This is a genomic window from Streptomyces sp. NPDC050759 (assembly GCF_044456945.1).
GTDB lineage: Bacteria > Actinomycetota > Actinomycetes > Streptomycetales > Streptomycetaceae > Streptomyces.
Genome location: NZ_JBITGI010000010.1, coordinates 327,303 through 376,762 on the forward strand (window position 1 = coordinate 327,303; position 49,460 = coordinate 376,762).

Annotated in this window: 44 protein-coding genes and 2 pseudogenes; 20 read left to right on the forward strand and 26 right to left on the reverse strand. The window is 70.7% G+C overall.

The window, feature by feature from the left end; all coding sequences use genetic code 11:
• From ACIBJB_RS28755 to ACIBJB_RS28775, 5 genes and pseudogenes are all read right to left on the reverse strand, one after another.
• Positions 1–425, reverse strand: a pseudogene (locus ACIBJB_RS28755) (PAS sensor protein); the annotation flags it as partial.
• A gap of 202 nt (positions 426–627) precedes the next feature.
• Positions 628–3,810 carry an amidohydrolase family protein gene (locus tag ACIBJB_RS28760; RefSeq protein ID WP_398934558.1) on the reverse strand — a complete coding sequence of 1,061 codons (3,183 nt, stop codon included), beginning with the start codon at positions 3,808–3,810 and terminating at the stop codon, positions 628–630.
• Positions 3,811–3,932: 122 nt separating this feature from the next.
• Positions 3,933–4,214: pseudogene (locus ACIBJB_RS28765) on the reverse strand (hypothetical protein); the annotation flags it as partial.
• Positions 4,215–4,264: 50 nt separating this feature from the next.
• A complete protein-coding gene (locus ACIBJB_RS28770) occupies positions 4,265–5,593 on the reverse strand; it encodes an enolase C-terminal domain-like protein (protein ID WP_398934560.1) in 1,329 nt (442 codons plus the stop codon).
• A 39-nt stretch (positions 5,594–5,632) separates the two neighbouring features.
• Positions 5,633–6,970, reverse strand: coding sequence for a gluconate:H+ symporter (locus ACIBJB_RS28775; protein ID WP_398934562.1), 1,338 nt, complete (start codon positions 6,968–6,970; stop codon positions 5,633–5,635).
• Between the two features lie 178 nt (positions 6,971–7,148).
• Between ACIBJB_RS28775 and ACIBJB_RS28780 the strand changes: the two genes are divergently transcribed.
• Positions 7,149–7,919 carry an IclR family transcriptional regulator gene (locus tag ACIBJB_RS28780; protein ID WP_398934564.1) on the forward strand — a complete coding sequence of 257 codons (771 nt, stop codon included), beginning with the start codon at positions 7,149–7,151 and terminating at the stop codon, positions 7,917–7,919.
• A 218-nt stretch (positions 7,920–8,137) separates the two neighbouring features.
• Here ACIBJB_RS28780 and ACIBJB_RS28785 read toward each other — a convergent pair whose 3' ends face one another.
• On the reverse strand, positions 8,138–8,905 hold the full coding sequence (locus ACIBJB_RS28785; protein ID WP_398934566.1) for a sulfite exporter TauE/SafE family protein: 768 nt from the start codon (positions 8,903–8,905) through the stop codon (positions 8,138–8,140).
• Positions 8,906–9,188: 283 nt separating this feature from the next.
• Between ACIBJB_RS28785 and ACIBJB_RS28790 the strand changes: the two genes are divergently transcribed.
• Complete coding sequence (locus ACIBJB_RS28790) at positions 9,189–9,638, forward strand: hypothetical protein (RefSeq protein WP_398934568.1); 450 nt, start codon at positions 9,189–9,191, stop codon at positions 9,636–9,638.
• Positions 9,639–9,744: 106 nt separating this feature from the next.
• Here ACIBJB_RS28790 and ACIBJB_RS28795 read toward each other — a convergent pair whose 3' ends face one another.
• The gene (locus ACIBJB_RS28795; RefSeq protein WP_398934570.1) at positions 9,745–10,629 is read right to left on the reverse strand and encodes an IS5 family transposase; all 885 of its coding nucleotides are present in this window, start codon (positions 10,627–10,629) and stop codon (positions 9,745–9,747) included.
• Positions 10,630–10,695: 66 nt separating this feature from the next.
• Between ACIBJB_RS28795 and ACIBJB_RS28800 the strand changes: the two genes are divergently transcribed.
• The 4 genes from ACIBJB_RS28800 to ACIBJB_RS28815 all read left to right on the forward strand — a co-directional run bounded on the left by ACIBJB_RS28800 (position 10,696) and on the right by ACIBJB_RS28815 (position 14,844).
• Positions 10,696–11,475: an alpha/beta fold hydrolase gene (locus tag ACIBJB_RS28800; RefSeq protein WP_398934572.1), complete on the forward strand. Its 780-nt coding sequence runs from the start codon at positions 10,696–10,698 to the stop codon at positions 11,473–11,475.
• A gap of 372 nt (positions 11,476–11,847) precedes the next feature.
• Entirely contained in the window at positions 11,848–12,855 is a 1,008-nt protein-coding gene (locus tag ACIBJB_RS28805) for a substrate-binding domain-containing protein (protein WP_398934574.1), read from the forward strand.
• Complete coding sequence (locus ACIBJB_RS28810; protein ID WP_398930323.1) at positions 12,855–13,934, forward strand: ABC transporter permease; 1,080 nt, start codon at positions 12,855–12,857, stop codon at positions 13,932–13,934. Before ACIBJB_RS28805 ends, ACIBJB_RS28810 begins: the two co-directional genes overlap by 1 nt.
• A gap of 7 nt (positions 13,935–13,941) precedes the next feature.
• On the forward strand, positions 13,942–14,844 hold the full coding sequence (locus ACIBJB_RS28815; protein ID WP_398934576.1) for an ATP-binding cassette domain-containing protein: 903 nt from the start codon (positions 13,942–13,944) through the stop codon (positions 14,842–14,844).
• Positions 14,845–14,881: 37 nt separating this feature from the next.
• Here the strand turns inward: ACIBJB_RS28815 and ACIBJB_RS28820 are convergent, their stop codons facing one another.
• Both ACIBJB_RS28820 and ACIBJB_RS28825 read right to left on the reverse strand, forming a co-directional pair.
• On the reverse strand, positions 14,882–15,154 hold the full coding sequence (locus ACIBJB_RS28820) for a hypothetical protein (protein ID WP_398934578.1): 273 nt from the start codon (positions 15,152–15,154) through the stop codon (positions 14,882–14,884).
• 128 nt (positions 15,155–15,282) lie between these two features.
• Complete coding sequence (locus tag ACIBJB_RS28825; RefSeq protein ID WP_398934580.1) at positions 15,283–16,203, reverse strand: helix-turn-helix domain-containing protein; 921 nt, start codon at positions 16,201–16,203, stop codon at positions 15,283–15,285.
• Positions 16,204–16,512: 309 nt separating this feature from the next.
• On the opposite strand from ACIBJB_RS28825, the gene ACIBJB_RS28830 reads away from it, so the two are divergent.
• Together ACIBJB_RS28830 and ACIBJB_RS28835 are read left to right on the forward strand one after the other, a co-directional pair.
• On the forward strand, positions 16,513–17,691 hold the full coding sequence (locus tag ACIBJB_RS28830; RefSeq protein ID WP_398934582.1) for an MFS transporter: 1,179 nt from the start codon (positions 16,513–16,515) through the stop codon (positions 17,689–17,691).
• Between the two features lie 184 nt (positions 17,692–17,875).
• Positions 17,876–18,505 carry a TetR/AcrR family transcriptional regulator gene (locus ACIBJB_RS28835; protein ID WP_398934584.1) on the forward strand — a complete coding sequence of 210 codons (630 nt, stop codon included), beginning with the start codon at positions 17,876–17,878 and terminating at the stop codon, positions 18,503–18,505.
• Positions 18,506–18,515: 10 nt separating this feature from the next.
• Here the strand turns inward: ACIBJB_RS28835 and ACIBJB_RS28840 are convergent, their stop codons facing one another.
• Positions 18,516–19,211, reverse strand: coding sequence for a type 1 glutamine amidotransferase domain-containing protein (locus tag ACIBJB_RS28840; RefSeq protein WP_398934586.1), 696 nt, complete (start codon positions 19,209–19,211; stop codon positions 18,516–18,518).
• Between the two features lie 50 nt (positions 19,212–19,261).
• Here ACIBJB_RS28840 and ACIBJB_RS28845 point away from each other — a divergent pair, with 50 nt between their 5' ends.
• Both ACIBJB_RS28845 and ACIBJB_RS28850 read left to right on the forward strand, forming a co-directional pair.
• On the forward strand, positions 19,262–20,212 hold the full coding sequence (locus tag ACIBJB_RS28845; protein WP_398934588.1) for a LysR family transcriptional regulator: 951 nt from the start codon (positions 19,262–19,264) through the stop codon (positions 20,210–20,212).
• Between the two features lie 78 nt (positions 20,213–20,290).
• The gene (locus tag ACIBJB_RS28850) at positions 20,291–21,025 is read left to right on the forward strand and encodes a maleylpyruvate isomerase family mycothiol-dependent enzyme (protein ID WP_398934590.1); all 735 of its coding nucleotides are present in this window, start codon (positions 20,291–20,293) and stop codon (positions 21,023–21,025) included.
• On the opposite strand, the gene ACIBJB_RS28855 is transcribed toward ACIBJB_RS28850, so the two are convergent.
• Positions 21,022–21,402 (reverse strand): MarR family winged helix-turn-helix transcriptional regulator, encoded by a 381-nt coding sequence (locus tag ACIBJB_RS28855; RefSeq protein ID WP_398934592.1) that lies wholly within the window; start codon positions 21,400–21,402, stop codon positions 21,022–21,024. The genes ACIBJB_RS28850 and ACIBJB_RS28855 overlap by 4 nt on opposite strands.
• Positions 21,403–21,488: 86 nt before the next feature.
• Between ACIBJB_RS28855 and ACIBJB_RS28860 the strand changes: the two genes are divergently transcribed.
• A complete protein-coding gene (locus tag ACIBJB_RS28860) occupies positions 21,489–22,976 on the forward strand; it encodes an MFS transporter (RefSeq protein ID WP_398934594.1) in 1,488 nt (495 codons plus the stop codon).
• 260 nt (positions 22,977–23,236) lie between these two features.
• Entirely contained in the window at positions 23,237–23,524 is a 288-nt protein-coding gene (locus tag ACIBJB_RS28865; RefSeq protein ID WP_398934596.1) for a DUF6332 family protein, read from the forward strand.
• On the opposite strand, the gene ACIBJB_RS28870 is transcribed toward ACIBJB_RS28865, so the two are convergent.
• From ACIBJB_RS28870 to ACIBJB_RS28880, 3 genes are all read right to left on the reverse strand, one after another.
• The gene (locus ACIBJB_RS28870; RefSeq protein ID WP_398934598.1) at positions 23,485–24,150 is read right to left on the reverse strand and encodes a response regulator; all 666 of its coding nucleotides are present in this window, start codon (positions 24,148–24,150) and stop codon (positions 23,485–23,487) included. The genes ACIBJB_RS28865 and ACIBJB_RS28870 overlap by 40 nt on opposite strands.
• Positions 24,147–25,385 carry a sensor histidine kinase gene (locus ACIBJB_RS28875; RefSeq protein ID WP_398934600.1) on the reverse strand — a complete coding sequence of 413 codons (1,239 nt, stop codon included), beginning with the start codon at positions 25,383–25,385 and terminating at the stop codon, positions 24,147–24,149. The genes ACIBJB_RS28870 and ACIBJB_RS28875 overlap by 4 nt, the downstream gene beginning before the upstream one ends.
• 126 nt (positions 25,386–25,511) lie before the next feature.
• A complete protein-coding gene (locus tag ACIBJB_RS28880; RefSeq protein WP_398934602.1) occupies positions 25,512–26,198 on the reverse strand; it encodes a TetR/AcrR family transcriptional regulator in 687 nt (228 codons plus the stop codon).
• Positions 26,199–26,345: 147 nt separating this feature from the next.
• Between ACIBJB_RS28880 and ACIBJB_RS28885 the strand changes: the two genes are divergently transcribed.
• A complete protein-coding gene (locus ACIBJB_RS28885; RefSeq protein ID WP_398934604.1) occupies positions 26,346–26,795 on the forward strand; it encodes a nitroreductase family deazaflavin-dependent oxidoreductase in 450 nt (149 codons plus the stop codon).
• On the opposite strand, the gene ACIBJB_RS28890 is transcribed toward ACIBJB_RS28885, so the two are convergent.
• Positions 26,785–28,008: a geranylgeranyl reductase family protein gene (locus ACIBJB_RS28890; protein ID WP_398934666.1), complete on the reverse strand. Its 1,224-nt coding sequence runs from the start codon at positions 28,006–28,008 to the stop codon at positions 26,785–26,787. The genes ACIBJB_RS28885 and ACIBJB_RS28890 overlap by 11 nt on opposite strands.
• Before the next feature lie 223 nt (positions 28,009–28,231).
• On the opposite strand from ACIBJB_RS28890, the gene ACIBJB_RS28895 reads away from it, so the two are divergent.
• The 3 genes from ACIBJB_RS28895 (at position 28,232) to ACIBJB_RS28905 (ending at position 31,415) form a co-directional block, all read left to right on the forward strand.
• A complete protein-coding gene (locus tag ACIBJB_RS28895; RefSeq protein WP_398934606.1) occupies positions 28,232–29,587 on the forward strand; it encodes a dipeptidase in 1,356 nt (451 codons plus the stop codon).
• 65 nt (positions 29,588–29,652) lie between these two features.
• Positions 29,653–30,321 (forward strand): MBL fold metallo-hydrolase, encoded by a 669-nt coding sequence (locus tag ACIBJB_RS28900; protein ID WP_398934608.1) that lies wholly within the window; start codon positions 29,653–29,655, stop codon positions 30,319–30,321.
• The gene (locus ACIBJB_RS28905) at positions 30,300–31,415 is read left to right on the forward strand and encodes a protein kinase family protein (RefSeq protein ID WP_398934610.1); all 1,116 of its coding nucleotides are present in this window, start codon (positions 30,300–30,302) and stop codon (positions 31,413–31,415) included. The genes ACIBJB_RS28900 and ACIBJB_RS28905 overlap by 22 nt, the downstream gene beginning before the upstream one ends.
• Here ACIBJB_RS28905 and ACIBJB_RS28910 read toward each other — a convergent pair.
• From ACIBJB_RS28910 to ACIBJB_RS28940, 7 genes are all read right to left on the reverse strand, one after another.
• Positions 31,316–32,437 (reverse strand): ABC transporter ATP-binding protein, encoded by a 1,122-nt coding sequence (locus tag ACIBJB_RS28910; RefSeq protein ID WP_398934612.1) that lies wholly within the window; start codon positions 32,435–32,437, stop codon positions 31,316–31,318. The genes ACIBJB_RS28905 and ACIBJB_RS28910 overlap by 100 nt on opposite strands.
• Positions 32,434–33,510: an ABC transporter ATP-binding protein gene (locus ACIBJB_RS28915; protein ID WP_398934614.1), complete on the reverse strand. Its 1,077-nt coding sequence runs from the start codon at positions 33,508–33,510 to the stop codon at positions 32,434–32,436. Before ACIBJB_RS28915 ends, ACIBJB_RS28910 begins: the two co-directional genes overlap by 4 nt.
• A 28-nt stretch (positions 33,511–33,538) precedes the next feature.
• Positions 33,539–34,531: an ABC transporter permease gene (locus ACIBJB_RS28920; RefSeq protein ID WP_398934616.1), complete on the reverse strand. Its 993-nt coding sequence runs from the start codon at positions 34,529–34,531 to the stop codon at positions 33,539–33,541.
• Positions 34,532–34,603: 72 nt separating this feature from the next.
• Positions 34,604–36,271, reverse strand: coding sequence for an ABC transporter substrate-binding protein (locus ACIBJB_RS28925; protein WP_398934618.1), 1,668 nt, complete (start codon positions 36,269–36,271; stop codon positions 34,604–34,606).
• A gap of 79 nt (positions 36,272–36,350) precedes the next feature.
• On the reverse strand, positions 36,351–37,379 hold the full coding sequence (locus ACIBJB_RS28930) for an ABC transporter permease (RefSeq protein ID WP_398934620.1): 1,029 nt from the start codon (positions 37,377–37,379) through the stop codon (positions 36,351–36,353).
• A 335-nt stretch (positions 37,380–37,714) separates the two neighbouring features.
• Complete coding sequence (locus tag ACIBJB_RS28935) at positions 37,715–38,755, reverse strand: NUDIX domain-containing protein (protein ID WP_398934622.1); 1,041 nt, start codon at positions 38,753–38,755, stop codon at positions 37,715–37,717.
• Positions 38,756–38,898: 143 nt separating this feature from the next.
• A complete protein-coding gene (locus ACIBJB_RS28940) occupies positions 38,899–39,093 on the reverse strand; it encodes a hypothetical protein (RefSeq protein WP_398934624.1) in 195 nt (64 codons plus the stop codon).
• A 189-nt stretch (positions 39,094–39,282) separates the two neighbouring features.
• Between ACIBJB_RS28940 and ACIBJB_RS28945 the strand changes: the two genes are divergently transcribed.
• Positions 39,283–41,259: an NPCBM/NEW2 domain-containing protein gene (locus ACIBJB_RS28945; RefSeq protein WP_398934626.1), complete on the forward strand. Its 1,977-nt coding sequence runs from the start codon at positions 39,283–39,285 to the stop codon at positions 41,257–41,259.
• A gap of 81 nt (positions 41,260–41,340) precedes the next feature.
• Here ACIBJB_RS28945 and ACIBJB_RS28950 read toward each other — a convergent pair whose 3' ends face one another.
• Positions 41,341–42,291, reverse strand: a complete 951-nt coding sequence (locus ACIBJB_RS28950; RefSeq protein ID WP_398934628.1) for an ROK family protein — start codon at positions 42,289–42,291, stop codon at positions 41,341–41,343.
• Positions 42,292–42,486: 195 nt separating this feature from the next.
• Between ACIBJB_RS28950 and ACIBJB_RS28955 the strand changes: the two genes are divergently transcribed.
• Together ACIBJB_RS28955 and ACIBJB_RS28960 are read left to right on the forward strand one after the other, a co-directional pair.
• The gene (locus ACIBJB_RS28955) at positions 42,487–43,536 is read left to right on the forward strand and encodes a LacI family DNA-binding transcriptional regulator (RefSeq protein WP_398934630.1); all 1,050 of its coding nucleotides are present in this window, start codon (positions 42,487–42,489) and stop codon (positions 43,534–43,536) included.
• A 6-nt stretch (positions 43,537–43,542) separates the two neighbouring features.
• The gene (locus ACIBJB_RS28960) at positions 43,543–44,343 is read left to right on the forward strand and encodes a hypothetical protein (protein WP_398934632.1); all 801 of its coding nucleotides are present in this window, start codon (positions 43,543–43,545) and stop codon (positions 44,341–44,343) included.
• Here the strand turns inward: ACIBJB_RS28960 and ACIBJB_RS28965 are convergent.
• Both ACIBJB_RS28965 and ACIBJB_RS28970 read right to left on the reverse strand, forming a co-directional pair.
• Positions 44,289–46,706: a protein kinase gene (locus ACIBJB_RS28965; RefSeq protein WP_398934634.1), complete on the reverse strand. Its 2,418-nt coding sequence runs from the start codon at positions 46,704–46,706 to the stop codon at positions 44,289–44,291. The two genes, ACIBJB_RS28960 and ACIBJB_RS28965, sit on opposite strands and share 55 nt — an antisense overlap.
• A 118-nt stretch (positions 46,707–46,824) precedes the next feature.
• Positions 46,825–48,129, reverse strand: a complete 1,305-nt coding sequence (locus ACIBJB_RS28970; protein WP_398934636.1) for a DUF6986 family protein — start codon at positions 48,127–48,129, stop codon at positions 46,825–46,827.
• Positions 48,130–48,349: 220 nt separating this feature from the next.
• Here ACIBJB_RS28970 and ACIBJB_RS28975 point away from each other — a divergent pair, with 220 nt between their 5' ends.
• Entirely contained in the window at positions 48,350–49,213 is an 864-nt protein-coding gene (locus ACIBJB_RS28975) for an endonuclease/exonuclease/phosphatase family protein (RefSeq protein ID WP_398934638.1), read from the forward strand.
• Between the two features lie 58 nt (positions 49,214–49,271).
• Here ACIBJB_RS28975 and ACIBJB_RS28980 read toward each other — a convergent pair.
• Positions 49,272–49,460: electron transfer flavoprotein subunit alpha/FixB family protein (locus tag ACIBJB_RS28980; RefSeq protein WP_398934640.1), on the reverse strand; the 189-nt coding region annotated here is incomplete at its 5' end.

The following is a 49,460-nucleotide window of genomic DNA, read 5'->3' on the forward strand; positions in this document are numbered from 1 at the left end:
CCAACCGGTCGTACCTCGCCCTCCGTCCCTGCCCCTCGCTCCCCGCTCTCCGCCGTCGCGTTCCGGCGCCACGAGCCGGACGTCACGCTGTGGATGGAGAGCGCGATGGAGGCCTGGTCGAAGGCCCACTCCAGCATGCTGCGGTCGGGGCCCGGGGAGAGGGAGAGGGAGAGGGCCACGACGAAGGAGTGGGCCGTGCCGTCGCGGGCCAGCGAAGGCTGGGCGTGCAGGGCCGTTTCGACGCGGTGGCCGTCCCGATGCCGCAGTGCCGCCGTGCCCCTCCATTCCCGGGAGCCGGTGAGGAAGAGCCCGGTCGCCCCGGCAGCTCCCTCACCGAGGAGCAGATCTGTCGCGGCGCGCCCTACGGCCTCCGGGGCACGGTGGCCCAGCAGGCGTCGAGCGCCCTCGCTCCACCCTGTGACCACGCCGTCCAGGCTGAGGGTGACCGTCGCAACATCGGATGACCACCCGCTGTGACCGTTCCCTTGATCAAAAGTGGCCATTCTTGCTCTATTCGCGCGGTGAGGTGCCTCACAGACCCAGAGTGCGCGCCGCACAGGAATCGGACAAGTCAGATCCAGGGACCCGTACGCGTCCAGGCGTCAGACCTGCATCGCCCGGTATCTCTCACAGCGCGGTCCCCGGATCGCAGCATCCCTCACGCCGCAGCTGTTCGCTCACCGCGAGCCATTCCGCCTCGGAGGACACACCCGAGCGCCGCCCGGAGTCGAACGCGTCCACGAGGTCCGCCTGCTCGAAGCGCACACCTCCGCGCACCACCGTCACCGTACGGATCAGGCTGTCGAAGTCGGTGAAGGGGTCACCGTCCACGACCGTGAGATCGGCGAGCTTGCCCTCCTCCAGCGTGCCCAGGTCGGCGTCCGCGCCGAACACACGGGCGGGCAGCAGGGTGGCGGTGCGCAGGGTCTCGGCGGGAGACAGCCCCCCGCGGTGCAGCGCCCGCAGGGCGAGGTGCAGATGCAGCCCGACCGGCACGAGCGGCTGATCCGTGCCGAGCGCGATCTGGCCGCCGTCGCCCAGGATGCGCCGATACACGTCCACCTCCCGGTCGAGGGTGGCCAGTTGAGCGGCCGTGGGCGGCTGCCCGGCCTGCCGGCGGACCAACACGGTGTCCCACGGCGGCATCAGGGTGGTGACCCGGCGGTCCGCCGCGAGCGCGGGGTCCGCTCCCAGCAGGGCGAGCGCCGTGAACGGGGTGGCGACGAGATGGAAGCCCGCCTTGGTGTAGATCTCCTGGACGTCTTCGTAGACGCGGCCCGTGGCGGTGGTCGCGTGCCCGAACTCCAGCCGCTGCGTGGCCTGCAGATGGGTCGTCAGGTCCTGCCCGAGCTGCACGCCCGGCGTACAGAGATGGCTGCCGCTGCGCACACCGAGCCGCTCGTGCGCGAAGTCCGCCGCCTCCTTCATCACCCAGCCCGGGGCGCGGACGTACGTCTTCACGAAGTCCCAGTCCAGCGCCGCCCCGCGCGCCAGCGAGCGTCGCAGCCCTTCGGGGGTGTGGTGCGCGCGGCCCATGCTGTACGCGACGCGGGCCCCGTCGAGCAGTTCACCGGTGGCCAGCAGCCGCGGCCCGGCGAGTACGCCGGCGGCGACCGCCTCCCGGATCCGGGCCTGCTCGTAGGCGAAGCCGCCCAGGGAGACGGCGGTCGTGATGCCGTAGCCGAGTTGGAGCGCGGTCTGGCGTCCGCCGTAGGTGCTCTGCCAGGGGTGGGTGTGCGCGTCCCAGAGCCCTGGGAGCACGGTGCGGTCGCTCGCGTCGAGTCGGCGTGCGGCCGGTCGCCCGGTGCGGTGCGGGGAGACCTCCGCGATACGGCTGTCACGGATCAGGATGTCGATGTCCTCGCGGACGTCCGGTCCGGTGCCGTCCCAGAACCGGCCGGCGTGCACGAGGGTGTCGGCGGGACGGGGGCGCCGGTAGTCCAGCGGCACCTTGACGGTACGGGCCTCGCCGCTGCGGACGTCGATCAGGCGCAGGGTGCCGGCGGAGAGGTAGAGCAGGGTGTGGGCGTCGGCGGACCAGGAGGGGTGGTCGGCGGGCTCGGTGGTGAGGCGGCGCGGCTCACCGTCGGGGGTACCGTCCGGGCGGACCGGCAGCAGCCACAGAGCGGACTCGGCGACCACGGCCATCCAGCGGCCGTCCGGCGACCAGACCGGGCCGGAGTCGTAGCGGTCGGAGAGGGAGGTGTGCGGGGCGAGGGCGTGCAGGGCGGCGGTGCCGGTGGTGGTGTCGACGACCCGGATGAGGTTGTAGCCCTCACGGAAGCGCTGGTTGAGCCGGTTGCGATCGCACAGGGCGATGTACCGCCCGTCGGGGGACCAGCTGGGGCGGCCGGGCAGACCGCCCGCGCCGAGCGGTGCGACGAGGGTCCGTTCGCTGCCGTCGGGCAGGTCGCGCACGACGAGGTTGCCGGACATGTCCAGGCAGGCCAGCCGGGTTCCGTCGGGCGAGAGGGCGGCGAAGACCCGGCCGCCCTCGGCGAGCACGGTCTCCTCGCCGGAGTCGAGGTCCCGGCGCCGTACGGCGAACAGTCCGTCCCGGTCGTCGGCGAAGACCAGCCCCGTGCCGTCGGGCGTCCAGGCCGGCCCCAGCACATAGCGGGTGTGCGGGACGTGGAACACCTTGCGGGGTGCGCGCCCTCCCGACGTCCCCGCGATCCACAGGGAGTTGAGCGCGGCGAAGGCCACACTGCGGCCGTCGGGCGAGAGGGCGGGCAGATGCAGGGCGCGCACGGACCGGGTGCCGGCGCCCTCGAAGTCGTACGCCTTGCCGCGGTAGCGGGGCCGTTGCACCGGCATCTCGGCCGTGAACGGGATCTCCTCCCCCGCCGCGGGCGCCTCGGGGTCCGCGAGGCGGAAGTGGCCGTCCACCGCGAGCAGGAGCCGTTCGCCGTCGGTCCAGCGCGGCGGGGCGGGCAGGACGTCGCCGTCGACGGCGATCGGCCTGCCGTCCACGACGAGGGTGCACGAGGTGCTGGGGGCGGGCGTGGTGCGCAGATACGCGAGGCGGCCGCCGGATGAGACGGCCGGGGTCATGAGCTGGGCGCCGGAGTCGTCGGTGTGCTCGACGGTGACCGGTCCCGAACCGTCGGCGGCGACCGAGGCGACGGTGTCGGCGCGCAGGGTGCCCGTGGCGGTGACGGCCGCGCGCACGAACAGCACACGCTCGCCGTCGGCCGACCAGGTGGGGTCGAAGTCCTCCCAGGCACCGCCCTGTGCCGGGCCCTGCTGGGCGGCGCGTCCGGTGAGCCGGGTCAGCGCGCCGGAGCGTACGTCGACGACCCAGACGCGGTACGGGCTGCCGGTCACGGTGTCGCCGCCGCGCTCGGAGGCGAACGCGATCCGCGTGCCGTCCGGCGACCAGGCGGGGCCGCGGTCGTCCCAGGGCCCGTCGGTGAGCTGTCGTACGTCGCTTCCGTCGGACCGCAGCGTCCAGAGGTGGAAGCCGCCGCCGCGGTAGGCGCACACGACGAGGCGGCCGCCGTCGGGCGAGAACTGCGGGCGGGTGGGTTCGAGGCCGGGCGAGGTGAGCGCGACGGCGGTGCCACCGGTACGCGGAATCGACCAGAGCACGTTCTGCACTTCGGCGACGAGCCGGTCGCCGGCCGGGGAGAGCGTCGCGGAACCGCCGGTGGCGGCGGTCAGGGAGAGGGTGGCCGGGTGGGAGGGGGCGGCCGAGGCGGGTGGACCGGCGGCCGCGACCGCGGTGGCGGTGACACCGGCGGCCTGGAGGAATCTGCGGCGGGAGAGCGGACCGGTCCGGAAGGTGTCAGGTGTGCCGTGGGCGTCCAAGGGAGCCTCCAGTGCGCGGGTGAGGTGCCGGTCGACAAGGGCCCTTCCCCGCAGGGGCCGGTCCTGCGCCCGAACACCGTGTCAGGGAGCGGTTTTCCGCCCCCGGACACCAACCCCTCAGCTCACAGCCCGTCACGCACCCTCGCGGCGACGATCCGCACGTGGCGGTCGGCCGCCGTGCCGGAGAACTCGTTCTCGTAGTTGAGGCCGTACGGCCAGAAGTGCCCGCCACCGGTGGACAACTTGGCCGAGGAACCGTCGAACTGCCGGACGAGGGCGGTCGCCTGAGTACCCGTCCAGGTGCCGCGGCCACCGAGGGAGGACCACACCGAGCTCGTGCCCACGCCGATGCTGTGGGCGATCTCGTGCAGGGCGGTCCGCTCGGTCATGCAACTGCGGTTGCCGCCGAACAGGAGCAGGGCGGCGAGCGCTGCCGCGTCGGCGCACGCGGAACTCAGCGCACCAGGCACGGACGCTTCGCGTCGAACGTCCAGTCCTTGATCAGGTACTGCATCCCGGCGGCATCGTCACGGCCCGCCAAGGCCACCTCCTCGTGCAGTTCCTGCGCGGCCCGGAGCCGGTCGCGGTCCAGCCGGACCCCGAGGCCGGGAGTGTCCGGGACGGCGACCTCGCCGCCGGTGATCCGCGGCGGTTCGACGGTGAGCCGTTCCATGCCTTCCTGCCAGATCCAGTGGGTGTCGAGGGCGTTGTACTCGCCCGGCGCGGCGGCACCGCAGTGCGCCATCATCGCGAGCGAGATGTCGAAGTGGTTGTTGGAGTGGCAGCCCCAGGTCAGCCCCATGGCATGGCACAACTGGGCGACCCGGACCGAGCCCTGCATGGTCCAGAAGTGCGGGTCGGCGAGCGGGATGGACACCGACTGCAGGGCCAGGGCGTGGGTCAGCTGCCGCCAGTCCGTGGCGATCATGTTGGTCGCGGTGGGCAGCCCGGTGGCCCGGCGGAACTCGGCGAGGATCTCCCGGCCGGAGTAGCCGCCTTCCGCACCGCACGGATCCTCGGCATAGGCGAGCGTGCCGACGAGCGGACGGCACAGCTCGACCGCCTCGCGCAGGGACCAGGCACCGTTCGGATCGAGGGTGATCCGGGCCTCGGGGAACCGCTCCTTGAGCGCGTGTACGGCCTTCACCTCCTCGCTGCCCGGCAGGACACCGCCCTTGAGCTTGAAGTCGCGGAAGCCGTAGCGGTCGTAGGTGGCCTCGGCCTGGCGGACGATCGCCTCGGGGGTCAGTGCCTCCTCGCGCCGGATGCGGTACCACTCCGCTTCCGCGCCGGGCTCACGGACGTAGTCGAGGTCGGTGCGGCCCGGGTCGCCGACGTAGAAGAGGTAGCCCAGGACCCGTACGGCATCGCGCTGTCGGCCGTCGCCGAGCAACGCCGCGACCGGGACCTCGAGGTGCTGTCCGAGCAGGTCCAGCAGCGCCGACTCGACGGCGGTGACCGCGTGGACGGTCGTCCGCAGATCGAAGGTCTGGGCGCCGCGGCCGCCCGAGTCACGGTCGGCGAAGGTGTCGTGGACGGTGCGCAGGACGCGCTTGTAGTCGCCGACGCGGGCGCCGACGACCAGGTTCTCGGCGTCGCGGAGAGTCCGGGTGATGCCGTCGCCGCCCGGTACCTCGCCGAGGCCGGTGCGTCCCTCGGAGTCCTCGAGGACGAGGACGTTCCGGGTGAAGTACGGGGCGTGGGCACCGGAGAGGTTCAGGAGCATGGAGTCCCGGCCGGCGACGGGGTGGACGGAGAACTTCGTGACGACGGGCTGGCTCATGGCGAGGCGGGGTCCTTCTGATGAGGGAGGAGGGGGAGGTCAGACCTTCAGGGCGTCCAGCACCTGTTCCAGGACCAGTACACCCCCGAGGCCCAGGATCGCGAGTACCGTCGTGTACGTGGTGCGTGCCTTGATCGCGTCGATGACGGACAGGTTGAAGTACTCCTTGAACATCCAGAAGCCCGGGTCGTTGACGTGCGAGAAGGCGATCGACCCGCAGGAGACGGCGAGCACCATGACCTCGGCGTGGACCCCGCTTCCCGCGAGCAGCGGCAGTGCCACGCCGGAGGCGGTGACGACGGCGACGGTCGCGGAACCGAGGGCCACCCGCAGGATCGCGGCGATCAGCCAGGCCAGGATGATCGGCGAGATGGACCAGCCGTCGGTCGCGTCCTTGATGTAGTCGGATATCCCGCCCTCGACGAGGACGTTCTTGAAGGCCCCGCCCGCGCCGATGACCAGCAGGATCATCGCCATCGCCTGGGCGGCCTCCTTGCACGAGGTGCTGACCTCGTCCAGGCTGCGCCCCATGCGCGGCCCGAAGACCCAGATGGCCACGAGCAGCGTCAGCAGCAGGGCGATCGGCGCGGAGCCGATGAAGGCGACGAAGTGCAGCCCGCCGCTGTCCCCCGAGGTGGCCAGGTCGGTCACCGCGGCACCGGCGATGAGCACGACGGGCAGCAGGGCCACCGCCAGCGACCAGCCCATGCCCGGCATCTCCTCCTCCTCGAAGACCCGTTCGCTGACCAGGCCCTTGGGGATCTCGGGGTTCATCCGCCGGACGAACGGCAGGCGCGGCCACAGCAGCGCGATGAACGCGCCGACCGGGACCGCGATGAACAGGCCGTAGAACAGGGTCAGTCCGACGGAGGCGTGGAAGGTGGCCGCCACGGCCGTGGGACCCGGGTGGGGCGGCAGGAAGCTGTGCATGGTGGACAGGGCGATCGACATCGGCAGCCCCACCCAGAGGAGGTTCACCCGGGTGACCCGGACGAGGGTGAAGGCGACCGGCACGATGATCACGAAGGCGACCTCGTAGAACATCGTGACGCCGATGAGCATCGCGGACAGCACCATGGCGACCTGCACCCAGCGCGGGCCGCAGACGTCGAGGAGCTTGCCGGCGATCCGTTGCGCGGCGCCGGAGTCCCCCATCACACGGCCGACCATGGCACCGAGCCCGATGGTGAGCATCGTGTCGCCGATCTGGTCACCGATGCCCTCGGAGAGGACGTCCGGTATCTCCTCGAGGCCGATGCCGCGTACCAGGGCGACACCCACGGCGACCAGGAGGAGGGCGGCGAAGCCGTTCAGCCTCAGCTTCGTCATCAAGAAGAGCAGGGCGAGGACGCTGATCCCGACCACGACGAGCGGCATGCGTCAGTTCTCCTTTGAACTGGCAGGGCGATGAGGTGAGTTCACCGGGGCACTCTGAGAAGTCACTCCGCTGAACACGATCCTCATACAAAGACGTTGTCTACATATGAGGACGGAGGCTAGAGGGAGAAATCACCGTGGGTCAATGGGTGTGCCCGAATCGCCTTACGATCGGCCCATGTCCCAGCGCGCAGGCGTACCCGAGGTGAAGTCGGCGGTCCGTACCGTCGCGGTGCTCGAACTGCTCGCCGCGCGGGGCGAGCGGCCTGCGCGGTTGCGCGAACTCTCCGAGGCGTTGGGGGTCCCGCGCAGCAGCATGTACGCCCTCCTCCAGACCCTCGTGGAGTGCGGCTGGGTCCGCACCGACGCGACCGGTTCCCTCTACAGCGTCGGGATCCGCGCCCTGCTCACCGGGACCAGCTATCTGGACAGCGACCTGTACGTCCGCGCGGTGCGGCCGTATCTCGACGAGGCGTCGGACGCGCTCGGCGAGACCATCCACCTTGCCCGGCTGGACGGTTCGGACGTTGTCTACCTGGCGACACGGGAGTCGCACGAGTACCTGCGCACGATCAGCCGCGTGGGCAGACGGGTGCCCGCGCACGCCGGGGCCCTGGGCAAGGCGCTGCTCGCGGAGCGCGCCGACGACGAACTCCCGCTCGGTGACGAGCCGTTGAGGGTGCTCACGGCCAACACGCATACCGCTCGGGCCACTCTGCTGGCCGATCTCGCGGAGGTACGGGCGCGTGGATACTCGGTCGACCGGGAAGAGACGGTCGTCGGAATCGCCGGCTTCGGGTTCGCCTTGCGGTACGACGCGCCGGCCGTCGACGCGATCAGTTGCTCCGTGCCGGTGTCTCGGCTCACAGCGGAGCATGAGCGGCGCATCGTGGCGGTGATGCGGGAGATCCGTTCGAAGATCGAGTCGGCGGTGCCGTTCCGGGGGTAGGGGGCGCCGCCCCATTGGCCGCGAGCCACGCGAGGCGGAGCCGCGCATCCATGCAGCTTCGCGTCCCTGACAGGCACCGATATGGACTGCACTCCTGTCCGCACGGCCTCTTGCTCCTTCGGTGGCAGCACCTCCAGCGGGGCGACCGCACCCACCGCGGACCCACTGACAGCCCTCGCACCGTCCGGTCGATCACGAGCTGACGCCTGCGCGGATTCTCAACCGCCCCGCTGCCACAGGGAGATGGCCAGACCCAGGCCCGCCAGGGCGATGGCGATCCGCAACGGCCGTTCGGGGAGTCGCCGTACGACGATCGGGCCGATGCGACTGCCCAGCAGGCAACCGAGGCCCAGTGCGGCCGCGGCCGTCCAGTCGACGGGGGCCAGGAAGGCGTAGGCGACGGCGGCGGTCACGTTCGCGGCGCCGGTGGCGATGTTCTTCACCGCGTTGGTGACCGGCAGGGGCTCGTTCACGGACAGGGACAGCACCGCCAGCATCAGGACGCCGGCCGCGGCGCCGAAGTAGCCGCCGTAGAGACCCACCAGAAGGACCGCACCGGCCAGGGGGATCTTCGCCCGCGAGCCGCCGTCGCCGAACTGCGGGTGGTTCTCGGCCAGTCGGCGCAGGGGTTCCCGTACCAGGATGAGGACCGAGCCCAGGGCGATCAGCCAGGGCACGACCCGGCTGAACGCCGAAGCCGGAGTCCCGAGGAGCAGCGCCGCACCGACGGAACCGCCCGCCGCCGCGAGGATCGAGAGTCGTACGAGACGGCTGCGCTGTCCGCGCAGTTCCTCTCGCGAACCGGCCGCGGTTCCCGCCGTGTTGGCGAACAGCGCCACCGTGTTGGTCACGTTGGCCGCCACGGGAGGAAGACCCGCGGCCAGCAGTGCCGGGTAGCTGAACAGCGAGGCCAGACCCGCGATGGAACCGGCAAGCCCGGAGGCGACGCCGGCGACGGCGAGCAGGAGTGCGGAATCGGGCCCCACGCGGACTTCCCTTCTGTACGGACGCCTCATCCTCCACGGTGATCGTCTCGAATGAAAGACATCGTCTACATAGGGAGACAGCTCACGTCGGTCGCCTAGGGGCTGTCCGATGGGTCGTGTGAGCTGATCAGGGCCGTGGCTTAGGCGCAGATGAGCTTCTCCGAAGCGCCGTCGTCGGGCTCGCTGGCACTGAGAGCTCGTCGCCAATCCGCCCACCTCGCCTGCGTCGGTCGGTTGAGGAATTTGGTTGCGGTGGACCAGGCGGATGCGGTGATACTCCGGCATGAGTAGAGACGCCGAGGTCATCGTGCTCGCCCGCTGGTCGGACGAGGTGATGGAACCGCTGACCCAGGACGACCCGGAACGCACGTGGCGAGGTCGCTTCGTCCCAATAGCGGGGCAATGGGGCTACGAGTTCGGGTGGGCCATGGAGTTCGAGAAAATGCCTGCCCGCAAGGGTCTGCTCAGGCACCTGGAGTCGCTGCCGTGGCCGCGTCCGCATACGGTGCAGGTTCTGCTTCGCGACCAGGACGACGACTGCTTCGGGCTATGGATGTTCCAGGAGGGTCGGCTGGTGGAAGTCACCATTCCGCGCACCGAGCGTTTCCACCAGCCAGCACCGCCCAATGAAAACTTCGAACCCGCCCCGAGCATGCTGCTGCGCACCGACCAAAACACGGCTCTGCCCGAGCAGGCCCCGGAAGCACGCCGCGACACACGCTCACCCTGGTAGACCGAGTTCGACAGCTCGTCTTGGGACGTCAGGGCTGTCGACGCGCGCCTACTCAGCGAACTACGCCACCACTACCCAGGTGCCGATAGGCTCTGCACGAGGCGTTTCACTGCGGACGGAGCCATAGGCGGATCGCGGCCACGGTGACCGTCCCGTGGAAGACGTACGCCCGTTTGTCGAAGCGCGTGGCGACGGCTCGGAAGTTCTTGAGCCGGTTTATGGTCCGCTCGACCTCGTTGCGGCGGCGGTAGATCGTCTTGTCGAAGCCTGTGGGCCGGCCTCCTTGGCTGCCGCGGCGCCGGCGGTTGGCCCGCCGGTCTCTCGGCTCGGGGATCGTGTGTTTGATCTGGCGTCTGCGCAGGTGACGCCGATTACGGCGTGCTGAGTACGCCTTATCTCCCCCGACATGGTCGGGCCGAGTGCGCGGTCGTCCACCAGCCTGCCGGGGCACACGGATCTCTTCCAGGACGGGAATCATCTGCGGTGCGGCCCCCCACTGGCCGGGCATGATGACAAACCCGAGCGGGCGACACCCACCTCCCCCAGCAAGGTGGATCTTGCTCGTGAGCCCGCCTCGCGAGCGTCCCAGGGCCTCATCGGGACGGTGACGCGCCGGGCTCCTGCGCCGACCCGGGATCTTCGGGGCACGGGCGGAGGCACCAGCCGCGTGCTGATGAGCGCGGCAGGTCGTGGAATCGACGCTGACCATGCTCCAGACGATCCGGCCCTCGGCATCGGCGTCGGCCTGGACGGCCCGCAGGATCCTCTCCCACGTGCCGTCCGCCGACCACCTGCGATGACGGTCGTGCACCGTCTTCCAGCTACCGAAGCAGGGAGGTAGGTCCCGCCAGGGGAGACCGGTCCGCTGCCGGAACAGAATCCCGTTAATCACACGACGGTGGCATTGCCAGCGTCCACCCCGCCCGCGATTCGTCGGCAAGTGCGGCTCCAGCCGAGCCCACTCTTCATCCGAAAGATCTCCCCGCCCCATGTCCCACACGAGTGCCCAGCGGGAGCGTCACGCGACCCATCGGACACGACCTAGACTTCCTCATTCATGGAGACGTTCACGGTCCGACGTGATGATGTGACGATCCCTGTCACCGTGTCCGGCGACGGGCCACCAGCGGTCTTCGTCCCCGGCCTCAGCACCACTCAGGCCGATCTCGGTCAACTCCTGGACTCACTCCGCGACTTCTTCCGGCTCGCCACGTTCGATCTGCGCGGTCACGGGCTGAGCAGCCACGCGGCGAGCTACGACTACGCCTCGTTCGCCGCGGACACCGCAGCCGTCCTGACCTCCCTGGGCGCTCCCGGGTCAACGGTCCTGATGGGCCACTCGCTCGGGGCGGATCTCGTCCTCGACCATGCCGCAGCGCTGCCCGAGGGGCCTCGCGCACTGATCCTCATCGACGGCGCCGCCCCCACACCCCGCCCCCTCCTCACCGAGGACGAACTCACGGAGATGCACGAGAGCCTCAGCAGCGAGGAGGCCTTGCACGCGCAACGATCCCTGGCCGGGACGCCGCGACGGCAACTGCTGTCCGCCAACGACGTCATCGGCCTGCTCCGTGAAGTCGAGGCCCATCGACGGTCCTCGGCCGAGAGGCTCGACCAGGTCGACCGCCCCGTCACGATGATCATGTCCGAGACCATGGCCGGAACATCGGGAGACCGCGCCCGCGAAATCAACACGGCCTGGCGCGAGGCCGTCGACGTCCTGGCGGCGAGCCGACCGTCGATCACCGTACGCCGGGTGCCCGCCGGGCACGATCTCGTCGTCACCCATCCCGAGCAGGTCCTCGCCCACATCCTGGCGGCCGGCACACATCACTGAGGCGGCCGCGGTCTCGCCGGAGCCGGAGCCCGCAGCCCCTGCTCCCTGTCCCAAGTCCGCAGCCCGCAGCCCGCAGCCCGCAGCCCGCAGCCCGCGGGGGACTCGAGGCGAGCAGGCGGAGCTTGTCGATACGTCCTGACAAATCTATTGACATCACCAGCGGGGCATTTCATAGTACGACCACCTAGCGCGCACTAGTAACGCGCTCTAGTAGCCCGATGCGCGGCCCACACCCACGGTTGCCGCGACAACATCTCCCGCCGCACCAGGCGCTCCGAGCCGCTTGCCCGCGCTCTCCGGACCGGGCGGGAACCCCTTTGTCGACGCCGGATCCTCATTCCCCTTCGAACAGCACAGCGAGGTGCAAGGGACATGCACAGAAACCACCGAGCCGCCGCCCTGGCCGCGACCGTCCTGGCGGGCACCCTGCTCGCCGCCGGCTGTTCCAGCAGCTCCGGGGGCAAACAGTCCGAGGACGACAGCGCGGACGGCGCCTCCGCGGGCAAGGCGAGTACCCCCCGGATGACCATCGCCATGATCACCCACGCCGAGCCCGGCGACACCTTCTGGGACCTCATCCGCAAGGGCGCCCAGGCCGCCGCCGCCAAGGACAACATCAAGCTCGTCTACTCCGCCGACCCCAGCGCCGGCGCCCAGGCCAACCTCGTCCAGAACGCCATCGACCAGAAGGTCGACGGCATCGCCCTGACCGCAGCCAAACCCGACGCCATGAAGGCCGTCGTGGCCAAGGCCGAGAAGGCCGGCATCCCGGTCACCGGCTTCAACTCCGGCCTGGACGACTGGAAGCAACTGGGCATGCTGGAGTACTTCGGCCAGGACGAGAACATCGCCGGTCAGGCTTTCGGTGAACGCCTCAACACCCTGGGCGCCAAGCACGCCCTGTGCGTCGTCCAGTCCCAGGGCCAGGTCGCCCTGGAATCCCGCTGCGCGGGCCTCGCCAAGGGCTTCAAGGGCAAGACCGACAAGATCTACGTCACCGGCACCGACATGCCCTCCGTGAAGTCCACCATCACCGCCAAACTCCAGCAGGACTCCAGCATCGACCAGGTCGTGACCCTCGGCGCCCCCTTCGCCCTCACCGCCATCCAGTCCATCAAGGACGCCGGCAGCAAGGCCAAGGTCGCCACCTTCGACCTCAACAAGGACCTTGTCGCCGCCGTCCAGAACGGATCCATCGAGTTCGCCGTCGACCAGCAGCCCTATCTGCAGGGCTACCTCGCCGTCGACGCCCTGTGGCTCTACAAGAACAACGGCAACGTCAGCGGCGGCGGAACCGCTCCGGTACTGACCGGCCCGGCGTTCATCACGAAGGACAACGCCGACACCGTGGCCAAGTTCGCCGCGAAGGGCACCAGGTGATGGGTATGACCCAGCATGCCGAGCCGGCGGTGACGACACCGCCGGCCTCCGGCCCGGGCAAGGTCACGGACGGCCGGACCGCGGAACGACCGCTCGCGCTGCGCCTGTTGGCGCGTCCCGAGGTGGGGGTGTTCCTGGGTGCGGTGGCGGTGTGGATCTTCTTCCTGGTCGCCGCGCCGCCGGTGCGGGACGGCAGTTCGATGGCGAACATCCTGTATCAGTCCTCCACCATCGGGATCATGGCGTTGCCGGTGGCGCTTTTGATGATCGGCGGGGAGTTCGACCTGTCGTCGGGTGTCGCGGTGATCACCTCGGCGCTGACCGCGAGCATGTTCGCCTTCCAGCTGACGTTGAACGTGTGGGCGGGCATCGTGGTGGCGCTGCTGGTGGCGCTGGCGATCGGGTTCCTCAACGGCTGGCTGGTGGTCAGGACCGGCCTGCCCAGCTTCCTGATCACGCTGGGCACGTTCCTGATCCTGCAGGGCGTGAACCTGGCGGTGACCAAGCTGGTGACCGGGAATGTGGCCACCGACGACATCAGTGACATGGACGGCTTCGACCAGGCCAAGAAGGTCTTCGCGAGCTCCTTCGACGTGGGCGGCGTCCAGATAAAGATCACGATTGTGTACTGGCTGGTGTTCGCCGCGCTCGCCACCTGGGTGCTGCTGCGCACCCGGTACGGCAACTGGATCTTCGCGGTGGGCGGCAACAAGGACTCCGCGCGGGCGGTGGGCGTGCCGGTCACCTTCACGAAGATCTCCCTGTTCATGCTGGTCGGCTTCGCGGCCTGGTTCGTCGGCATGCACAACCTGTTCTCCTTCAACACCGTGCAGTCCGGCGAGGGCGTGGGCCAGGAACTGATCTACATCTCCGCGGCGGTGATCGGCGGCTGTCTGCTGACCGGCGGCGCGGGCTCGGCGATCGGCCCGGTCTTCGGCGCGTTCATGTTCGGCATGGTCCAGCAGGGCATCGTCTACGCCAACTGGAACCCGGACTGGTTCAAGGCCTTCCTCGGCGTGATGCTGCTCGGCGCCGTCCTGATCAATCTGTGGGTCAGCCGCACCGCGACCCGGAGGTAACCGCACCATGACAACGACCCGCGAGGGCACTCTCACCAGCACCACGGAAGCCCAGGACGACACACCGGTCGTCGAGCTGAAGGCCGCCGGCAAGGCGTACGGCAACATCCGCGCCCTGCACGGGGTCAGTCTGAAGGTGCACCCCAGCCAGGTGACCTGTGTGCTGGGCGACAACGGCGCCGGCAAGTCCACCCTCATCAAAATCATCTCCGGCCTGCACCAGCACACCGAGGGCGAGTTCCTCGTCGACAACACCCCGGTACGCTTCTCCACCCCGCGCGAGGCCCTCGACAAGGGCATCGCGACCGTCTACCAGGACCTGGCCGTGGTCCCGCTGATGCCGGTGTGGCGCAACTTCTTCCTCGGCTCCGAGATGACCAAGGGCCCCTGGCCGGTCAGGCGCCTGGACATCGAGCAGATGAAGAAGACCGCCGACCACGAGCTGCGCGAGATGGGCATCGTCCTGGACGACCTGGAACAGCCCATCGGCACCCTCTCCGGCGGCCAGCGCCAGTGCGTGGCCATCGCCCGCGCCGTCTACTTCGGCGCCCGCGTGCTGATCCTGGACGAGCCGACCGCCGCGCTGGGTGTGAAGCAGTCCGGTGTGGTGCTGAAGTACGTGGCCGCGGCGCGGGACCGGGGTCTTGGGGTCATCTTCATCACCCACAACCCGCACCACGCCTACATGGTCGGCGACCACTTCAGCGTGCTGCGCCTGGGCACCATGGAACTGTCCGCCGCCCGCGACCGGATCACCCTGGAGGAGCTCACCAACCACATGGCCGGCGGCGCCGAACTCGCCGCCCTCAAGCACGAGTTGAGCCAGGTCCGCGGTGTCGACACCGAAGCCCTCCCCGAGGAGCAGGACCTCACCGCACCCGTGGCCGCCACCGGCGAGGGGAAGTCCTGAGATGACGGCCCCACTCGACCGTGGACCCCCAGGGAGCCTACGAGAGCTCTCGGCTCTTCTTGACGAGATGGAATCCGGAGACGATCCGGTGGACGCCGTAGAACATCGGCACCCAGACAACGAATTGGACGCCCCCGCCCTGGGCTTGCCCGAAGGTGACGACGGCGACGAGCAGCCCCCCGATGAACCACGCAGCACCGAACTCGACGGAGCGCCTGCCCCTCGCCTCCAGTACGGTCCGTTGCTCCGGGGAGACGCCGTGGGGCGCGGCGGGCGAACTCCTGCACGGCCGTGTGCCGTTGTCGGTCAATCCGGTTCCTGAGTCGATGGACGTGTCCTGGCCGGGCGGCCTCCTCCGCGGCCTCGGACGGCGTGGGCCGACCGGTCGGACGGTCCCCCGCGCCATCCGACCGGCCATCGGTTGTACAAGCGGGCACGCTACAGTCCCGCAGCCGACGCGGTCTTGGACAAATTTGCACTCGTGGAGAGAGCCATCGCCCCCTCCACGCGTCGCGCGGCCACCATCTGCCCGGGCGTGGTCCCGGCGATCGCCCGGAACTCCCGGTTGAGATGCGCCTGGTCGTAGAAGCCGCAGGCCGTGGAGATCTCCGTCAGACTCGTGGCCCCACGACCGAGCAACGCCACGGCGTGCCGGAAGCGCAGCACCCGGGCGGACGCCTTGGGGGTGAGCCCGATCTGCTGGGTGAACCGGCGGGTCAAGTATCCCTGGCTCCAGCCCACTTCGGCGGCGATACGGGCGATCGGGACCGCCCCCGCGCTGCTGGCGAGCAACTGCCAGGCCCGTCGCACCTCGGGCGTGGGCTGCGGGCCGTACTCGAGTCGGGCGAGCAGCGCCGCGTCCAGCAGGTCGAACCTGGCGGCCCAGTCGGGAGTGGCCGCCATCCGCTCCACCAACACCTCGGCTTCGGGCCCCAGAACGTCCCGTATCCCGACGGCCAGATTCGTCAACTCGCTCATCGGCAGGCCGAACAGCCGGTAGGCCCCCAGTGGCGTGAACTCCACCCGGATCGCCTCCTGGCCGCCGGGATGCGTACAGATCGCGGGCCGGTCCTCCAGCCCCACCACCAGCGACCCGATGTTCCCGCTGCCCGCGTCCGGCACGCCCAGCCGCCGCACCTGCGAGAACGGCTCCGCGAGACTGATCAACAGGGTCGCGCGCCCCGTCGGCACCAACCGTGCCTCGTACGGTGTGGTCACCGCTTCCCAGTAGCCGACGTAACTGCGTAAGTACGGCCGTAACCCCGGATGCCAGGGCCGGGTCACCCGCCACAGCCCACCGAGCCGCGTGACCTCGACCGGACCCGCCCCGGCCATGACACCACGTGCACCAGGCACCACCAGGAGCGCTCCTCTCGCCCTCAAGGAACCGCCCTGAGCCAACCGCCTGGCAGCTCCGTGCTTTCCAGCATCCAACGCCACCGCACCGGACTCACGAGTAACCCAGTGAATGTGCATGCGGATGGGTGCAGATCTGATGACGGTGGACTTCCAGCCCGTGGTGGTCATCGGGCCCGACGGCCGGACGTGTTTCCCACGTCGCCGCCGGACACACGTCGCCGCGGCCACCCCACACCCCCCGCTCACTCGAACACCCTTGCCGACAATCGAGCACACGCCTACGCTGACTTTGTGCCGCCAATAAACAAAATGCGAACGCGCATCACCGTGCCGGACGACTCCCTCACCCGACTCCGTATCGCCCTCACCGTCTTCTTCGCCCTCGACGGCTTCGTCTTCGCGGGGTGGGTCGTCCGCATCCCCGCGATCAAGGAACAGACCGGCGCCTCCGCCAGCGCCCTCGGCCTCGCCCTCCTCGGCGTCTCGGCCGGTGCGGTGATCACCATGATGCTCACCGGCCGCCTCTGCCGCCGTTACGGCACCCACCGGGTCACCGTCGTCTGCGCCGTCCTGCTCTCCCTCAGCGTCGCGCTGCCGCCGCTCACCCACTCCGCGGTGGCACTCGGCGCCGTGCTCCTGGTCTTCGGCGCCGCGTACGGCAGCATCAACGTCGCGTTCAACAGCGCCGCGGTCGATCTCGTGGGCGCTCTGCGGCGGCCCATCATGCCCAGCTTCCACGCCGCCTTCAGCCTGGGCGGAATGCTCGGTGCCGGGCTCGGCGGGCTGGTCGCCGGAGCCCTGTCCCCCACCCGGCACCTGTTCGGCCTCACCGTGATCGGCCTGCTCGTCACCGCCGTCGCGGGCCGGGCCCTGCTGCGCATCCCGGCCCCGGCACCCTCGCAGGATGGGCCCCGGCAGACGTCCGCGCCCCGTCGCCGGGGCACCCGCACCCGCGGTCTCGTCATCACCTTCGGCCTGATCGCCCTGTGCACGGCCTACGGCGAGGGCGCACTGGCCGACTGGAGCGCCCTGCATCTGGAGCACGACCTGGACGCCACGCCCGGCGTCGCCGCGGTCGGTTACTCGTGTTTCGCGCTCGCCATGACCGTCGGCAGGCTGACCGGTACCAGGCTGCTCGAACGACTCGGCCAGACCCGCACGCTCGTGGGCGGCGGCACCACGGCCGCGCTCGGCATGCTGCTCGGCGCCCTCGCCCCCTCCGTCTGGGCGGCACTGCTCGGCTTCATGATCACCGGGCTCGGTCTCGCCAACCTCTTCCCCGTCGCCGTCGAACGCGCGGGCAGGCTGGCGGGCCCCGACGGAGTGGCCATCGCCTCGACCCTCGGCTACGGCGGCATGCTCCTCGGCCCGCCCGCCATCGGCTTCATGGCCGACTGGTTCTCCCTCCCCGCCGCCCTCACCAGCGTCGCGGCGCTCGCCGCCACCGCCGCGGCCATCGCACTGCTGACCCGACGCGCGGCGGGCTGAGGCGCGCACTGGGCTCAAGGCCGCTCCGACGATGTTCGCGTGCCGGCGGGGCTGTCGAGGGTCTCCGGGTGGGCTCCCGGCCAAGCTACCCATGAGCCACTTCACCGTCGAAGCGGTTTCGTATCTGACAGCCACGGGGATAGCCTGATTGTGTACGAAACAGTTTCGTTTGGATGAGGAACGCATGGACGGCAACGGCGGCGGACGTACGACCTCAGAAGGCGCGGGCTCCACCCCGCGCCGGCGCCGCAGCCGTTTGACGCCGGAGCGCCAGGCGGAGCTGTACACGACCGTCCTCGATCTGCTGCGGGAGGTCGGCTACGACAGCCTCACGATGGACGCCGTAGCCGCCCGGACCCGGTGCAGCAAAGCCACCCTCTATCGCCAGTGGAGTGGAAAGCCGCAGCTGGTCGCCGAGGCGCTGCGCCATGAGAAGCCCGCCACCCTCTCCGGCATCGACACCGGGTCCCTGCGCGGTGACTTCGCGGCGGTGGTGGCCCAGTTGAACGGGCTGCGGATGGAGCAGGACACCGCCCTGATGCGGGGCGTCCTCCAGGCCGCCCACGCTCACCCCGATCTCCTCACGGCACTGCGTGAACTGCTCGTCGTTCCCGAACTGAGCAGCCTGGAGGCGCTGTTGGGACAGGCGGTCGAGCGCGGCGAGGTCCCCGCGGACACCGCCGCCCTGTCCTACGTCCCCTACGCGCTGTTGGGCAGCCTGATCGCCCACCAGCTGCTGGAGGACACGTCGGCCGACCCGGCCTTCGTCGGGTCCTACATCGACGCCGTGGTGCTGCCCGCTCTCGGGGTCTGAGCCCGGGGAATCAACCCAGCTTCTTCAGCAGTTCGACGGCGAGGGGCGCGGAGGACGCCGGGTTCTGCCCGGTCACCAGGTTGCCGTCGACGATCACGTGGGGAGCCCAGGGCGCGGCCTCGTCGACCTGGACGCCGGCCTCGGTGAGCCGGTCCTGGAGCAGCCACTTGGCCTTGTCGGCGAGGCCCGCCTGGGTCTCCTCGGCGTTGGTGAAGGCGGCCACCCGGCGCCCGGCGAACGCGTTGGAGCCGTCGGCCTTCGTCGCCGCGAGCAGGGCGGCGGGTGCGTGGCAGACGACGCCGAGGGGCTTGCCGCTCTCCAGGGCGAGGGTGAGCAGTCGGCCCGAGTCCGCGTCGACCGCGAGGTCCTCCATCGGCCCGTGGCCGCCGGGGTAGAAGACCGCCGCGTAGTCGTCGAGGTTCACGTCCTCCAGCCGTAGCGGCTGCTGGAGTTCGGCGGCCGAGGCGAGCACCCCGGCGATGCGGTCGGCGTTCTCCTGGCCGCCGTTGACCTCGGCCGCGAGGCTGCCCTTGTCCACGGTCGGCACGACACCGCCAGGGGTGGCCACCACGATCTCGTGTCCGGCGGCCTTGAAGGCCTCGTAGGGGGCGACGGCCTCCTCGGCCCAGAAGCCGGTGGGGTGCTGGGTGCCGTCGGCCAGGGTCCAGTGGTCGGCACCGGTCATCACAAAGAGAATCTTCGACATGGTGAGACCGTAGTCCTGCCCCGCCATAGAAATCCAATAGGCTCCCGCATATGAGGGATAGGAACACCAATGGTTCCGCAGAGTCGGGGCAGACCGTCGGCGCCCCGCTGGACCTGAACCTGCTGCGGACGTTCCTGACCGTGTACCGCACCGGCTCCTTCACCGCCGCCGCCCGTCTGCTCGGCCTGTCCCAGCCCACGGTCACCACCCAGATCCGCACTCTGGAGCGGCAGTTGGGCCGCGAGCTGTTCGAGCGCCGGGCGCGGGGCGTGACCCCGGCGCCCTACGCGGACGAGCTCGCCGCCAGGATCGTGCAGCCCCTGGACTCGCTCGCCATGGTGGCCGGGCCCGCCGGGGGCGCGGACGACGTTCCGGCCGAGCCGGTGCATCTCGCCGGTCCGGCCGAGCTGCTGTCCCGGTGCGTCCTGCCCGGTCTCGCTCCCCTGGTGGACAAAGGGGTACGGCTGCGCATCACGCCGGGTCTGACCGAACCGCTCCTGGACGACTTGCGCGCGGGCCGCCACGACCTGGTGATCGCCACGTTCCGGCCACGCGGCCGCACCCTCACGGCCGTGCCCCTGAACGACGAGGAGTTCGTGCTGGTGGCCTCTCCCACCTGGGCACAGCGGCTGGGCGCACCCGCGTCCGTCGCGGCCGCGGGCGCACTGCACGGCGTCCCGCTCGTCGCCTACGCCGACGATCTGCCCATCGTGCGCCGCTACTGGCGGCACGTCTTCGGCCGACGTCTGGTCCGTCAGCCCGCGGTCACCATGCCGGACCTGAACGCGGTCAAGGCCGCGGTCGCCGGCGGCACCGGCTTCACCGTGCTCCCCCGTTATCTGTGCGTCGAGGAGCTGCGGTCAGGGGCACTGGTCCTCCTCCACGACCCCGAGGACCCGCCCCTCAACACGAGCTTCCTGGTACAGCGGCCCGGCACCTCCGGCAACCCGCACGTGGCGCTGGTCCGCGACCACCTGCTTCAGTCCGCCCGTGACTGGTGACTCTCGTCGACGTCATCCCCTGACGGCGAAGTGCTGAAGGCGCGCGAGCGGGGCATCGCCCTGGGGCACACTCACTCCATGGAGACAGCCGAGTTCATCCACATCCTGGACCGGGAAGGCCTGTTGCTCGCGTCGGCCGCCGAGCAGGCCGGACCGGACGCCAAGGTGCCGACCTGCCCGGACTGGCAGGTGCGGGACCTGTTGAAGCACACGGGGACAGTGCACCGCTGGGCGGCCACGGTCGTGGCCGGGGGACACTCCGACCGCGTCCCCTTTCCCGACCAACCCGAGCTGGACGGTGGGGAGTTGCTCGCCTGGTTTCGCGAGGGACACCGCCTCCTGGTCGACACCCTCGGCTCCGCCGACCCCGGCCTGGAGTGCTTCCAGTTCCTGCCCGCCCCGTCGCCGCTCGCGTTCTGGGCCCGTCGGCAGGCGCACGAGACAGCCGTGCACCGCTTCGACGCGGAGGCGGCCCGCGGCGGCACGCCCGAGGAGCTCGGCCGGGACTTCGCGGCCGACGGCATCGACGAGTTGCTGCGCGGCTTCCACGCCCGCGCGAAGAGCAGGGTCCGCACCGACGAGCCCCGGGTGTTGCGGGTGCGGGCGAGCGACACGGACGGCGCCGTGTGGACCGTACGACTGACGCGGGAACCGCCCGCGGCCGAGTACGGCGATGCGGGGGACGCCGACTGCGAGGTGTCCGGGCCCGCCGCGCGGCTGTATCTGGCGCTGTGGAACCGGCTGCCGTTCCCGCAGGTGACCGGGGACGTGTCGGTCGCCGGCCTGTGGCGGGAGAAGTCCGCCATCGGCTAGGACGGTTCCAACATCCTTGTCAGGACCGCGCGTTGCACCGGCAGGGCATCGCCGTGCAACGCGCGTCCCTTCGATGTGAGGGACACCCGCACGCCCCGCCGGTCCTCCGGGCACATCCCGCGCTCGACGAGTCCGTCCTTCTCCAGCCGGGCGATCAGCCGCGACAGGGCGCTCTGGCTCAGATGGACCCGCTCGGAGATCTCCTGCACGCGGTAGTCGCAGCCGCCGTCGGCCAGGACGTCCAGCACCTCGAAGTCGCTGCCGCACAGGCCGTGTTGATGAAGAGCGCGGTCCAGTTCGCACTGCGTGCGCGCGTGCAGCGCCAGGATGTCCCGCCACTGTTCCGCGAGTTCCCGCTCGGGCTTCTTCGCCGCCATGGGCGGCACCGTAGCAGAGAAGAAGAATTATTGCATCAGAATTAAATGCGTTTGCATTCGATGCACGCGCATGTAGTGTCTTCGGCATGACTTCTCCGCTCACCAACCCCGCGGACCCTTCCTCAGCGGTCCGCTGGACGCCCAGGCTCTGGGGCACCCTGCTGGTGCTGTGCGCCGCGATGTTCCTGGACGCGCTGGACGTGTCGATGGTCGGCGTAGCGCTGCCGTCCATCGGCGCCGACCTGGGCCTTTCCACCTCGACGCTGCAATGGATCGTCAGCGGCTACATCCTCGGCTACGGCGGTCTGCTGCTCCTGGGCGGCCGGGCCGCCGACCTGCTGGGCCGGCGCCAGGTCTTCCTGGTGGCCCTCGGCGTGTTCGCGGTCGCCTCACTGCTCGGCGGCCTCGTCGACTCCGGCCCGCTGCTGATCGCCAGCCGGTTCATCAAGGGCCTCAGCGCGGCCTTCACCGCGCCCGCGGGCCTGTCCATCATCACCACGACGTTCCCGGAGGGCCCGCTGCGCAACCGCGCGCTCTCCATCTACACCACCTGCGCCGCCACCGGCTTCTCCATGGGCCTGGTGCTCTCCGGCCTGCTCACCGAGGCCAGTTGGCGGCTGACCATGCTGCTGCCCGCGCCCATCGCCCTGCTCGCGCTCGTCGCCGGACTCAAGCTGCTGCCACGCAGCACCCGCGAGAAGGACCACAACGGCTACGACATCCCCGGCGCCGTTCTCGGCACCGCCTCGATGCTGCTGCTGGTCTTCACCGTCGTCCAGGCTCCGGAGTCCGGCTGGGCCTCGGCCCGCACCCTGCTGTCCTTCCTCGCCGTGGCCGTACTGCTGACGGTGTTCGTCCTCGTCGAACGGCGTTCGCCGGGTCCGCTGGTCCGGCTCGGTGTGCTGCGCTCCGGCACCCAGATCCGCGCGCAGCTGGGTGCCATGGCCTTCTTCGGCTCGTATGTGGGCTTCCAGTTCCTCGTGACCCTGTACATGCAGTCGCTGCTCGGCTGGTCGGCGCTGCACACCGCGCTCGCCTTCCTGCCCGCGGGCGCGCTGGTGGCGGTGTCCTCGACGAAGGTCGGCTCGATCGTCGACCGGTTCGGCACCCAGCGGTTGATCCCGGCGGGCTTCGCACTGATGGTCGTCGGATACGCGCTGTTCCTGGGAGTCGACCTGAACCCCGGGTACGCCGCCGCGATCCTGCCGTCGATGCTGCTCATCGGCGCCGCCTGCGCACTGGTCTTCCCGTCGCTCAACATCCAGGCCACCAACGGCGTCGAGGACCACGAGCAGGGCATGGTCTCCGGACTGCTCAACACCTCGGTGCAGGTCGGCGGTGCGATCTTCCTGGCCGTCGTGACCGCCGTGGTGACGGCGGGCGCCCCCGAGAACGCCACCCCGCAGGCCGTCCTCGACAGCTACCGCCCCGGCCTCGTCGTGGTCACGGCCATCGCCGCGGCCGGGCTGCTGATCACCCTCACGGGACTGCGCACCCCGCGCCGCCCGCAGCGGTCCGTCGTGGTCGCCAAGTCCCCTGTGCAGGAGGCGGAGCGCGTCGGCGTACGCGACTAGGGCCTGTCCGGCGGATCAGGCCGACTGCAAGCAACGGTGCCTGATCCGTGCAGGTGAGCGGGGTCTGGTGCGTGCAGCTGCAAGGCGGAGGAGGGCGTCGACGCGGAGCGTCGGCAACCGACGACAACGCCGCAGATGCGCGTGCCAGACCCCGCGACGTCGGCATGATCCGCCGGACAGGCCCTAAGGGGACGCCTCCGACACCGTGTGCCCGGCCGAGCTGCTTGCTCCGCCGGGCGCACGGCTGTGAGACTTCAAGGGTGGAGACTTACGGGGGACGCCGGAACCAGGCCGAGCGGGACGCCATCACCGTCGAGATCGGATACGCGCTGTGCAGTGCGCTGTTCGCGGCGGCCGTGCTCTTCGGGGCGGTGGCCGGACCGGCGCTGCTGTTCGAACTGCCGGGAACCGTCGAGAGGTTGCTGCTGCGCGTCGGGCTCACGATCGCGCCCGTGGTCTTCGTCGCCCGGGTGATCAGTGTGCTCGTGCGCTTCCGGCAGAGCAGCCCTCAGCCCAGCCAGCCCGGCCGCACCAACCCCGACTCGTAGGCCAGCACCACCAGTTGGGCGCGGTCGCGGGCGCCGAGCTTGACCATCGTGCGGCTGACGTGGGTCTTGGCGGTGAGGGGGCTGACGACCAGGCGGCGGGCGATCTCCTCGTTGGACATTCCGATGCCGACCAGGGCCATCACCTCCCGTTCCCGCTCGGTGAGCCCGGCGAGGGCGCCTTCGGCCGCGGGTTCCTTCGAGCGGGCCGCGAACTCGGCGATGAGACGGCGGGTCACGCCCGGCGAGAGGAGCGCGTCTCCGTCGACCACCGCCCGTACGGCGCGCAGCAGTTCCTCCGGTTCGGTGTCCTTGACCAGGAAGCCGGAGGCGCCGGAGCGGATCGCCTCGAAGACGTACTCGTCGAGTTCGAAGGTGGTGAGCATGACCACCTTCACGTCCTTGAGCGCGTCGTCCTCCGTGATGCGCCGGGTCGCGGCGAGACCGTCGAGCAGCGGCATCCGGATGTCCATCAGGACGATGTCCGGCCGCAGTTCGCGCACCTGGGCCAGCGCCTCCTCGCCGTCGGAGGCCTCACCGGCCACCTCGATGTCCGGCTGCGCGTCGAGCAGCGCCCGGAAGCCGGCCCGCACGAGTGACTGGTCGTCGGCGAGCAGTACGCGGATCACCGGTCGTCCTCCTTGGCCTTCACCTCGAGCGGCAGTACGGCGAGCACCCGGAACCCTCCGTCGGGACGCGGGCCCGCCTCGATCGTGCCACCGAGTGCGGCGGCCCGCTCCCGCATTCCGGCCAGACCGTTGCCGCTGCCGCCCGCGTCGGTGCCGGTCGCGGGACCGTCGTCGTCGATACGCAGCCGTAGCGCCTCGCCGTCGTGTTCGAGCCGCACCCGTGCGTGCCGCGATCCCGAGTGCCGTACGACGTTGGTGAGCGCCTCCTGGACGATGCGGAAGGCGGCGAGGTCCGCGCCGGGAGGCAGACCCGGCGCCGATCCCTCCAGCTCGACCGTGAGGCCCGCGCCCGCCGCCTGGGACACCAGCTCGGGCAGCCGGTCGAGGCCGGGCGCGGGGGCGCGCGGCGCGTCACCCGGCGTGCGCAGCGTGTCGAGCACCTGGCGCACCTCGCCGAGCGCCTCCTTGCTGGCGGCTTTGATGGTGGTGAGCGCGGTGCGGGCCTGTTCGGGGTCGGTGTCGAGAAGTGCGAGGCCGACGCCGGCCTGGACGTTGATGACGGAGATGCTGTGCGCGAGCACGTCGTGCAGCTCACGGGCGATCCGCAGCCGCTCCTCGTCGGCGCGGCGCTGTGCGGCCCGGGCCCGCTCGGCGCGGTCCCTGGCCCACTGTTCGCGCCGGGTCCGGGCCAGCTCCGAGAGGGCGACGATCGCGACGACCCAGGCGGCGATCACCCCCTCCTGCCCCCAGGGGGCGGCCGGATCCCCGGAGGGCGGCAGCCACTGGTAGAGCCAGTGGGCCACCAGGACGTGTCCGGCCCAGAGCATCCCGAGCGCGGCCCAGGCGGCCTTGCGGTGCCCGGCCACGATGGCGTTGAAGCAGGCGAGGGCGACGGCGAGGAACACGGGCCCGTACGGATACCCGGCCCCCAGGTAGACCATCGCGGCAGCCGCCGTACCGAAGACGACGAGCACCGGCTGCCGGTGCCGCCACAAGAGCAGCCCGGCGCCGATCACCAGCAGCACCCGTGCGAACACATCGAGCGGGGCCCGCTCCCCGACCTGCTGCTGGGCCGCGTAGTTCGACCCCCCGAGCACGAAGAACGTGAGCAGCAGGGTGGACGGCCACGGCCACCGGGCCGCCCTGCCCTCATCACCCGAGCGCTTCCACCACGGCGGCCCCTGCCGCCACCACCGCGGCGGACCGCCCCCGCGTACGCGCTGCTCACCGTCCATGACAGCCACGCTAGACGCCACCCGCCGGCCGAGGCGTCACCCGAGCGTGGCGATCACACGTACTCCCGACGAAGTACGTCGGCCTCCTTGACACGCAGGCGGCGCGGCGGGCGCGGCGCCCACCCGTCACGCCAGCCCCACGCCCCGCGCCAGTTGCGTCACCGCATGCCGGAAGAACCGTTCGCGGTCCTCCACCACCCGGTTGAACTGGCCGAACAGCTCGAACCCGATCAGGCCGAACAGCTGGGCCCAGGCGGCGACGAGTGCGGTGACGACCTCGGGTGGGAGGTCGGGAGCGAGGTCGGCGGCGATGCGTTCGGCCTCGGGGCGCAGTTCGTCGGCGAGTGCTGGCCCGGTCAGGCCGGGGCCGCGGTGCGCATCGCGGGTGATGCCGATGAGGAGGAGACCCACGCGGGAGGCGGCCGGGACCGTCGTCTGCGGTGCGGTGTAGCCGGGGATCGGGGATCCGTAGATCAGGGCGTACTCGTGGGGATGTGCGAGCGCCCACCCGCGTGCCGCCTCGCACACCGTCACCCAGCGTTCCATGGGTCCCGCCTGCGCTACGGCCGCGTGCGCGTGCTCCGCGCTCTCGCCCAGCGAGTCGTAGGCGTCGATGATGAGAGCGGTCAGGAGGTCGTCGCGGCTGGCGAAGTAGCGGTAGAGGGCGGAGGAGACCATGCCGAGCTCACGGGCCACGGCCCGCAGCGAGAGCTTGGCGGCGCCTTCCGCGGCGAGCTGTCTGCGCGCCTCGTCCTTGATGGTGGCGGTGACCTCGATCCGGGCTCGGGCGCGGGCGCCTTGTGCTGTACTCATGGGCTTCAGTCTCCCACGAAATGAGAGCGGTGCACACAAACGAGAGCACCGCTCTTGCCGTGACGCCCCACCCCGTGCCAGACTGAACACCGGAGGAGAGCAGTGCTCACAAAAGAGAGCAACGCTCTCCCGAATCTTGGGGGTCACATGTCCACGCACGTCCAGAAGCCCGGCTGGTTCACGGTCAACGTCCTCAACCGCACGGTGGCCTTTCTGACCCGTCGTGGGCTCAGCGTCTGGGGCTCACGCGTCCTGGCCGTCCGCGGCCGCAAGAGCGGCGAGTGGCGCACCACCCCGGTGAATCTGATGACCGTGGACGGCGAGCAGTATCTGGTCGCCCCGCGCGGCCACGTCCAGTGGACGCACAACATGCGTGCGGCCGGCGGCGGCGAGCTGCACCTGGGCAAGAGGGTGGACGCCTTCACCGCCACCGAGGTCGCCGACGACGAGAAGGTCCCGCTCCTGCGCGCCTATCTCAAGCGCTGGAAGGCCGAGGTCGGCGTCTTCTTCAACGGCGTCGGTCCCGACTCCCCCGACGCCGACCTGCTCCGCATCGCCCCCGACCACCCCGTCTTCCACGTCACGCTCACGAAGTGACCTCGCCGGCCGCGGGTCGCTCGGGACGCGGGTCCAGCGCGGCCAGCGCCCGCTGGGCCATCGGCCGGCCCCGGACGAGCTCGCCCAGCGAGGTCGAACCCTGGGTGATCTCCCTGAACGCGTTCCACGCGGGCCGGAAGCCCGTCAGCGCGGCGTGGAACAGGCCGGGACGGCGCTCGAACGCGGTCAGCATCCGCTTGCCGACGCTCATCTCCACACCGAGGCCCGCCTTGACGGCGAACGCGTAGTTCAGCGCCTGGCGCCGGGTGTCCACCGCGTCGTGGGCCTCGGCGATCCGCACCGCCCACTCCCCCGCGAGCCGCCCGGAGCGCAGCGCGAAGGAAATGCCCTCGCGGGTCCACGGCTCGAGCAGCCCCGCCGCGTCACCGCACACCAGCACCCGTCCGCGCGAGAGCGGCGAGTCCTCGGCACGGCAGCGGGTCAGGTGGCCGGAGGAGATGCTGGGTTCGAACCCGGCGAGACCGAGCCGACCGATGAAGTCCTCCAAGTACCGCTTGGTGGCCGCGCCTTCACCGCGCGCCGAGATCACCCCAACCGTCAGGGTGTCCCCCTTGGGGAAGACCCAGCCGTAACTGCCGGGCATCGGGCCCCAGTCGATGAGCACCCGCCCCTTCCAGTCCTCGGCGACGGTCTCCGGCACCGGGATCTCCGCCTCCAGGCCGAGGTCCACCTGGTCGAGCTTCACCCCGACATGCGCTCCTATCCGGCTGGCGCTGCCGTCGGCCCCGACGACCGCCCGCGCGAGCAGTGTCTCGCCGCCCTGGAGGACCACGGCGACCGTACGTCGGTCGGGCACCGACGAGCCGTGCTGCTCGACGCGCTGGACGGTGACGCCCGTGCGCAGCTCGGCGCCGGCCTTCTGCGCGTGCTCGACGAGCTGCTGGTCGAACTCGGGCCGGTTGATCAGCCCGAACAGCATCTGCTTGGAGCGCCGGGTCCGCGTGAAGCGGCCGTTGTTCGAGAACGTGACCGCGTGCACCCGGTCCCGGAACGGCAGCTCGAAGCCGGGCGGCAACGAGTCCCGCGAGGGACCGATGATGCCGCCGCCGCACGTCTTGTACCGCGGCAGCTCGGCCTTCTCCAGCAACAGCACACGCCGTCCGGCCACCGCCGCCGCGTAGGCGGCCGAGGCCCCCGCGGGTCCCGCGCCCACCACGACGACGTCCCACACCCGCTGTCCGTCGTCCTGCACGCCGTCCGCCGAAGAGTCGTCCGCCGAGGGGCCGTCCGCCGCGGAGTCGCCCGCCGAAGGGTCGCCCGCCGAAGTGTTCTCGCTGCTCACGATGGTCTGCTGCTCCCGATCAAGCCATTGCCGCACCTGTCCCCCGCATCCTACGGCGGGCCCGCCCACAGACCACTGTGGGAGGATCTACGGCACTCACAGATACAACGTCGCACCCACAAGGAGCGTGCCCATGTCGTCGAATCCGGTCGCCGAGACCGTCGCCTCGCTGATGCCCAGGGCGCGGGCGGAGCTCACCGAACTGGTGGCGTTCAAGTCGGTGGCGGACTTCGACCAGTTCCCGAAGAGCGAGAGCGAGGCCGCCGCCCGCTGGGTCGCGGACGCGCTCACCGCCGAGGGATTCCAGGACCTGGCGCTGCTCGACACCCCGGACGGCACACAGTCCGTGTACGGCTACCTGCCCGGCCCCGCGGGCGCGAAGACGGTCCTGCTCTACGCCCACTACGACGTGCAGCCGCCGCTGGACGAGGCCGGCTGGACGACCCCGCCCTTCGAACTGACCGAGCGCGACGGCCGCTGGTACGGGCGCGGAGCCGCCGACTGCAAGGGCGGCGTGCTCATGCACCTGCTCGCGCTGCGCGCCCTGAAGGCCAACGGCGGGGTCCCGGTCCACGTCAAGTTCATCGCCGAGGGCTCGGAGGAGCAGGGCACGGGCGGCCTGGAGCGGTACGCCGAGGAACATCCCGCGCTCCTGGAGGCGGACACCATCGTCATCGGCGACGCGGGCAACTTCCGCGCCGGACTGCCGACGGTCACCGCCACCCTGCGCGGCATGACCATGCTCCGCGTCCAGGTCGACACGCTGGAGGGCAACCTCCACTCGGGCCAGTTCGGCGGCGCCGCCCCCGACGCGCTGGCCGCACTGATCCGCGTACTGGACTCGCTGCGCGGGAAGGACGGCACGACGACGATCGACGGGCTCACCCCGGACGCGTCCTGGGACGGCCTGCAGTACGACGAGGAGCAGTTCCGGGCGGACGCCAAGGTCCTGGACGGCGTCGAGCTGATCGGTGACGGCACGGTCGCCGACCGCATCTGGGCCCGCCCGGCCGTGACGGTCCTCGGCATCGACTGCCCGCCGGTCGTCGGCGCCACCCCATCGGTCCAGGCGAGCGCCCGTGCGCTGGTCAGCCTGCGGGTACCGCCGGGCATCGACGCGGCCGAGGCGACCAAGCTGCTCCAGGCGCACCTGGAGACGCACACGCCGTGGGGCGCGCGCGTGCGCACCGAGCAGATCGGCCAGGGCCAGCCGTTCCGCGCGGACACCACCAGCCCGGCGTACGCGGCCATGGCCGACGCGATGGCGGTGGCCTACCCGGGCCAGGAGATGCAGTACGCAGGCCAGGGCGGCTCCATCCCCCTGTGCAACACCCTCGCGGCGCTCTACCCGCACGCCGAGATCCTCCTCATCGGCCTGAGCGAGCCCGAGGCTCAGATCCACGCCGTGAACGAGAGCGTCTCCCCCCAGGAACTGGAGCGCCTGTCGGTGGCGGAGGCCCTGTTCCTGCGCAACTACGCGGCGAGCTGATCCGACGGCTCTGCTGTCCGCAGAAGGCCCTCGTCGACGAACGGGGGCCTTTCTACGGTCGTCCCATGGACGTCATCGAGCTGCTCCCGCACCTCCACCTCCTGCGCTTCCCGGTCGGCCAGGCCTATCTCTGGCGCGACGGCGACGAGTCGACCCTGATCGACGCCGGCCCGGCCGGATCCGCCGCGTCGATCGCCGCCTGTCTGCAAGGGCGCCTACGACGGGTCGTGCTCACGCACTTCCACGAGGACCATGTCGGCGGGGCGGGCGAGTTGGCCGCTCTGACCGGCGCCGAGGTGCTGGCACACCACCTGGACGCGCCCGTCGTACGGGGTGAAGTCCTTGGCCCGTCCCCTGTGTTCGAGGACTGGGAACGCCCTCTGCACGCGGAAGCCCTACGACACCTGCCGCGGGGCGAGTTCATGAGGCCGTCGCAGCTCACCGAGCTGTCCGACGGTGACGTCCTCGACGTCGGCGGCGGGGCCAGGGTCGTCCACGTGCCCGGCCATACACCCGGCAGCGTCGCGCTCCATCTCCCGGAGCACAGGGTGCTGTTCACGGGGGACGCGGTGGCCGCCTCGCCGTTCGACGGAAAGGTGATGCTGGGCGTGTTCAACGTCGACCGCGCCCAAGCCCTGAACTCCTTCGCGAAGTTGGCAGCACTCGGCGCGAACATCGCGTGCTTCGGTCACGGGGACCCCATCATGGGGCCATGGTCTCCCCCGCACGCCTGAGCACCCACGCCGACACCGCCACCTCCCTCGCCCTCCTGAGCGACCGCGACCTCACCGACCTCATGGCGTCCGGCACCCCCGCGGGCACCGGAATCGGTGGCCGCGCGACGCTGCTGGAGGTGGACGGCGTACGGGTCTTCGTCAAGCAGGTGCCGCTCACCGACATCGAGCTCGAGCCTGACAACGTCCGATCCACCGCGAACCTCTTCGACCTGCCGCCCCACCTCCACTACGGCATCGGCGCGATCGGCAGCCCCGGCTTCGGCGCCTGGCGTGAGCTGGCCGTGCACGAGATGACGACCGACTGGGTGCGCTCGGGCAGTTTTCCGGGCTTCCCGCTGCTGCACCACTGGCGGGTGCTGCCCGGCATCCCGCAGCCGTTGCCCGAGGCACTCGCCGACGTGGAGCGGGCGGTGGCCTACTGGGGAGGTTCACCAGGCCTCAGAGAGCGCGTCGAGGCCCTGCGCACGGCGTCCGCGAGCCTGACCCTGTTCCTGGAGTACGTGCCGCACACCCTCCACGACTGGTTCTCCGCCCAACTGCGCACGCACAACGCCGAGTTGGCCTGCGTCCTCGTGGAGCAGGGCCTCGAAGCCGTCACCGGCTTCCTCCGCGAGCAGCGGCACCTCATCCACTTCGACGCCCACTTCGGCAATATCCTCACCGACGGGCACCGGCTCTACCTCACCGACTACGGACTGTCCCTGTCCAGCCGCTTCCAACTCTCGGCGCAGGAACGCGACTTCGAGACCCGCCACCACCGCTACGACCGCGCCTACGCCCTCTCCTACCTGGTGCACTGGCTGGTCGTGGACCAGTACGGCCTCGCCAGGGACGAACGCGAGGACTTCATCCGCACGTGCGCCGACGGCAACCGCCCCGAGGGAATCCCCGAGGCCGCCGCCGCGCTCATCTCACGCCATGCCCGACTGGCGGCCGTGGTGGGCGACTTCAACCGCCGGCTGGAACAGGAGAGCAGGCTCACCCCCTACCCTCACGACGAAGTCGACGCGCTGTCCCCCGACGCGGTCAGCGCCGGATCGAGCACGATGTCCTCCTCGCGGGCCTCGACGCTCGGCTCCTCCGGGAAGTGACAGGCAGTCAGGTGACCTTCCGCGTTTCCTGCCACCCGCACCAGCGGTGGCTCCTCGGTCGCGCACCTGTCCTGGGCCTTCCAGCAGCGGGTACGGAAGCGGCAGCCGGACGGTGGGTCCACCGGCGAGGGCACGTCCCCGGCGAGCCGGATGCGCTCGCGTCGGCGGACGCCGTCCGGATCGGCCTCGGGCACCGCGGACAGCAGTGCGTGGGTGTAGGGGTGCCTCGGCCGCGTGTACAGCGTCTGCCGGTCGGCGACCTCGATGATCTTGCCGAGGTACATCACCGCGACGCGCTCGCAGAAGTGCCGTACGACAGCGAGGTCATGGGCGATGAAGACGAACGCGATGCCGAGCTCCCGCTGGAGGTCCTGGAGCAGGTTGACGATCTGCGCCTGGATGGAGACGTCCAGCGCCGACACCGGTTCGTCGGCCACGATGAGCTTGGGCCGCAGCGCGAGGGCGCGGGCGATCCCGATGCGCTGGCGCTGGCCGCCGGAGAACTCGTTGGGGTAGCGGTTGTAGTGCTCGGGGCTGAGGCCGACCGTCTCCAGCAGTTCCTGGGCGCGTTTCTTGTGGCCCTGCGGCGGGTTGATGCCGTTGAGCCGCATCGGCGTCTCGACGATCGTGCCGACCGTGTGCCGGGGGTTCAGTGAGGAGTACGGGTCCTGGAAGATCATCTGGAGGTTCCGGCGAGCCTCCTTCATCCGGTTCTCCGGGGTGTGGGAGATGTCCTCGCCGTCGAACACGACCTTCCCGGCCGTGGGTTCCAGCAGCCGGGTGATCAGGCGGCCCGTCGTCGACTTGCCGCAGCCGGACTCGCCGACCAGACCGAGCGACTGGCCCGCGCCGACCGTGAAGTCGATGCCGTCGACGGCGTGCACGGCGCCGATCTGCCGCTGGAAGACGATGCCGTGGCGGATCGGGAAGTGCTTGGTGAGGCCGCTGACGTCGAGCAGGTGCTCCCCGGCTGCGGGCTGAGTGGTGCTCACGGCATGCTCCTGTTCGTCCGCCGCGGTCACTGCGCGGTCCCGGCGGCCGTGCGCACGCGGATCTCTTGCCTGGTCTCGGGGGTGAGGTGGCAGGCGGCGAGGTGCCGGCCGGTGCCGGGGACGGCCACCAGTTCGGGCCGCTCCGTCGCGCAACGCCCCTCCGGCACCCAACCCTTGTAGGTGCAGCGGGGGTGGAAGGCGCAGCCTCCGGGAGGGTTGATGAGGCTGGGCGGTGACCCGGCGATCGGGTTCAGGCGCCGTTCGACGTCCCCGGTGATCTGCGGCATGGACTCCAACAGCCCCCAGGTGTAGGGGTGCTGGGGTTCCTTGAGCACGTCGTGCACGGTGCCGTACTCGATACGGCGGCCGCCGTACATCACCAGGATGTCGTCGGCGATGTCGGCCACCACGCCGAGGTCGTGGGTGATGAGGATGACCGCGGAGCCGAACTCCTCCTGGAGATCGCGGATCAGGTCCAGGATCTGTGCCTGGACGGTGACGTCCAGGGCCGTCGTCGGCTCGTCGGCGATGAGCAGTTCGGGGTCGCAGACCAGGGCCATGGCGATCATGGCGCGCTGGCGCATGCCGCCGGAGAACTGATGGGGATAGTCCCGGACCCGGAGTTGGGGCTGCGGGATGCCGACCCGTTTCAGCATCTCCACGGCACGCTCCCGGGCCTCCTTCTTCGAGACCCTGTGGTGGACCCGGTAGGCCTCGGCGATCTGGGCGCCGACGGTGAAGTAGGGGTGCAGGGCGGACAGCGGGTCCTGGAAGATCATGGAGACGGTCCGGCCGCGCAGCGCGCGCATGTCGTGCTCCGGGAGGGCGACCAGGTCCCTGCCGTCCAGCCGGATCTCCCCGGAGACGACCGCGCGCGTGCCCTTGTGCAGCCCGAGCAGGGCCAGCGAGGTGACCGACTTCCCCGAGCCGGACTCGCCGACGATGCCGAGGGTGCTGCCCTTGTCCAGGGTGAAGGAGACTCCGTCGACGGACTTGACGATCCCGTCCTCGGTCGGGAAGTGCACGCGCAGGTCCCGTACGTCGAGGAAGGGGGCGGCCGCGGGATCGACGTCCGCCGGTTGCGGTGAGGTCTGGAGGGACACGGGGTTTTCCTTGCTGCGGTGAGGGGGCTCAGGCGAGGCGGACACGGGGGTCGACGAGGCCGTAGACCAGGTCGACGACGACGTTGGCGAGCACGACGAAGGTGGCCGCGAAGAGCGTGGTGCCGAGGATGACCGGCAGGTCGGAGTTCTGCACCGAGTCGACCGCGAGCTTGCCGATGCCGTTGATGCCGAACACCGACTCGGTGATGACCGCGGAGCCGCCGATCAGCGAGCCGACGTCCATGCCGAAGATGGTGAGGATCGGGGTGATGGCGGCCCGCAGGCCGTGCTTGAGGACGACCTTGCCGCTGGACAGGCCCTTGGCCCGGGCGGTGCGCATGTAGTCCTCGGCGAAGACCTCCAGCATGGAGGAGCGGGTGAGCCGGGTGTACAGCGCGAGGTAGACGATGACCAGGGTGGCCCACGGCAGGATCAGGCCCTCGAACCAGGCGCTCGGGTCCTGGGTGATCGGGGTGTAGCCGGAGGCGGGCAGGATCTGCCACTTGTCGACGAACAGGTAGAGCAGCAGCAGCCCGACGAAGTAGATCTGCACGGAGACACCGAGCAGGGCGAGTCCCACCGCCGCCTTGTCGGCGGCCTTGCCCCGGCGGACGGCGGCGAGCGTGCCGAGGCCGACGCCCAGGATCAGGAAGAACACCGCGGCGCCGAGTCCGAGCGAGAGGTCCGCGGGGAAGTCGCCCAGCAGGGTACTGAGGACGGGGGTGTCGGTCTGGAAGGAGATGCCGAGGCAGGGCGCGCCGCAGTGCACACGCAGGCTCTGGTCTCCGTAGTCACGGCCGGCGAAGAGGCCCTTGAAGAACTCCCAGAACTGGGTGAGGAAGCTCTTGTCGAGCCCGAGCGAATGCTTGATCTCGGTCAGCCGGGAGGGCGAGCAGGTCTTGCCGCAGGCCAGGAGTGCGGGATCGGACGGCAGCGCGAAGAAGATCACGAAGGTGATCACGGTGATCACCAGCAGGATCGCGGCCGCTGCCAGCAGGCGCCGGATGAGGTAACGAACCATGTCGTGCTGGACCCTGACGTGAGAGGGGGTGCCCGCCGGCCGGGGACCGCCGGCGGGCCGAGGAGGAGTGCGTCAGCTCTTGACGTACACGTGGACGAGGCTGGGCTCGGCGAGGATGGGGTCCGGGATGACCCCGCCGACCTTGGAGCCCGCCAGTTCGCTGAAGTTCATGTACATCAGCGGGACCACGGCGGCGTCCTTCATGATCTGCTCGTCCAGGGCGCCGTAGGCGGCGTCGGCCTGCTTGACGTCGGTCATCTTGGCGATCTTGTCGATCTGCGCGTTGACCGCGGGGTCGTTCAGGTACGACAGGTCCTGGTTGGACTGCGGCAGCTTGGCGATCTGCCGTCCGTCGAAGAGCACGGGCAGCACGGTGGAGGCGTTCGGCCAGTCGGCGATCCAGTCGCCCCAGGTCAGGTCGTACTGGTTCTTCACGTTGTCGATCGTGCTGAAGTAATTCGCCGCGTCGATCGGCGTGATGTTCACGGTGACACCGATCTTCGCGAGCGAGGTCTTCACCGCGTCGGCGAAGTGCTCCTGGGTCGTGGTGTTCTCCACCGCCAGCGACATGGTGAGCTTGGGGTTGCCGGCCTGCTTCATCAGCGCCTGGGCCTTGGTGAGGTCGCCCGCGGGGTTGGTGCTGTAGAGGTTGGACTTCCGGTAGCCGCCGATACCGGGGCTGAGCATGGTGCTCGCGTAGCCGCCGTACGCCGAGCCGCCGAACGCGCCGCGGACGGTGGTCTTGTCGATCGCGTCCTCGATGGCCTGACGGACCTTCAGGTCCTTGACCCGGGTGGTGTTGATCGCGAGGTAGTTGATGCCCGGTGCCGGGATGTTGTAGAGGCGCGACTTCAGGGAGGGGTCACTGGAGATCGTCGTCAGGTCGGAGCCCGCGATCGGCCACTGCATGATCGAGGTCTGGGCGGTGCCGGCGTCGGACTTGATCTGCTGGTCGATCGCCGACTGGTCCTGACCGAGCTTCACGTCGATCTCGTTGACGTTCTGCTGCCGGATCGGGTCGGTCGACTGCTTCCAGTGCGTGTTCCTGACGAGGACGACTTCCTTGTTCTTGGTGTACGACTTGATCATGTACGGCCCGTCGGACCAGACGTGTGTGTCGTACGTGGCCCCCGTGTCATGGGCCTTGGGCACCCCGGACCAGCCCGGCATGGCGGTCGTCTCGTTGAAGTCCGCGACGGGCTGGCCGAGATGGAACACGATCGTGGACGCGTCGGGCGTCTGGATGGAGGCGAGCTCCTTGCCCGAGTAGGGCCCCTTGTAGGAGGAGCCGCCGACCAGCCACTGACTGGCGTACGGCGGACCGCCGTTGATGTCGGGCGAGAAGGTCCGCTCGACGCCGTACTTGACGTCCTGCGCGGTGACCGCCGTGCCGTCCTGCCAGGTGACGCCCTTGCGCAGGTGGAAGGTCCACACCGTGTCGCCCTTGCTGGGCGTTCCCGTGTCGGTGGCCAGGTCGCCGACGAGCCTGGGCTGGGAGCCGGCCTCGTCCCAGCCGGTCAGGGTGCGCACGAGCTCCTGGTCCATGCTCGAACCCTCGGTCGTGTAGACGCGCTGCGGGTCGAGGTGGTCGAAGTCGGCGTGGTCGAGGACGGTCAGCGTGCCGCCCTTGGTCGGGGAACCGCTGCCGGTGGTGCTGGAGGAGCCCCCGCATGCGGTGGCCCCCAGGGCGATCGCCACGGCGGTGGCCGCGAGCGCGATCGTGCGCCTTCTGCGCGTCATTGGGTAACACTCCGTTTCTTTTACGGCTCGGCGGTGCGACCCGAGTGGGGGCGTGCACGCCGGTGTTGAGGGGACCGCGTCAGCTTCGGGCCGCGCGGGGATCGAGGGCGTCCCGGACTCCGTCTCCGAGGAGGTTGAGCCCGAGGACGAGGACCAGGAGCAGGACGCCGGGGACGAACAGGTACATCGGGTCCTGGAGGAAGTACTGGGAGGCGTCCGACAGCAGCGCCCCCCAGTCCGGGTTGGGCGGGATGACACCCACGCCGAGGTACGACAGGGCCGCCTCGGTGGTGATGTTCTGCGGGACGGCCAGCGCGAAGGAGATCAGGACCGGCGCCCACAGGTTCGGCAGCAGCTGGCGGAAGAGAATGTGCCACCGGCCGGCGCTCATGATCCGCGCGGCGTCGACGAACTCCCGTTCCCGCAGCGACAGGACCTGCCCGCGCACCAGCCGGGCGGTGTAGGCCCAGGCGAACACCGCGATGTTGAGGACGAGGACCAGCAGCCGGAGGTTCTCGTCGGTGCCGCCGTGGCTGTTGGTCTGCATCGCGTTCTGGATGACCGGGGTCAGCGCGATGATGAACAGCAGCTGCGGGAAGGCCAGCATCACGTCCATGATCCGCGACAGCACGGAGTCGACCCAGCCTCCGGAGTACCCCGCCGCGAGGCCCGCCACGACACCGACGACGGTGGACAGCACGGCCGAGGCGAAGCCGACGAGGAGCGAGGTGCGCAGGCCGTAGACGATGCGGGCGAACAGGTCGTAGCCCGTGCCCGGTTCGACCCCCAGCAGGTGCGTGAGGCCGATGCCGCCCAGCGCGCCGCGCGGGAAGTTGCCGGTGTCCGGGTCGATCGCCTTGCCGTCGGGGGTGATCGGCCCCCATCCGGTGATCGCCGTCAGGACCGGAGCCAGCAGCGCGACCAGGATGAACAGGACCGTGATCACGAACGCGACCAGGGTGACCTTGTCCCGTCTGATGCGCCGCCAGGCCATCCGGGCGGGCGAGCGACCGGTGATGACCGTGCCGTCGCTCCGCGGTTGCGGCGACGGTTCACCGGCTTGCGTGGTGCCGGTGTCGGCGGGCATCGGCTGCTGTTGCGTCGTCATCGTGCGGACGTCCCGGGTAGGTGCTGGGCTGGCGCGGAGTTTTCGCCGTCGCCGGCGGACAGGGTCTCGTCATGGGGCTGTTGGCCCACTGGGGGAAACTGAGCGGACTGTCGCAACACGCCGAGAGGCCGGTCAAGGCGGAAAATGACCGAAAAGGGGATTGTTTGCGCTCGTTGCCAAGAGTTGACGAGGGCGGGAAGTCTCGTTAGCTCTGACATGGAGGTATCGCGACGATTCCCTTGGCGGGTTCTCGCCCTCCGCTTGCCTGAGTCGAACATTCCTCGAACATGGCGAAGCCCCGTCGGCACCGCATGCCGACGGGGCCTGCCCGGACGTCAGCCGATCGGAACCCCGGCCTCCAGGTACAGCGCGGCACCGCGTTCCCGGGCCCGCAGCGCCCACCGCAGCCGCTCGTAACGCACCGGCGGCAACAGCTCGGCGGCCTCCTCCTCGCTGGCGAAACACCAGCCGCGCAGCTCGGGACCGGGGAGCAGAACGGCCCCCGCCCGGGCGGAGTCGAGCCGGCCGCCGTCGAAGAGGAGGCGCAGTCCGCCGTATCCGGGAGGCGCGGGCGGTTCCCAGTCGACGACGAGGAGACGCGGTACGTCCTCCAGCTGGATGCCGGTCTCCTCGGCGACCTCGCGCACACCGGCCCGGGCAGGCGCCTCGCCGGGCTCGACGACACCGCCGGGGAACTCCCAGCCGGCCTTGTAGGTGGGGTCGACGAGCAGCACCCGGTCGTGCTCGTCGAAGAGGAGGACACCGGCGGCCACGGTCTCGGCGGTGGGCTCGGGGGTCTGCACGATGTCGCACACCGGCACGGTCCCGGCGCCGAGGTCCTCGGCGATGCGGGCGGCCGTCTCGTACGGGGTGAGCGCGCCGGTGTCGATCAGGTGGGCGTCGGCGGTGAGCCAGGAGGCGAGGGCGGCCCGGTAGGGCTCGATGTGGTCGTACGCCCAATGCCCCCGCCCCATCTCGCCGGGCGGCAGGGTCGGCGGGGTCTCCCGCCCGGCTATTCGCTCGCGCAGGATCGTTTCCGCCGGAGCGAGGAGCACATGCCGGACGGCGATCCGGCGGGCGGCGAGGCCGCCGAAGATCTCGTCGCGGTACTCCTGGCGCAGCAGGGTCATGGGGACCACGAGGGTCCCGCCGAGCTCGGCGAGCATCGCGGCCGCCGTGTCGATCACCAGACGTCGCCAGATCGGCAGGTCCTGGAAGTCGCCGACCTCGGTGAGGTGCTTGGGCGGCAGCAGACGTACGACCGCCGCGCCGATGTCCTCGGGGTCGAAGAGCGTGCTGTTCGGGATCAGTTCGATCAGTTCCCGTGCGGCGGTGGTCTTCCCCGCACCGAACGCGCCGTTGATCCAGACGATCACGGACTCCCCCTCTTCTGTTTGGCCCCCTGAGGCTTGCCCGCTCCACCCTGCCACGGAAACCAGCCGCAGATGAGGGCGCACAAACGCGGCACCGGGGCCCCTCGTCCGAAGGGGCCCCGGTGCCGCGGCGCGCGCAGGCCTCGTCAGCCGTTCCCCCCGAGGGCGGACCCGTCCACACCGTCCAGACTGTCGCTGGCGACGGTGTGGTCGAGGCTGCTGAGGGTCTTGTCGACGTCGACGCGGTCGAGCTCCTCACCCACGGCGTGCGAGGGAGTGACCGCCGCGACGACGAAGCCGGTGGCGAGGGAGGCGATGGCGAGCATGCTGCGCTTCTTCATGGCCTGATCAACGTCGCCGGACGGAATGGGTCACGCCCCCGTACGCCGTGCCGCTCTCTTCCACCACAGTCCAACACGTCCTACCTTTAACCCACACCGGATGACGCGTACATGCCGTCATCGCACCTTCTGCCGGTTCGGAGGAACGTAACGATGCGTCACCTTCACACCCGCACAACCCGCCGAAGGATGGTCACGGCACTCACCGTGCTGCTGTTCGCGGTGCCCGGGGCTCCCGCGGTCGCGGACGAGGAGAGGCCGGCGTCACCCGCCCTGGCCGACGGCCTGGCCCTCACCCCGCCCATGGGCTTCAACAACTGGAACTCCACCCACTGCCGGGCCGAGTTCAACGAGTCCATGGTCAAGGGGATCGCGGACATCTTCGTCGAGAAGGGCCTCAAGGACGCCGGGTACCAGTACGTCAACCTCGACGACTGCTGGGCGCTGCCGGACCGGGACGCGGACGGCAAGCTCGTCCCGGACCCGGCCCGCTTCCCGAACGGGATCAAGGCCGTCGCCGACTATGTGCACTCCAAGGGCCTCAAGCTCGGCATCTACACCAGCGCGGGCACGAAGACGTGCAGCAGCGTCGGCTTCCCGGGCGCGCTGGGCCACGAGTACAGCGACGCCCAGCAGTTCGCCGACTGGGGCGTCGACTACCTCAAGTACGACAACTGCAACAACCAGGGCGTGGACGCCAAGCTGCGTTACACGACCATGCGCGACGCTCTCAAGGCGACCGGCAGACCCATCGTCTACAGCATCTGCGAGTGGGGCCAGAACAAGCCCTGGGAGTGGGCCGCGGACGTCGGACACCTGTGGCGCACCACCGGGGACATCAGCGACACCTGGGGCTCGATGCTGTCGATCCTCAAGCAGAACCTGCCGCTGGCGCCCCACGCGGGCCCCGGCCACTGGAACGACCCCGACATGCTGGAGGTCGGCAACGGCGGCATGACGGCCACCGAGTACCGCTCGCACTTCTCGATGTGGTCGGTCATGGCGGCCCCCCTCCTCATCGGCAGCGACCTGCGCACGGCCTCCGACGAGACCTTCGAGATCCTCGGCAACAAGGAGGTCATCGCCGTCGACCAGGACCCGCTGGGCAAGCAGGGATCCGTCATCTCCTCCGAGGGCGGACGCTGGGTCGTCGCCAAGGAGATGAAGGACGGCAGCCGCGCGGTCGCCCTGTTCAACGAGACGGGCAGCCCGCAGCGCATCGCCACCACCGCCGCGGCCGTCGGCCTGCCCGACGCCGACGCGTACACCCTGCGCGACCTGTGGCAGCACAAGAGCTACAACACCGCGGGCACGATCTCGGCGACCGTCCCGGCGCACGGAACGGTCCTCGTACGGGTCTTCGCCGACCGCAGGTGGAACCAGCACCCGCCCGCCGTCGAACTCGGCCTGGACGGCAGTCCGTTGGTCCAGGCCGGCACGCGGGCCGCGTTGACGACGACCGTCACCGACCTGGGACGCACCCCGGCCGGGCAGGTCTCCGTACGGCTGTCCGGCCCCGAGGGCTGGGCCCTGAAGCCGACCTCGCCGACCACCTCCAAGACCCTGTCCACGGGCCGCTCGCTGCGCACGACGTGGACGCTCACCGCTCCAGAGGGGACGCCGACGGGGTCGTACGACCTGACGCTCAGGGCGAGTTACCGCTCACCGGCCGGTGTCCGGGTCGAGACCGTGCTGCCGTTCACCGCGACCGTGGTGGTGCCGCCGCCGACGGGGACCTCGGCACTCGGTGACCTTCCGTGGCTGTCGGCCGCCAACGGCTACGGTCCCGTGGAACGCAACACCAGCAACGGGGAGAGCGCCGCAGGCGACGGTCATCCGATCACCCTGGGCGGGGTGGTGTACGCCAAGGGGCTCGGGGTGCACGCGGAGAGCGCCGTCGAGTACTACACGGGCGCGGCCTGCGAGACCGTCACCGCCGACGTCGGTGTCGACGACGAGAAGGGCGCGAACGGCACCGTCGCCTTCGAGGTCTGGGCGGACGGCACCAAGGTGGCGTCCACCGGCGTCCTCACCAACGCCCTGCCGGCCGAGCCGCTCACCGCGGGCATCACCGGCGCCCGGCTGGTCCGGCTCGTCGTCACCGACGGCGGGGACGGCATCGACTCGGACCACGCGGACTGGGCGGACGCGCGGTTGAGCTGCTGACGCCTGGCGGCCGGGTCTGCGGACCCGGCCGCCAAGTGAACGTTTCTGCCGACCTCGCCGGCACCTCGCACCGCCCCGGCGTCAAACCGCCGCCGCCGTGTCCGCCTGCTTCGCGAGCGCCGCCGCGGCCGCGCCGACCAGCCCCGCGTCCGTGCCCATCTGCGCGGGCACGATCGTCAGGCGCTGGACGAAGGAGAGGGTCGCGTAGTCGCCCAGCGCCTTGCGCAGCGGTTCGAAGAGGACGTCACCCGCCTTGCCGACCCCGCCGCCGATGACGGCGATGTCGATCTCGACGAGGGTCGCGGTGGCGGCGATACCGGCGGCGAGCGCCTGGGCGGCCCGCTGGAAGGAGGCCACGGCGACCGGATCGCCGCCCCGGGCCGCGTCGGCCACCGCGGCGGCGGACGTGTCGCCGTCAGGACCGGGCCGCCAGCCGTTCTCCAGCGCGCGCCGGGCGATGTTCGGACCGCTGGCTATGCGCTCCACACAACCGCGCGAACCGCACGGGCACGGGTCGCCGTCGAGGTCGACGCTGATGTGCCCGATGTGCCCGGCGTTGCCGGTGGGCCCGGCGTGCAGTTGGCCGTTCAGTACAAGGCCGCCGCCCACACCGGTCGACACGACCATGCACAGCGCGTTGTCGTGTCCACGGGCGGCGCCCTGCCAGTGCTCCGCCGCCGTGATGGCCACACCGTCGCCGATCAGCTCGACGGGGAGTCCGCCGGCCGCCGCACGGACCCTGCTGACCAGCGGATAGTCGCGCCATCCTGGCACGTTCACCGGGCTCACGGTGCCGGTGGAGGCGTCCACCGGGCCCGCGCTGCCGATGCCGAGGGCGCTCGCGCGCGCCCACAGCGGCGAGTCCGTGAGCTCGCCGAGGGTCTCCTCGACGGCGCGCATCACAGTGTCGCCGTCCTCCTGCGCGGGCGTGGCGCGCTGTGCCCGGAGCAGGATCCGGCCGTGGCCGTCCACCAGCGCTCCGGCGATCTTGGTGCCGCCGATGTCGAGCGCAGCCACGAGGTCGGTGTGCATCAGTGTCAGTTCTCCCCGGTTCAACCTTGAGGAATGGACAGGCCGGACTCGCGGTGGGGCGCAGGCCGACAGATTGCGGTGGACAGTGTCTCCCGGTTCTGACAACGTTGTCCAGGCTCTATGCTCGACGCCACATCCTCATACAAAATCATGGACCGCCGCATCCCCGTCGACCACAGGACAGGACGCCTTATCGTGCCCGACACCCACAGCCGAGCAGACCGCCTCGCCACGACCCGGTACGGCAACCGTCCGACCATGAAGGACGTGGCCGCGCGGGCCGGCGTCGGGCTCAAGACGGTCTCCCGTGTGGTCAACGGCGAACCGGGGGTCACGCCCGAGACGGAACACCGGGTGCGGGAGGCGATCGAGGCCCTCGGCTTCCGCCGCAACGACAGCGCGCGCGTCCTGCGCAAGGGTCGTACCGCCAGCATCGGCCTGGTCCTGGAGGACCTCGCCGACCCGTTCTACGGCCCCCTCAGCCGCGCGGTGGAGGAAGTGGCCCGGGCCAACGGCGCCCTGCTCATCAACGGCTCCAGCGCCGAGGACCCCGAGCGTGAGCAGGAACTGGTGCTGGCGCTGTGCGCCCGGCGCGTGGACGGCCTCGTGGTCATCCCGGCCGGTGACGACCACCGTTATCTGGAGCCGGAGCTGAAGGCGGGCGTCGCCACCGTGTTCGTGGACCGTCCGGCGGGCCGCATCGACGCCGACGTCGTCCTCTCCGACAACTTCGGCGGTGCCCGCGACGCCGTGGCCCACCTCATCGCCCACGGCCACCGGCGGATCGGCTTCATCGGCGACATGCCCCGCATCCACACGGCCGTCGAGCGGCTGCGCGGGTACCGGGCCGCCATGGAGGACGCCGGCATCGAGGTGGCGGACGTCTGGACATCGCTGGGCGTCACCGACCCGGTGCGGGTGCGCGGGGCCGCCGAGGGGATGCTCACCGGCCCCTCCCCCGTCACCGCGATCTTCACCGGCAACAACCGCGTGACGGTCACCGTGGTCCGTGTCCTGGCCGAACACACCCGCAGAGTCGCCCTCGTCGGATTCGACGACATCGAACTCGCCGATCTGCTGCAGCCGGGCGTCACGGTCGTCGCCCAGGACGCGGCGACGCTGGGCCGTACGGCCGCCGAGCGGCTGTTCCGCCAGCTTGACGGCACGCTGCTGACACCGGAGCGGATCGAACTGCCGACCCGACTGATCACCCGCGGCTCGGGCGAGCTGCCGCCGGCGGACTGAGCTGCCATGGAGGACTTCACCCTGGAGACCCTCGGCCTGGCCGAGGCACCTCGCGATCACCCGCTGCGGTATCCCGGCGCCTGGCCGGCGGACTCCGCGCTGCTCGACGGTGACCGGCTGGTGCCCCTGCCCCGCGACCGGTGGTGGTACGAGGACCGCGCGCCCGTCCTGGCGGTCGGCTCCAACGCCAGTCCCGGGCAACTGAGGCACAAGATGGCCGAGTTCGGGATCACCTCACCGATCCCCATGGTGAGGACACGGGTGACCGGCGTCGACGTGGGCGTGTCCGCGCACGTGAGCCGCATGGGATACGTGTCGGCGTCGCCCTTCCACGCCCCGGACACCGTACGGGAGTTGTTCGTCATCTGGCTGGACGCCGAGCAACTGGCGATCATCGACGCGAGCGAGGGCGTGCCGCTCCCGAACGGCAACTACGGGCGCGCCTGGCTGCCCGCGCCCGAGGTGCGGGTCGAGCTGCCCGGCGGCGTGACCCTGCCGGGCGTCCACTCGTACGTCAACCGCCACGGCGTCCTGCACGACGGCACCGGCGCCGCGCGCACCCACCCCGGCCAGCGGGAGCTGCTGACCGAACTCCTCGTGGGGTCGGCCCGGTTGCGTGCGCTGTTCGGTGTCACGCCGGAGGAGTTCGTGACACGGGCCCGCGCCGACCGGCAGCTGTGCCAGGCGGGCACCCGGCTGTTCGCCGACGAGAAGCGGGTCACGGAGTCCGGCCTGGAGCGGTACGTGACGGTTCAGCAGACCGGGAGTCCCGGCACCGGCTCGTCGTTGTTCCCGCCTTTGATGTAGACGTCGCTGACGTAGACGCCGGTGTTGCCGCTGTCGTCGTCCGTCTTCGCCCACCAGACGTTGGTCCACTGGCCGGACGTCTCGCGGCGGCCCAGATTCGACTGGCAGTAGAAGTAGTTGGTGCCCGCGTTGAGAACACCGGCCTCGGCGCCGGAGGCGGTGTAGGACGTGGCGGTCTTCCAGACGGTGCAGTTGTACTTGCCGCCGCCGATGGCGGTGCACGCCGGGGCCGGGGTGCCGGCGCCGCCGTCTCCGGCCGTGCCGCCGCCCCCGGAGCCGCTGCCGCCAGGGCCGCTTCCGCTGCCGCTGCCGCTGCCGCCGGACGAACCGTCCGAGTCGCCGCCCCCTGAGGTGCCACCGCCGGAGGAGTTGGCCGTGGCGGACGCGGAAGCCCGGCTCGTGGGCTTGGCACCCCCGTCGTCGCCGGACGTCTCCTTGGCGCTCGGGGTCTTCTTGGCGTCCCCGTCCGTGGGCTCGGGACTGCTGGATCGGTCGGCGTCGGTGCGGGCGGACGTGGAGGCCGTCGCCGTGGTGGCCGTCGCGGTCGGACCGGCGTCGGCCTCGGCGTGACCCGAGTTGTTCAGCAGGGCGACGGCTGTACCGGCCACCGCGAGAACGACGGTGACGGCCGCGGCGGCGAGCAGGACGCGGCCTGTGCGGCGCGGCCGGGGCGCGGTGGTCATGGGGCCCGTAGGGAGCGGGTCGTGAAGCCCGGACGCCCCGTGACCGTAGGCCGGGGACCCGGGCTCTCCCGGTGCGGATCCCGGGGAGGCGCCGAACGCACCGGAGCCGTGTCCGGAGGGCCCGGGCTGCCCCGGAGCAGAGCCCGGGGAGGCGCCGAACGCCCCCGAACCGTGCCCAGAAGACCCGGGCTGCCCAGGAGCAGAGCCCGAAGAACCGGCAAACGCCCCCGAACCGTGCCCAGAAGACCCGGGCTGCCCCGGACCACCGACTTGAGAGGTGAACGCACCGGAGGCCTGCCCCGGCGGGGAGGTCTGTCCGGGGGCACCGTCCTGCGACGCGGACGCCACCCACCACGGCGCCGGGGACCCGGCCTGCCCTTCAGCACCCGCAGCACCCGCAGCACCCGCAGCACCCGCAGCACCCGCAGCAGGCTGCCCCTGCCCCTGCTGTCCGAAAGCACCGCTGTGCTGAGCAGCCGGCGTGCCCTGCCCGGGCGTCCCAGGCTCTGCCGCCGCCTCGGACCCGGTCGGTTGCGCGGACCCCGGCCTCGGCGCCGCCACGGTCCCCGACGTTCCGTGCTCACCGGAACCCTGGGCCGGCTCGGCCCCAGCCCCCTGCGCCGTCTGCGACCCGGATCCCGGCGCCGCCCCCGGGCTCGTCGGCACCGTCGGCCCGAGACCGGCCGATACCACCGGCCCCGCCGGAACGTCGGGCGCGGTCTCGGCCTGCCCCGCCGGATCCGCCGGATCCGCGGAATCTCCCGAGCCCGCCGTACCCGCCGTCCCCCGCAAGGTCGTCGTGGGGCTGTCCGGTCCGGCCCCGTCCGCCACCGCCTGCAGCAGCCCGCGCGCCTCCCCGGCCCCCGGGCGTGCCTCGGGACGCTTGTCCAGCAGGCGCTGGAGAACCGGGCCGAGGGGGCCTGCACGGTGGGATTCGGGGAGCGGTTCGCCGACGATCGCGGTGAGCGTGGAGAACGTCGACGTACGGCGGAACGGCGACGCTCCCTCGACCGCCGCGTACAGCGTGGCGCCCAGGCCCCACACGTCGGAGGCCGGTCCCGGATCGGCACCCTGGGCGCGCTCGGGGGCCATGTAGTCCAGGGAACCGACGAGATGGCCGGTGCGGGTGAGGTTCGTGGCCGAGCCGTCGCCCGGATCGTCCATGGTGGCGATGCCGAAGTCGGTCAGCAGAACGCGGCCCGAGCGGTCGAGCAGGATGTTGCCGGGCTTGACGTCCCGGTGCAGTACGCCGGCCTCGTGGGCGGCGGCCAGCGCGTCCATGACCTTGGCGCCGATGCCGGCCGCCTCACGCGGGTCGAGGGGGCCGCTCTTGCGCAGCACGGCGTCCAGGGACGGTCCGTCGACCAGCTCCATGACGATCAGTGGACGCCCGTCGACCTCGGCCACGTCGTGCACCGCGACGACGCCGGGATGCCGGACCCGGGCCGCCGCACGGGCCTCGCGCTGCATCCGCAGCCGCAAATCCGCCAGTTCGGGCCCGTCGGCGTCGGTGTAGGTGCGCAGTTCCTTGACGGCGACCTCGCGGCCGAGGACCTCGTCGACGGCCCGCCAGACCACACCCATGCCGCCGCGACCGAGCTGGGCCACGACACGATAACGCCCGGCCAGCAGCCGACCGGCTTCGTCCTGGCCCTTTCCGTTGGTCTCCCCCGAAGACACCGCTGCCCCGTTCCTGTGAACACGTCAATGCGTGCGACCCAGACTACGGGGCGGGAGTGACGACTTCAGCCGGTGGTTGCGACCGTGACAGGGCCGCTACGTCTCCGCCTGCTTCCTCCTACTTCGTGGAGACGGTCAGGTCACCGCGCCGCGGTGCCGCGTACCCCTCCAGGTCGGCCCGGGTCAGACCCGTCAGCCGGGCCACCTCGGCGATGTCGAGGGCGCCACAGTCGAGACCGCGCAGCAGATAGCCGCTGAGCGCCTTGGCGGTGGCCGGCTCGTCCATGACGTCGCCGCCGACCCGGCCCGCGTACCGGGCGAGCCGGCCGGCGGCCTGCTCGAAGCCCTCTCGGTAGAAGGCGAACACCGCCGCGTACCGGGTGGGGAGGTGGCCGGGATGCATGTCCCAGCCCTGGTAGTAGGCGCGGGCCAGCGCCCGGCGGGTCAGGCCGTAGTGCAGTCGCCAGGCGTCGTGGACCTTGGCCGTCGGGCCGACCGGCAGAACGTTCGTGGAACCGTCCGAGACCCGTACGCCGGTGCCCGCGGCCGCGACCTGCATGATCGCCTTGGCGTGGTCGGCGGCGGGGTGGTCGCTCGCCTGGTAGGCGGCGGAGACGCCGAGGCAGGCGCTGTAGTCGAAGGTGCCGTAGTGGAGTCCGGTGGCGCGGCCCTCGGCGGCTTGGATCATCCGAGCGACGGTGGCGGTGCCGTCGGTGGCGAGGACGGACTGGCTGGTCTCGATCTGGATCTCGAAGCCGAGTCGGCCGGAGTCCAGTCCATGTGCCTTCTCGAAGGCCTCCAGGAGCCGGACGAACGCGGTGACCTGCTCGGCGTAGGTCACCTTCGGCAGGGTCAGCACCAGCCCGTCGGGCAGGCCGCCCGCCGCCATGAGACCCGTGAGGAAGACGTCGAGGGTCCGGATGCCGCGGTCCCGGACGGCCGCTTCCATGCACTTCATACGGATGCCCATGTACGGGGCCGCCGTGCCGTTCTTGTACGCCTCGGCGATCAGTCGTGCCGCGCGGGCCGCCGTCTCGTCCTCCTCGGCGTCCGGGCGCGGGCCGTATCCGTCCTCGAAGTCGACACGCAGGTCCTCGATGGGCTCGTGCTCCAACTTGGCGCGCACGCGCGCGTGGACGGGCTCGGCGAGGTCGTCGGACAACCCGAGGACGGCGGCGAAGGACGCCGCGTCCGGGGCGTGTTCGTCGAGGGCGGCGAGGGCCTTCTCGCCCCAGGAGCGGATGGTGTCGGCGGCGAAGGCGTCACCGGGGACGTAGACGGTGTGCACGGGCTGGCGGGTGCCGGGGTCTCCGGGGTAGCGGCGCTCCAGTTCGGCGTCGACCGGCGCGAGGGAGGCGCTGATCTCCTCGCTGACGGCACCCGCGAGGCTCGTCGCCACCTGCTCCTGCTGGCCCTGACCCATCCCACACCCTCCAGTTTTCCGCTCTACGGAATCAACAATCCGTAGAGCGAAGTTATCCATGAAGCTTCCGGACGGTCAACACCCCGTCCACAGCATGAGCCACCACGTTCATTCAAGGCGCCGAGAACCTCTACGCCCTCTACCGCACTCCGGTTCGAACATTCATCCTGTCCCGTCGGGAGGGAACAACATGTCGGACACCCACAGAATGACGCGTCGCATGGGCCTCAGAACCGCCATGGCCGCCGCCGTCGCCGTGCCGCTGATGGGCACGCTGCCGGCCTCCGCCGCCAAGCCGTCAAACCGCCGACTCGATGTCATGACGTTCAATCTCCGCTTCGCCAGCACCTCCGAACCCAACAGCTGGGCCGCCCGCCGCCCGGTGATGCGCCGGCTGTTACGTCAGGAGGCCCCTACCCTGATGGGCACCCAGGAAGGCCTCTACCAGCAACTGCGCGACATCCACGCCGACCTCGGACCGCACTACGACTGGATCGGCACCGGCCGCGAGGGCGGCAGCCACGACGAGTCCACCGCGGTCTTCTACGACACCCGGCGCCTGGCCCCGGTCGAGCACGACACGTACTGGCTCTCCGACACGCCCAGGGTCATCGGCTCGAACACCTGGGGTGGAGCGCTTCCCCGGATCGTCACGTGGGTCCGCTTCCGTGACCGGGCCGTCGGCGGACGGGAGTTCCACGTCCTCAACACCCACTTCGACCACGTGGGCCAGTACGCGCGCGAGCGGTCCGCCCAGTTCCTCGCCCAGAAGATCGCCGGGTTCGACCCCTCGTCACCGGTGGTGGTGACCGGCGACTTCAACGCCACGGCCCACGACAACCCGGCGTACGACACCCTGCTCGCCACGGGTCTCGTCGACACCTGGGACGCGGCCGCGGAACGCGGCAAGCAGTACGCCACCTTCCACGGCTACAAACCCCTCACCCCCGACGGCGACCGCATCGACTGGATCCTCACCTCGCCCGGCGCCACCGTCCACCGGGCCTCGATCAACACCTTCGCCATGAACGGGCAGTTCCCGAGCGACCACCTGCCGGTGCAGGCCACCGTCACCCTGGGATGAGCCGAGGCCCCCGCGACCGCGTCGGCGGTCACGGGGGCCTCGTACGCCCGGAGCGGGATCAGCCCTTGCGGGTGTTGATCTCTTCGGTGAGGGCGGGGACGACGTCGAAGAGGTCGCCGACGACGCCGTAGTCGGCGAGGTCGAAGATGGGGGCCTCGGCGTCCTTGTTGACGGCCACGATGGTCTTGGAGGTCTGCATGCCGGCGCGGTGCTGGATGGCGCCGGAGATGCCGTTGGCGATGTACAG

Excerpts from the sequence above, each read along its gene's own strand:
- ACIBJB_RS28770 (WP_398934560.1), bottom strand. The coding sequence starts at position 5,593 with ATGAGCCAGCCCGTCGTCACGAAGTTCTCCGTCCACCCCGTCGCCGGC.
- ACIBJB_RS28775 (WP_398934562.1), bottom strand. The coding sequence starts at position 6,970 with ATGCCGCTCGTCGTGGTCGGGATCAGCGTCCTCGCCCTGCTCTTCTTG.
- ACIBJB_RS28780 (WP_398934564.1), top strand. The coding sequence starts at position 7,149 with ATGTCCCAGCGCGCAGGCGTACCCGAGGTGAAGTCGGCGGTCCGTACC.
- ACIBJB_RS28790 (WP_398934568.1), top strand. The coding sequence starts at position 9,189 with ATGAGTAGAGACGCCGAGGTCATCGTGCTCGCCCGCTGGTCGGACGAG.
- ACIBJB_RS28795 (WP_398934570.1), bottom strand. The coding sequence starts at position 10,629 with ATGGGGCGGGGAGATCTTTCGGATGAAGAGTGGGCTCGGCTGGAGCCG.
- ACIBJB_RS28800 (WP_398934572.1), top strand. The coding sequence starts at position 10,696 with ATGGAGACGTTCACGGTCCGACGTGATGATGTGACGATCCCTGTCACC.
- ACIBJB_RS28805 (WP_398934574.1), top strand. The coding sequence starts at position 11,848 with ATGCACAGAAACCACCGAGCCGCCGCCCTGGCCGCGACCGTCCTGGCG.
- ACIBJB_RS28810 (WP_398930323.1), top strand. The coding sequence starts at position 12,855 with ATGGGTATGACCCAGCATGCCGAGCCGGCGGTGACGACACCGCCGGCC.
- ACIBJB_RS28815 (WP_398934576.1), top strand. The coding sequence starts at position 13,942 with ATGACAACGACCCGCGAGGGCACTCTCACCAGCACCACGGAAGCCCAG.
- ACIBJB_RS28830 (WP_398934582.1), top strand. The coding sequence starts at position 16,513 with ATGCGAACGCGCATCACCGTGCCGGACGACTCCCTCACCCGACTCCGT.
- ACIBJB_RS28835 (WP_398934584.1), top strand. The coding sequence starts at position 17,876 with ATGGACGGCAACGGCGGCGGACGTACGACCTCAGAAGGCGCGGGCTCC.
- ACIBJB_RS28840 (WP_398934586.1), bottom strand. The coding sequence starts at position 19,211 with ATGTCGAAGATTCTCTTTGTGATGACCGGTGCCGACCACTGGACCCTG.
- ACIBJB_RS28845 (WP_398934588.1), top strand. The coding sequence starts at position 19,262 with ATGAGGGATAGGAACACCAATGGTTCCGCAGAGTCGGGGCAGACCGTC.
- ACIBJB_RS28850 (WP_398934590.1), top strand. The coding sequence starts at position 20,291 with ATGGAGACAGCCGAGTTCATCCACATCCTGGACCGGGAAGGCCTGTTG.
- ACIBJB_RS28855 (WP_398934592.1), bottom strand. The coding sequence starts at position 21,402 with ATGGCGGCGAAGAAGCCCGAGCGGGAACTCGCGGAACAGTGGCGGGAC.
- ACIBJB_RS28860 (WP_398934594.1), top strand. The coding sequence starts at position 21,489 with ATGACTTCTCCGCTCACCAACCCCGCGGACCCTTCCTCAGCGGTCCGC.
- ACIBJB_RS28875 (WP_398934600.1), bottom strand. The coding sequence starts at position 25,385 with ATGGACGGTGAGCAGCGCGTACGCGGGGGCGGTCCGCCGCGGTGGTGG.
- ACIBJB_RS28880 (WP_398934602.1), bottom strand. The coding sequence starts at position 26,198 with ATGAGTACAGCACAAGGCGCCCGCGCCCGAGCCCGGATCGAGGTCACC.
- ACIBJB_RS28885 (WP_398934604.1), top strand. The coding sequence starts at position 26,346 with ATGTCCACGCACGTCCAGAAGCCCGGCTGGTTCACGGTCAACGTCCTC.
- ACIBJB_RS28895 (WP_398934606.1), top strand. The coding sequence starts at position 28,232 with ATGTCGTCGAATCCGGTCGCCGAGACCGTCGCCTCGCTGATGCCCAGG.
- ACIBJB_RS28900 (WP_398934608.1), top strand. The coding sequence starts at position 29,653 with ATGGACGTCATCGAGCTGCTCCCGCACCTCCACCTCCTGCGCTTCCCG.
- ACIBJB_RS28905 (WP_398934610.1), top strand. The coding sequence starts at position 30,300 with ATGGTCTCCCCCGCACGCCTGAGCACCCACGCCGACACCGCCACCTCC.
- ACIBJB_RS28920 (WP_398934616.1), bottom strand. The coding sequence starts at position 34,531 with ATGGTTCGTTACCTCATCCGGCGCCTGCTGGCAGCGGCCGCGATCCTG.
- ACIBJB_RS28925 (WP_398934618.1), bottom strand. The coding sequence starts at position 36,271 with ATGACGCGCAGAAGGCGCACGATCGCGCTCGCGGCCACCGCCGTGGCG.
- ACIBJB_RS28930 (WP_398934620.1), bottom strand. The coding sequence starts at position 37,379 with ATGACGACGCAACAGCAGCCGATGCCCGCCGACACCGGCACCACGCAA.
- ACIBJB_RS28940 (WP_398934624.1), bottom strand. The coding sequence starts at position 39,093 with ATGAAGAAGCGCAGCATGCTCGCCATCGCCTCCCTCGCCACCGGCTTC.
- ACIBJB_RS28945 (WP_398934626.1), top strand. The coding sequence starts at position 39,283 with ATGGTCACGGCACTCACCGTGCTGCTGTTCGCGGTGCCCGGGGCTCCC.
- ACIBJB_RS28950 (WP_398934628.1), bottom strand. The coding sequence starts at position 42,291 with ATGCACACCGACCTCGTGGCTGCGCTCGACATCGGCGGCACCAAGATC.
- ACIBJB_RS28960 (WP_398934632.1), top strand. The coding sequence starts at position 43,543 with ATGGAGGACTTCACCCTGGAGACCCTCGGCCTGGCCGAGGCACCTCGC.
- ACIBJB_RS28970 (WP_398934636.1), bottom strand. The coding sequence starts at position 48,129 with ATGGGTCAGGGCCAGCAGGAGCAGGTGGCGACGAGCCTCGCGGGTGCC.
- ACIBJB_RS28975 (WP_398934638.1), top strand. The coding sequence starts at position 48,350 with ATGGGCCTCAGAACCGCCATGGCCGCCGCCGTCGCCGTGCCGCTGATG.